The 46,565-nt window shown below is 63.0% G+C and carries 42 protein-coding genes; 23 read left to right on the top strand and 19 right to left on the bottom strand.

The window, feature by feature from the left end:
* Window positions 1-25 precede the first annotated feature (25 nt).
* Window positions 26-439 carry an Lrp/AsnC family transcriptional regulator gene (locus E3374_RS15905; RefSeq protein WP_136689938.1) on the bottom strand — a complete coding sequence of 138 codons (414 nt, stop codon included), beginning with the start codon at window positions 437-439 and terminating at the stop codon, window positions 26-28.
* A gap of 102 nt (window positions 440-541) precedes the next feature.
* Here E3374_RS15905 and carA point away from each other — a divergent pair, with 102 nt between their 5' ends.
* Window positions 542-1,588, top strand: a complete 1,047-nt coding sequence (gene carA / locus E3374_RS15900; RefSeq protein ID WP_136689937.1) for a glutamine-hydrolyzing carbamoyl-phosphate synthase small subunit — start codon at window positions 542-544, stop codon at window positions 1,586-1,588.
* A gap of 63 nt (window positions 1,589-1,651) precedes the next feature.
* Here the strand turns inward: carA and E3374_RS15895 are convergent, their stop codons facing one another.
* The 4 genes from E3374_RS15895 to E3374_RS15880 all read right to left on the bottom strand — a co-directional run bounded on the left by E3374_RS15895 (window position 1,652) and on the right by E3374_RS15880 (window position 4,234).
* A complete protein-coding gene (locus E3374_RS15895) occupies window positions 1,652-2,323 on the bottom strand; it encodes a hypothetical protein (protein ID WP_136689936.1) in 672 nt (223 codons plus the stop codon).
* Window positions 2,324-2,487: 164 nt separating this feature from the next.
* On the bottom strand, window positions 2,488-3,366 hold the full coding sequence (locus E3374_RS15890) for an isoaspartyl peptidase/L-asparaginase (RefSeq protein WP_136689935.1): 879 nt from the start codon (window positions 3,364-3,366) through the stop codon (window positions 2,488-2,490).
* Window positions 3,367-3,371: 5 nt separating this feature from the next.
* Window positions 3,372-3,821 carry a UPF0179 family protein gene (locus E3374_RS15885; protein WP_136689934.1) on the bottom strand — a complete coding sequence of 150 codons (450 nt, stop codon included), beginning with the start codon at window positions 3,819-3,821 and terminating at the stop codon, window positions 3,372-3,374.
* Between the two features lie 26 nt (window positions 3,822-3,847).
* Entirely contained in the window at window positions 3,848-4,234 is a 387-nt protein-coding gene (locus E3374_RS15880) for a DUF5820 family protein (RefSeq protein ID WP_136689933.1), read from the bottom strand.
* A 400-nt stretch (window positions 4,235-4,634) separates the two neighbouring features.
* Here E3374_RS15880 and E3374_RS15875 point away from each other — a divergent pair, with 400 nt between their 5' ends.
* From E3374_RS15875 to E3374_RS15835, 9 genes are all read left to right on the top strand, one after another.
* Window positions 4,635-6,707 carry a PrkA family serine protein kinase gene (locus tag E3374_RS15875; RefSeq protein WP_136689932.1) on the top strand — a complete coding sequence of 691 codons (2,073 nt, stop codon included), beginning with the start codon at window positions 4,635-4,637 and terminating at the stop codon, window positions 6,705-6,707.
* A complete protein-coding gene (locus E3374_RS15870) occupies window positions 6,704-9,028 on the top strand; it encodes a PrkA family serine protein kinase (protein WP_136689931.1) in 2,325 nt (774 codons plus the stop codon). Before E3374_RS15875 ends, E3374_RS15870 begins: the two co-directional genes overlap by 4 nt.
* On the top strand, window positions 9,019-10,329 hold the full coding sequence (locus E3374_RS15865; RefSeq protein ID WP_136689930.1) for a YeaH/YhbH family protein: 1,311 nt from the start codon (window positions 9,019-9,021) through the stop codon (window positions 10,327-10,329). Before E3374_RS15870 ends, E3374_RS15865 begins: the two co-directional genes overlap by 10 nt.
* The gene (locus tag E3374_RS15860; RefSeq protein WP_136689929.1) at window positions 10,326-12,347 is read left to right on the top strand and encodes a SpoVR family protein; all 2,022 of its coding nucleotides are present in this window, start codon (window positions 10,326-10,328) and stop codon (window positions 12,345-12,347) included. The genes E3374_RS15865 and E3374_RS15860 overlap by 4 nt, the downstream gene beginning before the upstream one ends.
* Window positions 12,348-12,672: 325 nt before the next feature.
* Window positions 12,673-13,305 (top strand): TasA family protein, encoded by a 633-nt coding sequence (locus E3374_RS15855; RefSeq protein WP_136689928.1) that lies wholly within the window; start codon window positions 12,673-12,675, stop codon window positions 13,303-13,305.
* 183 nt (window positions 13,306-13,488) lie between these two features.
* Complete coding sequence (locus tag E3374_RS15850; protein ID WP_136689927.1) at window positions 13,489-14,094, top strand: TasA family protein; 606 nt, start codon at window positions 13,489-13,491, stop codon at window positions 14,092-14,094.
* Between the two features lie 67 nt (window positions 14,095-14,161).
* On the top strand, window positions 14,162-14,707 hold the full coding sequence (locus E3374_RS15845; protein WP_136689926.1) for a hypothetical protein: 546 nt from the start codon (window positions 14,162-14,164) through the stop codon (window positions 14,705-14,707).
* A gap of 166 nt (window positions 14,708-14,873) precedes the next feature.
* Window positions 14,874-15,365 (top strand): signal peptidase I, encoded by a 492-nt coding sequence (locus E3374_RS15840; protein WP_248299510.1) that lies wholly within the window; start codon window positions 14,874-14,876, stop codon window positions 15,363-15,365.
* 170 nt (window positions 15,366-15,535) lie between these two features.
* A complete protein-coding gene (locus E3374_RS15835; protein WP_136689924.1) occupies window positions 15,536-15,901 on the top strand; it encodes a hypothetical protein in 366 nt (121 codons plus the stop codon).
* A 6-nt stretch (window positions 15,902-15,907) separates the two neighbouring features.
* Here the strand turns inward: E3374_RS15835 and E3374_RS15830 are convergent, their stop codons facing one another.
* Window positions 15,908-16,828 (bottom strand): hypothetical protein, encoded by a 921-nt coding sequence (locus tag E3374_RS15830; RefSeq protein ID WP_136689923.1) that lies wholly within the window; start codon window positions 16,826-16,828, stop codon window positions 15,908-15,910.
* A 441-nt stretch (window positions 16,829-17,269) separates the two neighbouring features.
* Between E3374_RS15830 and E3374_RS15825 the strand changes: the two genes are divergently transcribed.
* Window positions 17,270-17,905, top strand: coding sequence for a DUF420 domain-containing protein (locus E3374_RS15825; RefSeq protein ID WP_136689922.1), 636 nt, complete (start codon window positions 17,270-17,272; stop codon window positions 17,903-17,905).
* A 46-nt stretch (window positions 17,906-17,951) separates the two neighbouring features.
* Here the strand turns inward: E3374_RS15825 and E3374_RS15820 are convergent, their stop codons facing one another.
* From E3374_RS15820 to E3374_RS15805, 4 genes are read right to left on the bottom strand one after another with little or no spacing between them, the layout of a single operon-like run.
* On the bottom strand, window positions 17,952-18,764 hold the full coding sequence (locus E3374_RS15820) for an ABC transporter permease subunit (RefSeq protein ID WP_136689921.1): 813 nt from the start codon (window positions 18,762-18,764) through the stop codon (window positions 17,952-17,954).
* Window positions 18,761-19,513, bottom strand: coding sequence for an ABC transporter ATP-binding protein (locus E3374_RS15815; RefSeq protein ID WP_136689920.1), 753 nt, complete (start codon window positions 19,511-19,513; stop codon window positions 18,761-18,763). Before E3374_RS15815 ends, E3374_RS15820 begins: the two co-directional genes overlap by 4 nt.
* Window positions 19,510-21,408: a NosD domain-containing protein gene (locus E3374_RS15810; RefSeq protein WP_136689919.1), complete on the bottom strand. Its 1,899-nt coding sequence runs from the start codon at window positions 21,406-21,408 to the stop codon at window positions 19,510-19,512. The genes E3374_RS15815 and E3374_RS15810 overlap by 4 nt, the downstream gene beginning before the upstream one ends.
* Before the next feature lies 1 nt (window position 21,409).
* Entirely contained in the window at window positions 21,410-21,961 is a 552-nt protein-coding gene (locus E3374_RS15805) for a nitrous oxide reductase accessory protein NosL (protein ID WP_136689941.1), read from the bottom strand.
* Window positions 21,962-22,267: 306 nt separating this feature from the next.
* Between E3374_RS15805 and E3374_RS15800 the strand changes: the two genes are divergently transcribed.
* The 4 genes from E3374_RS15800 to E3374_RS15785 all read left to right on the top strand — a co-directional run bounded on the left by E3374_RS15800 (window position 22,268) and on the right by E3374_RS15785 (window position 25,358).
* On the top strand, window positions 22,268-22,927 hold the full coding sequence (locus E3374_RS15800) for an SCO family protein (RefSeq protein ID WP_136689918.1): 660 nt from the start codon (window positions 22,268-22,270) through the stop codon (window positions 22,925-22,927).
* 2 nt (window positions 22,928-22,929) lie between these two features.
* Window positions 22,930-23,448 carry a TlpA family protein disulfide reductase gene (locus E3374_RS15795; RefSeq protein ID WP_136689917.1) on the top strand — a complete coding sequence of 173 codons (519 nt, stop codon included), beginning with the start codon at window positions 22,930-22,932 and terminating at the stop codon, window positions 23,446-23,448.
* Window positions 23,445-24,116: a cytochrome c biogenesis CcdA family protein gene (locus tag E3374_RS15790; RefSeq protein ID WP_136689916.1), complete on the top strand. Its 672-nt coding sequence runs from the start codon at window positions 23,445-23,447 to the stop codon at window positions 24,114-24,116. The genes E3374_RS15795 and E3374_RS15790 overlap by 4 nt, the downstream gene beginning before the upstream one ends.
* Before the next feature lie 93 nt (window positions 24,117-24,209).
* Window positions 24,210-25,358: an ATPase domain-containing protein gene (locus tag E3374_RS15785; RefSeq protein ID WP_136689915.1), complete on the top strand. Its 1,149-nt coding sequence runs from the start codon at window positions 24,210-24,212 to the stop codon at window positions 25,356-25,358.
* A 49-nt stretch (window positions 25,359-25,407) separates the two neighbouring features.
* Here E3374_RS15785 and E3374_RS15780 read toward each other — a convergent pair whose 3' ends face one another.
* Window positions 25,408-26,685: a heptaprenylglyceryl phosphate synthase gene (locus E3374_RS15780; protein ID WP_136689914.1), complete on the bottom strand. Its 1,278-nt coding sequence runs from the start codon at window positions 26,683-26,685 to the stop codon at window positions 25,408-25,410.
* Between the two features lie 76 nt (window positions 26,686-26,761).
* Window positions 26,762-28,000, bottom strand: a complete 1,239-nt coding sequence (locus tag E3374_RS15775; protein WP_211194995.1) for a hypothetical protein — start codon at window positions 27,998-28,000, stop codon at window positions 26,762-26,764.
* Between the two features lie 151 nt (window positions 28,001-28,151).
* Here E3374_RS15775 and E3374_RS15770 point away from each other — a divergent pair, with 151 nt between their 5' ends.
* The 3 genes from E3374_RS15770 to E3374_RS15760 all read left to right on the top strand — a co-directional run bounded on the left by E3374_RS15770 (window position 28,152) and on the right by E3374_RS15760 (window position 31,447).
* Window positions 28,152-29,519: a geranylgeranyl reductase family protein gene (locus tag E3374_RS15770; RefSeq protein ID WP_136689913.1), complete on the top strand. Its 1,368-nt coding sequence runs from the start codon at window positions 28,152-28,154 to the stop codon at window positions 29,517-29,519.
* Between the two features lie 229 nt (window positions 29,520-29,748).
* Window positions 29,749-30,534: an aldo/keto reductase gene (locus E3374_RS15765; protein WP_136689939.1), complete on the top strand. Its 786-nt coding sequence runs from the start codon at window positions 29,749-29,751 to the stop codon at window positions 30,532-30,534.
* A gap of 166 nt (window positions 30,535-30,700) precedes the next feature.
* A complete protein-coding gene (locus E3374_RS15760) occupies window positions 30,701-31,447 on the top strand; it encodes a hypothetical protein (RefSeq protein ID WP_136689912.1) in 747 nt (248 codons plus the stop codon).
* Here the strand turns inward: E3374_RS15760 and E3374_RS15755 are convergent.
* Window positions 31,407-32,192 carry a hypothetical protein gene (locus E3374_RS15755; protein WP_136689911.1) on the bottom strand — a complete coding sequence of 262 codons (786 nt, stop codon included), beginning with the start codon at window positions 32,190-32,192 and terminating at the stop codon, window positions 31,407-31,409. The two genes, E3374_RS15760 and E3374_RS15755, sit on opposite strands and share 41 nt — an antisense overlap.
* A 196-nt stretch (window positions 32,193-32,388) precedes the next feature.
* Between E3374_RS15755 and E3374_RS15750 the strand changes: the two genes are divergently transcribed.
* Complete coding sequence (locus tag E3374_RS15750) at window positions 32,389-33,531, top strand: DUF63 family protein (RefSeq protein WP_136689910.1); 1,143 nt, start codon at window positions 32,389-32,391, stop codon at window positions 33,529-33,531.
* Window positions 33,532-33,571: 40 nt separating this feature from the next.
* Here E3374_RS15750 and E3374_RS15745 read toward each other — a convergent pair whose 3' ends face one another.
* Window positions 33,572-35,287 (bottom strand): YcaO-like family protein, encoded by a 1,716-nt coding sequence (locus E3374_RS15745; protein ID WP_136689909.1) that lies wholly within the window; start codon window positions 35,285-35,287, stop codon window positions 33,572-33,574.
* 100 nt (window positions 35,288-35,387) lie between these two features.
* Window positions 35,388-36,203, bottom strand: a complete 816-nt coding sequence (gene tbsP / locus E3374_RS15740; RefSeq protein WP_136689908.1) for a transcriptional regulator TbsP — start codon at window positions 36,201-36,203, stop codon at window positions 35,388-35,390.
* 192 nt (window positions 36,204-36,395) lie between these two features.
* Here tbsP and glyA point away from each other — a divergent pair, with 192 nt between their 5' ends.
* Window positions 36,396-37,643 (top strand): serine hydroxymethyltransferase, encoded by a 1,248-nt coding sequence (glyA, locus tag E3374_RS15735; RefSeq protein WP_136689907.1) that lies wholly within the window; start codon window positions 36,396-36,398, stop codon window positions 37,641-37,643.
* A gap of 219 nt (window positions 37,644-37,862) precedes the next feature.
* On the opposite strand, the gene E3374_RS15730 is transcribed toward glyA, so the two are convergent.
* The gene (locus tag E3374_RS15730; protein WP_136689906.1) at window positions 37,863-39,779 is read right to left on the bottom strand and encodes a PGF-CTERM sorting domain-containing protein; all 1,917 of its coding nucleotides are present in this window, start codon (window positions 39,777-39,779) and stop codon (window positions 37,863-37,865) included.
* A 134-nt stretch (window positions 39,780-39,913) separates the two neighbouring features.
* Between E3374_RS15730 and E3374_RS15725 the strand changes: the two genes are divergently transcribed.
* Window positions 39,914-41,167: a tRNA (N(6)-L-threonylcarbamoyladenosine(37)-C(2))-methylthiotransferase gene (locus E3374_RS15725; RefSeq protein WP_136689905.1), complete on the top strand. Its 1,254-nt coding sequence runs from the start codon at window positions 39,914-39,916 to the stop codon at window positions 41,165-41,167.
* A gap of 17 nt (window positions 41,168-41,184) precedes the next feature.
* On the opposite strand, the gene amrB is transcribed toward E3374_RS15725, so the two are convergent.
* Both amrB and pfkB read right to left on the bottom strand, forming a co-directional pair.
* Window positions 41,185-42,009, bottom strand: a complete 825-nt coding sequence (amrB, locus tag E3374_RS15720) for an AmmeMemoRadiSam system protein B (protein ID WP_136689904.1) — start codon at window positions 42,007-42,009, stop codon at window positions 41,185-41,187.
* A gap of 170 nt (window positions 42,010-42,179) precedes the next feature.
* Window positions 42,180-43,091 carry a 1-phosphofructokinase gene (gene pfkB / locus E3374_RS15715; RefSeq protein ID WP_136689903.1) on the bottom strand — a complete coding sequence of 304 codons (912 nt, stop codon included), beginning with the start codon at window positions 43,089-43,091 and terminating at the stop codon, window positions 42,180-42,182.
* A 1,606-nt stretch (window positions 43,092-44,697) separates the two neighbouring features.
* Between pfkB and E3374_RS15710 the strand changes: the two genes are divergently transcribed.
* A complete protein-coding gene (locus E3374_RS15710) occupies window positions 44,698-45,096 on the top strand; it encodes a DUF5805 domain-containing protein (protein WP_136689902.1) in 399 nt (132 codons plus the stop codon).
* Entirely contained in the window at window positions 45,093-46,145 is a 1,053-nt protein-coding gene (locus E3374_RS15705) for a tyrosine-type recombinase/integrase (RefSeq protein ID WP_136689901.1), read from the top strand. Before E3374_RS15710 ends, E3374_RS15705 begins: the two co-directional genes overlap by 4 nt.
* Before the next feature lie 95 nt (window positions 46,146-46,240).
* On the opposite strand, the gene E3374_RS15700 is transcribed toward E3374_RS15705, so the two are convergent.
* The coding region (locus E3374_RS15700; RefSeq protein ID WP_136689900.1) for a carbohydrate kinase family protein at window positions 46,241-46,565 on the bottom strand (325 nt) is incomplete at its 5' end.

The raw sequence follows: 46,565 nt of genomic DNA, 5'->3' as shown, positions 1-46,565 counted from the left end.
CCTCGATTCTGTCGACACCGCCTCATCACCCAACCCGCTCCTCGAGGATCAGCCTCGTCTTCGTTCCCATGACTTCATCGCGTTCGCGTGCTCGTGTGATCAGATCGTTGACCTCGCCGGTGTCGGCACAGTCGACGATCAACACGACATCCTCCTCGCCGCTGACCTCCCAGACGAAGTCGACCTCGGCCCACTCGACGAACGCGTCCGCGAGCGCGCTGTGGTCGACGTCCACGTCGACTTCAATCTCGATCATCGCCTTGACGTTTCCCGTCTGGGTCGCGATCGTGAACCGCTCGATGATTTCCTCCTCGGTGAGACGTTCGACGCGGTTCCGGACTGTCCCCTCCGAGGTACCGACCTCGTCGGCGATCTCCGTGTACGGCGTCCGGGCGTCACGTCGAAGGATGCTCAGAATTTCGCGGTCCAGATCGTCCATCGAGATTGAAGGGTACCGGGGGTCCACACTTGAGGATTACGAATTTCGTAACTATGCTTCGAAAGCAACGCTTATCTGCGGACCTTCCATACGGATCTCGTAATGACAGACGCCTACGTGGCCCTGGAGGGCGGGCGCGTCGTCGAGGCGCGCGCCCGCTCACCTGGAACGACCCGCGGCGAACTGGTATTCACGACCGCCTATACCGGTTACGAGGAGAGCCTGACAGATCCCTCCTACGAGGAACAGATCCTCACCTTCTCGTATCCGCTGATCGGCAACTACGGGGTCCGGGAGGAACGCTTCGAGTCCGATCGCGTCCACCCCCGCGGTGTCGTCGCCCGCGAGATGACCGACGATGTCGCCGAGTGGCTCGAAGAAGAGGGCCGGCCGGCCGTCGATCACATCGACACGCGCGAACTCGTTACCGAGATCCGCGACGAGGGGGCGATGAAGTGTGGGATCGCTGCCGGTGAGGACGTCACTGAGGAGGACGCGCTGGCCGAACTCCGCCAGTGCAAGCACATGAGCGACCACGAGAACATCGGCAAACAGGTCAGCGTGAGCGAACCCGTCGTGTACAACGAGGGCGGGGACGGGCCAGCTGTCGCGCTGATCGACTGCGGCGCGAAGGGTTCGATCCAAGAGTCGCTGGTCGAGCGCGGCGCAGTCGTCCACGCCCTCCCCTACGACACGACCCCCGCCGAGGTCGAGGAGCTTGATCCCGACCTCCTGTTTATCTCGAACGGGCCGGGCGATCCCGAGAACTTTGAGGCTGCAGCGGGATTGGTCGAGGAATACGCCGGCGATCTTCCCCTGGCGGGTATCTGCCTCGGCCAACAGGTCGTCGCCAACGCCCTGGGCGGATCGACCGAGAAGATGGAATTCGGCCACCGCGGCGTCAACCAGCCCGTCCGTGACCTTCGGACTGATCAGGTCGTGATGACGACCCAGAACCACGGTTACACGGTCGCCGAACCCGGCGAGGAACTGGAGGTCACACAGGTCAACGTCAACGACGACACCCCCGAAGGCCTGGAGAACGACGATCTGGGAATTATCACCCGCCAGTACCACCCCGAAGCGAATCCGGGACCGAACGACTCTCTCTCGTTCTTCGACGACATCCTCGAGCTCGTCGAGGGGTAGTCTTCGACGGATCGACTCCGCACGGACTCTCCCAACAGATCGACTGTTAGACCGTCCTGCCGATCAGGGGTCCTCGATTGGTTTCCCGCGGTACGTGATCGTGTGATCGCCATCAGACGTATCCGTCTCACCGTCCTCCGTCCTGGTGTCCTCCGTCTCACTGTCCCCCGACTGACGAGGCCCCGCGTCGAGATTTACCGGACGTCCCCGATACATGACGCGGCTGGCATCGTTGTCTTCGAGCGTCTCGGGGTCGTCGAGTTGGTGATCCCCGATGAACTCAGTCGTCGTTTCCAGGAGCGGTTCCCCGGTCTTTCGGTGGACCCAGAGGTGGTACTGCTGACGGGGTGTCCGCAGGGCGATCCGATGGCCGCGCAGTCCCGTGTTGTAGGCCGCCTTGGCGACGGCGTCGTGTGGCACCTCGATCACCTCGTCCTCGGATTCTCTGCCGACGAGACAGAGCGTCCGGCGGCCAGTGACGAGGACGACTGTCCGTCGCTCGCCGTCCGGCGAGACCGTGTTCCGTTTCGAACCGCGTCCGATCCCTCGCTTTGCGTTCGTCAGCACGTACGCCGGTGCCTCCGTGTCCTCGAGATAGGTTACCGGCGGTTTTGCCAGCGGCGTCGCCGTCGAGAATCGGCTTTCGCGACCCGAAAGTACTTCCGCAGTTACCGAGTCGTCGGGTGCCATCTCCGCGAGCGTCGCCGCCCTGTCGAGGATCCGCTGATCGATCACCCTACCACCCCGACGATCCGGCTGGGACCCGTCGGCCCTTGCATGGATGATCGAACTCCCTTCGCCGACATGAGCATTACGGACGTGTCGGTATTGGCCACTAAAGGCATCTATTGTGTCCGTTGTCGCGATGCTTCTAAACGATCGGCCAAAAAGAAGTCGACTTACTGATCAGTCCACTGGCGGGCTTCAGTGCTCGACGCCCGGGCAGTCTGCATTGCGGGACTGTTGAACGCCTCGCCCATGGTGCCCGCCTGATCCAGCACGATGACGCCGGCGGTACCCTCGACCCGGTCGCCGAAGGTCTCGATCGCTCCTTTGGCCGCACCGCGAGGTGACTGTCCGTCTTCGAGCAGTTCGACGGCACGTCTGGCGAGCGCTTCGCGGGCGATGTCCTCGCCGGCACCGGTCGCACTCGCCCCGCCCGCCTCACTGGCGTAAAACCCGGCACCGATCTGCGGGACGTCGCCCACCCGGCCGGCCAGCGCCGCCCAGCGACCGCCCGTCGAGGTACCGGCAACGAGCGTGTCGCCGTCAGTCGCCACCGCGCCCACGGTGTCGTGCCCGCCGAAGTGCTCGTCGAGCCAGGCGAGTTGCTCGGTCACTGTCGACCCCGGGGGATCCGTGTCCCGCCAGCGTTCCCGCGTCCGGTCGCTCCAGGGGTCGGCGTCGGTCTCGATCCCGTGGGCGGCGGCGAACTCCACGGCCGGTTCGCCAGCCAGCATGACGTGTGGCGTCTCCTCTAAGACGGCCCGGGCGGCGTCGATCGCGTGGACGACGCCGTCGAGCCCTGCGACGGCCCCACACTGTCGGTCGCCGGTCATCAACCCGGCGTCAGTCCGAATCCGACCGTCGCTCTGGACGTCACTCCCGACGCCCGCGTTGAACGCCGGGTCACTCTCGAGGGCGCGGATGGTCTCACAAACGGCCTTCATCGCTGTGTCGGTCCTGGCACCGATATCTGCGCCAGCCTGTAGCCGGCGCTGTCGCCAGCGAGGTTCCTCTGGCGGCGAACCCGCCCCGCCGTGGGCGATCACTCGCACAGGCGTCACTCCTCGGGCGGTGCGAGTTCGACTTGCGTGAGATCACGATCGAGCATACAGTAATCGTGTGGTGGCTCCCCGACGACACTGTCGATTCGATAGGTCGTCTCGAAGTCACCGCCGGCAGGCTCACAGAGTTCGTGGCTCGGGCACTCTTCGTGTGGGCACGGACCTTCGAGTTCGACCTTGCTTCCGGCATAGGCGCTCTGGGACGCGACGTTCGCCTGTATCGGCGCGGGTTCGACCTCGACGGCAGTGACACCTACGTCGTGGACGGCACAGTCGAGGGTGCTGGCACCCTCCCGGACCGCGGTGACGCGATAGCGTCGACCGACGTCGAGATTGAGACACTGCTCGCGATAGGGACATCCCTCGCAGGCCGCGGATTCCCCACCGTAAACGAATTCGGTACCGACGTCAGCGAGACGGGTTCCGAGAAGTGTGATCTGGGTCATTAGATCGAGATATGTCGGCCCGCCGATTAAGTCTCCCGACCGGTCAGCTCGTCGAGCCGATCGAGATACGCTTCCCGAGGGTGCTGGTAGAACGACCGATAATCGATCTCGCCGCTCGCGAACCTCTCTGCGAGTCTGGCGGCCCCGGTCTCGGCCGCCGTGCGATCGTCGAACTCCCGGGTCGGTCCGTCGATCTCCGGCTCCAGATACAACGTGACTATCCACGGGTCGTCGGGGTCCGGCTCAGATCGACCTGGCCGACGACTGCGACGCCCACGGGTCACATATAGCGTCGGGAGGCAAGGGGCCGGAAACGCGTCAGTGTCGAAGATGTCGGGTCGATAGACCAGGACCAGGTCTGTCGGTTCCTGATTCCAGACCACCCAACCGTCGGGGAGCGCGTCGAGGGTCACAGTCGTCAATCGTTGCGTTCCCCTATGAGTTCCGTGATCGCGGCGAGACGACAGTCCAGACGGCCGAAACTGGACGAACATGAGCTCTCACTTATAAATAGCGTTGTACTTCGTCTCTATGGACGCCGGAATTTCCTTCGAATGGCCGTTAGAATGCTTTTCCGTCCGTTTCTACATCTCAGGGTTCGAAATGAGCCAAATCCTTAAGTGATTGCAGTACTCAACAAATATTACTATCGGTGGTTTCCTTCCAGACTCTTCCCGCCGGCAGGTGTGCCCTGCTCCACAGAGAGTGGTATGGATTATCATACCATGAGAGCTGGTCGGGCCATCGATCGTCGGCCCCGAAGGAGGCCCCGACCGATCGCGGAGAGCGCTGTGGCAACCCCAGCGTGATAGCATGAATGGCACCAGAAACACCCTCGACGAACTGAACGAACACTACCGGGACTCGATCCCGGCCGACTTACGACAGCGCCGGACGTTCCAGTGGTACTTAGACGAACTACAGGAGTCACCGAAGATCGCCCGTAACGCCCACCAGCGCGTCGCGGACATGTTCGACCATTACGGGACGACCTACGACGAGGACGAGGGCGTCGTCGAGTACGACCTCGCCGCCACGGACCCCCTCGATGAAGGAGAGAATACCTTCTACGGGCGAGTGATTCACGAGGCGATCCACGAGTTCGTCAACAAGGTCAAGAGCGGTTCGCGGGGACTCGGCCCCGAGAGGCGGATCAAACTCCTGCTCGGGCCCGTCGGTTCCGGGAAGTCAGACTTCGACCGGCAGGTCCGTCGATACTTTGAGGATTACACCCGTCGGGACGCCGGCCGGATGTACACCTTTCGGTGGACGAATCTCCGGGACGTCATCCCCGATCAGGACCCCGACGACGATACCGTTCGTTCGCCCATGAACCAGGATCCACTGGTCCTGTTGCCCCAGGAGCAGCGCGACCGTGTCCTCGAAGACATGAACGACGCGCTGGAGGCACCGTATACGATCCGTAACGAGCAATCACTGGATCCCGCAAGCGAGTTCTACATGGATCGCCTGCTGGCCCACTACGACGACGACCTGCAGGAAGTCCTCGAAAACCACGTCGAGATCATCCGGCTGGTCGCCGACGAAAACATGCGCCAGGCGGTCGAGACCTTCGAGCCAAAAGACAAGAAAAACCAGGACGAGACGGAACTCACTGGCGACGTCAACTACAGCAAGATCGCCGTCTACGGCGAGAGCGATCCCCGCGCGTTCGACTACTCCGGGGCCTTTTGCAACGCCAATCGCGGTATCTTCTCCGGGGAGGAACTGCTGAAGCTGCAGCGGGAGTTCCTTTATGACTTCCTCCATGCGACCCAGGAGCAGACGATCAAACCACGGAATAATCCGCGAATCGACATCGACCAGGTGATCGTCGGTCGGACGAACATGCCCGAGTACCGCGAGAAGAAGGGCGACGAGAAGATGGAGGCCTTCAACGACCGGACCAAGCGCATCGACTTCCCGTACGTGCTGGCCTACGAGGACGAGGCGATGATCTACCGGAAGATGCTGGGCAACGCCGATCTACCGGACATCCACGTCGAACCCCACACCCTGGAGATGGCCGGCCTCTTCGGCGTGCTCACGCGCATCGAGGAACCCGACGACTCGGCAGTGACGATCCTCCAGAAGGCAAAGGCCTACAACGGCGAGAGCGAGGAGGCCGAAGACGTCGACGTCAAGAAACTCCGGGAGGAAGCCGAGGAGAGCGCCGACATCGGCGAGGGCATGGACGGCGTCTCCCCGCGGTTCATCGGCGACGAGATCGCCGAGGCGATCATGGACTCGATGCACCGCGACCGGGACTTTCTCTCGCCGCTGACGGCGTTCAACCACTTCGAGGCCAACCTCGAACATCACGGGTCGATCCCCGCCGAGCGCTTCGAGACCTACTACCGCTACCTCGAACTCACCCGCGAGGAGTACCGCGACCGGGCGATCGACGACGTGCGCCACGCCCTGGCCTACGACGTCGAGGAGATCCAGCGCCAGGGCGAGAAGTACATGGACCACGTCATGGCCTACATCGACGACGATACCGTCGAGGACGAACTCACCGGCCGGGAGGCCGAACCCGACGAGCAGTTCCTCCGCAGCGTCGAGGAACACTTAGACATTCCCGAGGATCGGAAGGACGACTTCCGCCAGGAAGTGTCAAACTGGGTCTCCCGTCGGGCGCGCGAGGGCGACACGTTCAGTCCGCAGGACAACGAGCGACTACGCCGCGCCCTGGAACGGAAACTCTGGGCCGATAAGAAACACAACATCAACTTCTCCGCGCTGGTCGCCAGTTCGGAGATGGACGACGACGACCGCAACGCCTGGATCGAGGCCCTGATCGAGCAGGGTTACTCCCGGGACGGCGCCGTCGAGGTTCTGGAGTTCGCGGGCGCGGAGGTCGCCAAGACCGAACTCGAAGAATGAGCTCTGAACGTAACGCTGAGGGCGGCTCCGGTCAGACGGGGACGGACGCCGACGATTACGTCACCGCCGCCGACCGCCAACTCGCCGAGACCTACGAGCCGCCGATGAGTCTGGAGGCCTACGTCGAGACTATCCTGGAGGAGCCCCAGCTGGCCGCGGGTGCGAGTACGTACCTTCTGGACGCGATCGAAGCCGCCGGGACCCGGACCGTCGTCGAGGAGGGTGAGGAACGCGAGCGCTACCGCTTCTTCGACGATCCGTACAATGACGGCGAGCACGCTATCCTCGGGAATACGGCTGTTCTCAACGGATTAGTCGAGGATCTCCGGACGATCGCTGCTCGTCGGGGGAAAGCCGAGAAGATCGTCTGGCTCGCGGGACCCACCGCGACCGGCAAGTCCGAACTCAAGCGGTGTCTGATCAACGGCCTGCGAGCATACTCTCGGACCGAGGAGGGCCGACGCTACACTGTCGAGTGGAACACGTCGGGTGCGGGCAGCGTCGGGAGTGGGCTCACCTACGGCGACGTGCCAGACAACGACGACGATGACTGGCTGGAGAGTCCCGTCCAGACCCATCCTCTCGCCGTGTTTCCGCAGGAGATCCGCACGGACATCGTGGCCGACCTCAACGACCGGATCGGCGATCACCCGGACGTGACCGTCGGGACTGATCTCGATCCGTTCTCGCGAGAGGCCTACGAGTACTTAGAGGAGCAGTACCGCCGTGACGGCGTCGACGGGCTGTTCTCGGCCGTGACTGCTCCTCACCACCTCCGGGTGAAGAACTACGTCGTCGATGTCGGCCAGGGGATCGGCGTGCTCCACGCCGAGGACGAGGGCACGCCAAAGGAGCGCCTGGTTGGCACCTGGATGGGCGGGATGCTCCGGGAGCTGAACTCCCGGGGGCGGAAGAACCCCCAGGCGTTCTCCTACGACGGCGTTCTCAGCCAGGGCAACGGCGTCCTGACGGTCGTCGAGGACGCCGCCCAGCACGCCGACCTCCTGCGAAAGCTGTTGAACGTCCCCGACGAGCGCTCGGTCAAACTCGATCGCGGCATCGAGATGGACGTCGACACCCAACTGTTGATCATCTCCAATCCCGATCTGGAGGCCCAACTCGACCAGCACGCCGAGCGCGGGGGCTCGGACCCGCTGAAGGCGCTCAAGCGCCGCCTGGACAAACACCGCTTCGCCTATCTGACGACCCTCTCGCTGGAGGCCGAACTCCTCCACCGGGAACTGACCGGCGAGACGACCGTCTGGCGGGCCGACTCCTACGCCGAACTCGCCGAGCACATCCGCGAGCCGGTGGCGATCGAGGTCCGGGAGGCTGAGGGGACGACAGAGGTCGAACTCGCACCCCACGCGATCGAGGCCGCGGCCCTGTACGACGTGGTTTCGCGGCTCTCGACGTCGGACCTGCCGGACGCGCTGAATCTGGTAGACAAGGCACTCCTCTTCGACCAGGGTTACCTAGAGGAGGGCGACGAACGGATCGAGGCCGAGGAGTTTGCCTTCGAGGAGGGAGCCGGGGACGGCGAGCGCGGCATTCCCGTCACGTACACGCGAGACGTGATCGCAGATGTGCTGTACGCCGACCGGGACCGTCACCACTCCGACCTCGACATCGGATCGGTGATCATGCCCCGGGACGTGCTCGGGGCGATGACCGAGGGGCTGTCGAGTGCGCCCGTCTTCGGCGAGAGCGAGGTCGAGACGTTCGAGGGGCGTGTGAATCAGGTCCGGACGCACGTTTCCACCCGCCAGGAGGAGGACGTCCTGGGAGCGATGCTCAAGGAGAAGCGCGTCGAACGCGAGACTGTCGCCGAGTACGTCGAGGCCGTCTACGCGTGGGCGACCGACGGTCGCGTCGAGAACGACCGCGGCGAGGAGGTACCTCCCGACCCGCTGACGATGCGTGTCTTCGAGGTCGAACACCTCGGTCGCTTCGACGAGAATCATTACGATGGCAACGATCCCGGAGAGGCGGTTCGAGCGTTCCGCAACGACAGGATCGTCACCGCGATCAACCGCCACGCCTGGGAGTCCCGCGACGAGGGCTTCGCCGTCGAGGAGTTCGATCCCGAGTCGATTCCGGTCATCGAGTCGATCCTCGGCAGTCACGACTGGGAGGCCGTCCGGCGCACCTTCGAGGACTTCGATCCCCACCAGTGGGCCGATCCGCCGGCCGGCACCGAAACCGAGCGCGTCAAGGAGCGGACGATCGACGTGATGGTCGACGATCAAGGCTACAGCCCCGCCTCGGCGGAGTTGACCAGCCGGTACGTCTTAGAGGAGGTCGCCCACCGATGGGACTGAGGGAAGATCTGGAGCGCTACCGCGAGGTGGGCGAACAGCGCCGTCAGGACCTCGCGGAGTTCATCCAGTACGGCGACCTCGGACAGAGCCGCGCCGACGAGGTGCGCATCCCGATCAAGATCGTCGATCTCCCGGAATTCGTCTACGACAGGCGTGATCGAGGAGGTGTCGGCCAGGGACAGGGTGAGCAACCCGACGTCGGTGATCCAGTCGGCCAGCCTGAACCCGGAGACGGTGACGAAAAGGGCGATCCCGGCGAGGAAGGCGGCGAACACGACTATTACGAGATGGATCCCGATGAGTTCGCCAGGGAACTCGACGAGGAACTCGGCCTCGACCTCGAACCGAAGGGCAAGACCGTCGTCGAGGAGATCGAAGGCGAGTTCACCGACGTCGCCCGGACCGGTCCCTCCAGTACACTGGACTTCGAGACGCTGTTCAAGCGGGGGATCACTCGCAAGTTGGCGATGGACTTCGACGAGGAGTACGTCCGTGCGGCACTGAAAGTCGAGGGGTGGGGCCCCGAGGAAGCCTTCGAGTGGGCCCGGGCTGACGGGATCCCTGTCTCGCTGGGCTGGATCCAGAGCGAATACGACGACCTGCCGCCGGGCGAACGCGGCGAGTGGGACTCGATCGACGCGATGGAGACGGCCGTCGAGCGCGAGCGGGCGGTCGATCGCATCCGCCGGGAAGGCATCGACGATGTGCCCTTCCGCCGGCAGGACGAGCGCTACCGCTATCCCGAGACGATCGAGCGTAAAGAGCGCAACGTCGTCGTGGTCAACATCCGCGACGTCTCGGGGAGCATGCGCGAGAAGAAGCGCGAACTCGTCGAGCGGACGTTCACGCCCCTCGATTGGTACCTCCAGGGCAAGTACGACACCGCCGAATTCGTCTACGTCGCCCACGACGCCGACGCCTGGGAAGTGGACCGCGAGGGGTTCTTCGGCATTCGATCCGGTGGCGGGACGCGCATCTCCAGTGCCTACGAGTTAACCCAGGAGATTTTCGAAGCTGAATACCCCTTCAGCGAGTGGAACCGCTACGTGCTGGCAGCCGGCGACAGCGAGAACTCCAGTGACGACACCGAACAACGGGTCATCCCGCTGATGGAAGAGATCGACGCCAACCTCCACGCCTACGTCGAGACGCAGCCGAGCGGGGAAGCGATCAACGCGACCCACGCAGAGGAAGTGAAGCGTCACTTCGGGGGGAGCGACGACGTGGCTGTGGCGTTCGTCAACGAACCCGGTGACGTGATCGACGCCATCGACGAGATACTCAGTACGGAGGACCAATGAGCACCATCGACAACCGTACGGACGCAAAGGAGACGGCACGTCGACTCCGGGAACCCGTCACGGAAGCGCGCACCCTGGCACGGAAACTGGGGCTGGATCCGTACCCGGTGAACTACTGGATCGTCGACCACGACGAGATGAACCAGTTGATCGCCTACGGGGGCTTCCAGAAACGCTACCCGCATTGGAGATGGGGGATGGCCTTCGACCGCCAGCGCAAGGAAGGACAGTTCCTCGGCGGGAAGGCCTTCGAGATCGTCAACAACGACAACCCCGCTCACGCGTTCCTCCAGGAATCCAACGCCCTCGCCGACCAGAAGGCCGTGATTACGCACGTCGAGGCCCACGCGGACTTCTTTGGGAACAACGAGTGGTTCGGGTTGTTCACCGACGGTCAGGACCAGACGCCTGCTGCCGATCGCCGCGGCCCCAACGCCACGGCGATGCTCGCCCGCCACGCCGACCGGATCCGGGGATTCATGGAGGATCCCGAGATCGACCGGGAGGCTGTCGAGCGCTGGATCGATCACGTCCTCTGTCTGGAAGACACCATCGACCACCACGCCGCCTACGCACCCGTCGAACCCGAACGACGGGACGCACAAGAGGCTGAGGACCGCGATCCCGAGGGGGCCATCGAGGAACTCGACCTCTCGGCGGAGGTCACCGGCCAGGTCTTCGACGAGACGTTCTTCGCGGACCACTCCGAGGAGGAGACCGGCTTCCCGCCCGAACCTGTCGAGGACCTTGTCGGCTTCCTCGCGGCCCACGGTAAACAGTACGACGACGCCGCCGACAGGGCCGTCGAGATGACCGACTGGCAGCGAGAGATCCTCGAAATACTGCGCCGGGAGGCCTACTACTTCGCGCCACAGAAGATGACGAAGGTGATGAACGAAGGGTGGGCGGCCTACTGGGAATCAATGATGATGGGCGAGGAAGCCTTCGCCGGCACTGACGAATTCCTGACGTACGCCGACCATCAGGCTCGCGTACTGGGGTCGGGCGGACTGAACCCATACAAACTCGGCAAGGAACTCTGGGAGTACGTCCAGAACCGGACCAACCGCCGGGAAGTCCTCGAACGGCTGCTCCGCGTCGAGGGGATCACCTGGCGGAATCTCGAAAACGAAGTGGACCTCACGGCCGTCCGCGAGCGACTCGCCCCGCCCGCCTGGCTAGAGAACGTCCCGGGCTGGCTCGAATCGATCGATCCCGACGATCCACGAGTCGACGCTGAGGCACTCTCCCGAGCCCGCGACGGCGAGGTCGACATCGATCGCTATCCCTGGAAGGTCCTGACCTACGAGGGGCTCGCCCAGCGACACTACTCACTGGTGAAGCCCCAGAACCGGAGCTTTCTTGAGCAGGCGAGCCGGTCAGAACTCGAATCGATCGCGCGGTACCTCTTCGACGACGCACGATACGATAGCGTCGGGGCAGCCCTAGAAGACGTCGAGTATACCCGTGGCTGGGATCGCATGCGGGAGATCAGGGAGAGCCACAACGACGTGACGTTCATCGACGCGTTTCTCACCGGGGAGTTCGTCGCGGCCAACGACTACTTCGCTTACGAACACAGCTACAAAACTGGCGACTTCCGGGTTTCCAGCACTGATCCAGAAGACGTCAAACGGAAGCTGATGCTCGAGTTCACCAACTTCGGGAAACCGATGATCGTGGTCGAAGACGGAAACTACGACAACAGTGGCGAACTCCTGGTCGCCCACCAGTACAACGGTGTCATGCTCGACGTCGACGAGGCCACGGATGTCCTGAAACGGGTCTTCGAACTCTGGGGACGACCGGTCAACCTGCTGACTATCGTCAAGGAGTTCGACGACCACGATGTCGAGGTCGCCCGCCGACGCGACGAGGAACCGGAGTCGGTCGAGGTGGGCAAACGCCTGCGCTACGACGGCGATCACGTCACGGTCACCGACGTCGAGTGGGAGACAGTTGAGCATCTCGCGGCCGAGGACGTCGACTACGACACGAAACCCGACGAGTGGCTGTGACGATTCTAAACTATCATGATTGATAACACACCACTGACCAGCTGATCTGGCATCGGAGAACTAGCGGAAGACTTCCACTCCGAACTCGACCGGAAAGCCATCGCCGACATCGAAATTCAACCCCAGAACCCACGAAATGTATCCGATCTTGGGGCAGATATGTAGACAGACGTTTCGATATATTCCAATTATCAAATTTTTAGTCGATTTATCCGAGTGCGAAAGTACATCTCCCTGTTTATATGCCTCCGAGGCGAGGGATATAACGAAACTAACGTGACCGATCCTGTCGTGATCGCGGAACTGAAATGAGGTTTTTCCAACTATGCCAGAGATAGAACTCACACGACGGCGTGTACTGGGCGGTTTGATCACTGTCGGTGCGGCGAGTGCGGCGGCCGGGGCCGGGACGTTCGCGCTGTTCAGCGACACGGAGACGAGCAGTGGGAACGAAGTGACTGCGGGGACGTTGGATCTGCAGATCGATCCCGATGATTCTGCCACCACATCTCTCTCAGTTGGGGATGTGAAGCCAACTGACGGTGGCGCTATCGTTTTAGAACTAACCAACGCAGGATCGATCGATGCGAATGTGGCAGGAGTCACTGTCGAGTCGATCACTGAATCCGACGGGACTGCAGACGAATTCACTGATACGGACACCAGCGGTGACCTGGCGGACAATCTGGAGATAGAAGCGTTTGTCCTGAACAGTGAGCCATCGGAAGGAGAAGGCATCAGCGATTCGGAGATCAATTCCGGGGGAACCACGGTGATCTCGGATGGGACAACCCTCAGCTCCGCCGGGGGGACGTCAAACTCACCTTCGTCTCCTGTTTCACTCAACCCGTCCGAGACGAAGTACCTAGTCGTCAACTATCACGTCCCGGACGTGGGCAACGTGATCCAGGGCGATACCGTAACATTCGACCTCACGGCTGAAATTGAACAGTCATAAGCGGAATATTCACCTCCGCGGGAGTACGGCATCCCGATGAAGAAGGGTGTCGGGCGTGCGTGATCAGGTTGTCGAGGAAATTCACCCCATGTGTTCCGATCTGTTCCCGACGGCAGGGACAAATGACGACCGCTGGTTGGTCCGTGAGCGGTGTTTCCATTTCTCTGAAGCGAGGGGCACGAAATGACGGACACAGAGATGGTGTCACGTCGACGCTTTCTGGGAAGTCTCGTCGTCGTAGGAGGTGCCAGTGCGGCCGGGGGCGCAGGGACGATGGCCTCCTTTTCCGACGCCGAATCCAGTAGCGAGAACACGGTTCAGGCGGGAACTCTCGACCTAGAGCTAAACGGAAACGACCAGACAGTCACGTTTCTCGACGTAAGTGGCGTGAAACCCGGAGATGACGGCTTCCAATCCATCCAACTGGGTAATACCGGTTCGATTACGGGTACAATCGAGATCATCGTCGAGGACGTTCGTGACTCCGAGAATGGGATCGTGAACAACGAGAACAGCGTTGACGACACCCCCAATCAAGGAGAACTCCAGAACTACGTCGAGGTACGGGCCGAGATCAACGGCACTGAGATCAGAGACTGGACCGGACTAGATCAGCTCCAGTCGACCCCGCTCCCGTATACGTATCCAACCGGAGAGACGATAGTCCCGGGATCGCAACGACAGTTCACCCTCGAATGGCGATTCAATGATCCCGGGGACAAAAGCGTGAACGAGGCTCAGAGCGATAGCGTCGAAATGGATCTCACCTTCCGGCTGGTACAGACCTGAGGTGATCGGATGGGAGTAAATCGAGACACGCCTTCGCTTGGCACGAGCGTATCTGGAGGGGATACTGATGGGTAACCAGAACGCCCTGCGAGCGGTTCTTCTTGCTGTGATTATGGTCGGCGGACTCAGCGGTCTCAGTACGCATCTGACGGCTGCGGAATTCAGCGACAGTCACGCCGCCAATAGCCAGATATCTGCGGCGTCGAATTTCAATAATGGAGGGACGGGACTGACTGCCGACGCGGGAGGACCGTATACCGTAACGGCTGGGTCTACGTTGATCCTGGAGGGATGGGAAAGTTCAGTCGACCGAGGAAACATCAGGACCTATTCATGGGAAGTGACGAGTGGGCCGGGCTGGGGTTGGAGGTATCCTTCCCTCCCTTGGGGAGTTTACCTCCCGCCAGACAATGTGAATGGGACGACACAAGCAGTGATTGAACTGACAGTGACAGACAACAAAGGGAATACAGATACAGATACAGCGACGATTTCCATCCAAGAAGCGAACACAGGATACGTGGTAAGAGCGAACAGTCGATCGGCTGAAATCCCCAAAGTTAATAAAAATAAAGAGGACCGAGTGTACTTCGGGAACTATACCGAACGATGACGCCCATCTAACAACCCTGAGTTGAAAGAAATAGCCCATCAGAACAAAGTGAACGCCTCTCGCCTGAACTAATCGATTGTCAATACATTCAATGGATCTACCGAACGTGTCGTCAGAATCACTCGATACTCGCCGACTAGGCCACATCATCGGATTCGTGTTATTGGTGGCCATCGTGGGAATCTTCCTTGCCATCGCCATCCCCGGTCTCGTAGGGGCTGACGAGAGTTTCGTCGTCCAGTCTTCGAGTATGTCACCCTCGATCGGTGCTGGGTCGGTCGTTTTCGTCAGCGACCAACCCGCGACAGACGTAACCGAGGGCGACGTGATTACCTTCGAAACGACTGGCGAGCAGTCCTCTCGACGGGTAACCCATCGTGTCGTCGATGTCGTCGAGCAGGACGGTGACAGAGCCTTTCGAACGAAAGGCGATGCCAACGAGGAACCCGACACTGAACTCGTCAGCCCTGATCAGATCCTCGGAATAGTCCAGTTTCATTTGCCCTTGATCGGATATGTTGTCGCCTTCGGGGGGAGTCAGTACGGAGTAATTGCGCTGATCGTTGTCCCGGCAATCCTACTGATCGTGACTGAACTGAGGGACCTGATTCGAACCAGTCGTACAGACGGGGGTGGGCGAGAGAACAAACCCGACTAGGTCGGATCAGACGAAAACGAGCGACGCCGACGGCAACGAGAAAGAGTCATTGACAAGCGTTCTCTACCAATACTACGGAATCACTCGCGTTTGGTTTGATTTACCTGGGATTATCGTCAGTGATAACCAGGGTAGTGAATTGAAATACGTCAGCCGATTACTTGTTGGCGATGGCAACTGCACAACCGGAGTGGCTCCACTTCGATGGCTCGCCCTTCGAGGAGGAGCGGTTCCGCAACGTGTGGTTGCTGGCGCTCGCAACCTACGGCGTCGGCGACATCGTGACGACGATCACGATCGCGTACTTCAGTCGGGTCCACGTCGAGGCCAATCCGGTCGTCAACCTCTCGATCGATCTCTTCGGCGGCGGCGGGTTCCTGGCGATGAAACTGCTCGTCCTCTATGCCTGTCTGGGGGTCAGCATCTGGGCCGGTCGACTCGAGGACGACCGACTGCTGTTTTACGGCCCGCCGATCTTCCTGGCGATCGTCGGGACGATCATCACCGGCGTCAATCTCGGCCTGCTCCTCTCGTGAGTCCGATTACGGTTCTGGCGCGCGCAACTGGAAGACTGCGTCGAAGACCGTGCCGTCGGACTGAATCTCGTTGCCGGTGTCCTCGTCGACTCGCCACTCGAGTTTGACCGTTACCTCGGCCCCCGGCTCGAGCACAGCCCCGGAGCTTGCAGAGTCGTTGAGATCCGCAAGCGTGACGGAGGAGGATTCCGATCCTACCACAGTCTCCTCCGTGCCGTCGGGGTATTCGAAGGTCATTCGGACCGCGATCGCCTTCGAGAGTTCGCCCTCGTCAGGTGAGTCATCGACTGGGGCTTCCGGTTCGACGATCCCGTTCTCGAGGTCGGTAATGTCGGTCCGAACCAGCCGGACCGTGCCGGACTGGTTCCCGCTGTTCGTCAACGTCATCCTCTCGGTACCGGCATCGCCCGGCACCACGCCGTTCGCTTCGAGCAGTATCCCTTCTCCCTCGGAATCCAGAGAGACCGTGACATCGTCGTCGGGTGAGTCCGCACCGCCGTCGTCCGCCTCGTCGCCTCCAGTCCCACCACCGCCTCCAGCGGTCTCCTCACCGTTGTCGGCTTCGTCTTCACTATTTCGAACGTTTTCGTCGCCCTCGTCCGTCGAATCGTCGTCATCGTCCCCTGACTGGTCGGTCCCGCTGTCCGGCGTCCCGTCGCCCGTACCCTCAGCCGCCGCTCCTGGAGCGTCGACTGACGTCCCATCGTTCTGGTCGTCAGGGCCGCCTACCGGCGAGGTGCCGGGATCGTCACCGGTATCTCCTCCATCGTCCGATTCACTTAGCTCTCCGAATGCCGTCCCCTCCGTATCCGGATCGCTGTCGGTTAGCGTGACCGTTCCGATCCCGGCCCCGAGGATCACGACGATCGCTACTAGCAACAGGAGGGCGAGTCGTCGTTTCGACCGAGGCTCTTCGTCGTTACTCATTGTGTCCCTCCGGACCCGGGTCGATCAACGGGTCGAAGACACTGATTTTCGGTTCTGACGCGGGGACAGCGGGGCCGATTCGACGCGGTTCACAAATCACATTCGATTTCCTCCTGACGGTCACGTTCGCTCATCACGCGCCCTAAGCGTGCCATCGTGTCTCGCTCCCATAAATCACTGTGACGAACGTCACATTAAGTAATCACCCGTTTCAGTCGGAAACTGAACTGAAATGGACTATTTTTACATAAACCAGGGATCGAACGTCGTCGGTACTGCGAGCGGATCCGCCACAACGACCGACTGACGGGAACTGACACCCGCCCACGATCGCGGCGTCGAAACGGTGAACCGCCTCGGCCTGTTCGGCCTGTAGATCAGCCACGACGATCGACTGCCGGGAGGGGAACGCAAAAGCCCGAGGCGCCCACAACTGTAGACATGAATCTGCTTTCGCGTCTCCGCGAGTTCGGTCGCGCCCGACCGATCGTCCTGACTGTGGTGCTCTCGGCGATCGGATACACCCTCGTCGCGGGCGCTTTCGCCGGGGCGATCCCGCTGTTCCCACCCCTTTCGGACGCCACCGTGAACCTGTTCGGTCACCTGATCGCGCTGGTCAACACGGCCGCCCTGATCGCCATCCTGGTCGGCGTCCGGTTCATCAAGCGCGACGCGGTCGCGAAACACCGCGGGGCTATGCTGACCGCGTTCGGGTTAATTCTGGTTTTTCTCGTCCTCTACCTCTGGAAGGTCGGCGGCGGCTTCGAGAAGTCGATTACGGCGACCGGCATCCCGGAAATCGCATATCTCCTCATGCTCGCCGTCCACATCGTCCTCTCGATCGTCGCTGTGCCCGTCGTCCTCTACGCCGTGATCCTCGGGCTGACTCACAGTCCCGCCGAGTTGCGGGAGACCCACCACGCCCGCGTGGGGCGGATCGCCGTCGCAGCCTGGGGGATCAGTCTCTTCCTCGGGATCGTTACCTACATCCTGCTCAATCACGTCTACGGCTGGGAGCCACGCCACGCGATCCTATTAGTGGTGGCCGGATCCCGTCCGTTATGGAAACTGTACTAAGAGTGCGTCAGACCACCGAACGGTAACGAGCAGATACCGACAACGATCATCGGAACACGGTGTCGGCTGCGATCGATAACGATCCGACAGCCCAGAGCGTCAGGCTTCCGCATGCCGCGACCGGATCGATGCCACCGGAAACGGCCCGTGGGGCGACCGAACCGACTGCGAGTTCGAATACCAGCCCACGGTACGCCGAAAGTGGACTTGCGGCCAGCAACACATCCAGAACGTCGGCAGGGACGACGTCAGCTGCGAGACCGGCGACGACGCCGAGATCGAGGCCGATTACCAGCGCGAGGGCGGTCACGACGGCCACTGCGAGCCCGCCGCGACTGCTCGCCGAGAGCGCCGATATCCCGATCGCGATAGCGAGGGCGACCAGTGCGAACGCAGCGGTAAGCACGACCATACGAAGATAGACGATCGGCGAATCCGCGGTGGCGTGAGTCGCAAGCACAGATATCCGCTCGATGCGGAACAGCAGGACGGTCCCCATCGCGATCACCAGGGGTACTACGACGACAACCAGCAGGGCCGCCGCACGGCCGAGGAACGTTCCAAGAACGTACGTTCGACCGGCGAGCGGATAGCTCCCCAACACGTCGAGTTCGCCCCGCAGACGATCATCCAGAATCGAACGATAGCCTACTGCGACGGCGACCAGCGGAACGAGCACTTCCAGTGGGGTGAGCAGATTCATCGACAGAGCCAGATACCCGCCGCCGCGACTCGCCCAAGCGAACCCCAGGATCGCGAACGTGTAGCCCGTGGCGAGGGCCAGCAGCGCCCGGCTGCGAGTGACCGAATCGAACGCGCGTTGGGCGATGATCAGTGCAATCCGGGCACCTCGTCTCATCCGTCCCCACCCCCGATCCCACTTCGGACGCCGATCGTCTCGTCGCGTTCGATCACCGTATCGAGGACGTCGTCCAGCGAGTCTGTGCCGGTCTCGGCCCGCAATGCGTCGGGGCTCCCGCTCGCGACGAACGATCCCGAATCGAGAATCCGAACCTCGTCAGCGATGCGATCGGTCGCGACGAGGTCGTGGGTTGCTACGATGACGGCCGTCCCGTCGGTCGCGAGATCGGCGATCACCGACGCGATGTGCCGGCGCAACTGTGGATCGAGTCCGCTGGCCGGTTCGTCGAGGACGAGCAGCGACGGGGACCCGACCGTCGCTTGCGCGAGACCGAGCAGGCGCGTCATCCCACCGGAGAGATGCTCGACTCGGCGGTCTGCGACGCCGTCTAAGCCGACGCGTGCGAGGATCCCATCGACGTCGACCTCCGCAGGGACCAGGCGGCCGTAGAATTCGATCGTCTCTTGGACCGTGAATCGGGACCGGAACGCGGGTCGCTGTGGTAGATAGCCGACGACGCGGCCGGTGTCGTCCCGGCGCTCGACACTTCCGCCGTCCGCGTCGAGTAGCCCGGCCACGATCGAGAGCAATGTCGTCTTGCCCGACCCGTTCGGTCCCAGGAGACATGTCACCGAGTCGGCGGCCGCCCGTAGCGTCACGCCGTCGAGGACAGTGACGTCTCCGAAGGATTTGCGCACGTCCCGTAGTTCGAGGACAGACGTGTCGTCGGTTCCGTCGGAATTCACGGAGAAACACCTCCGTCGCCAACCGTCGCGTTCGAGGGGGACAAGCCCGACTGTGCCGATTCCGCTCGCGGCCGGTCGTCGATCACGTCCGCGGCACGCAATCCCGGGACCGCCGTCTCGAACTGCCGCAACATCACGACGGCGGGGGATCGTGCGAGCGTCGCTGCGCCGGCCGAACGCGAGACAGCGCTGTCGACGATCCCGGTCGGCCGGAAGGAGCGCTCTATCGTGCCGTCGCCGTCGCGGTCGCGTCCGGGGATCGCTCCCCAGTAATTGCCGGACCAGACACGAACCGGGCCGCGTCCCGTGGTGACGTACCGGTCGTTTTCGATGATGTCGTTGTCGGTGACCTCGTTCGTCGGCACGATTGTCCCGGTCCGGAGACCAACGTCGTTCCCGTAGACGAGGTTGTGCTCGTACGTCGATCGCTGGGAGCCCAGATCCATGCCGTAGCGGTTCCCGGTCACGACGTTCCCTAGCACGGCGGAGGAACTCCCGGACATCGAGATTCCGACGCCGCTGTCGCTGACCCGATTGCCGACGACCGCGTTCGACTTCGGGCGAGTCATGACGACGATACCGATGTTCGTTCCCGCGACCGTGTTGTTCGCTACCACCGTCCTGGAAGTGAACATCTCGTGGACGCCAAAGCGCATCCCCCTCATTCGGTTGTTCCGGACGACGAGGCCGTCGGCATCGTGGGTGTAGACGGCATCTCGACCGCCGGTGAACGTACTGTTCTGGATGACGATCCGGGAATTCATCGCCAGCACGCCCATGAACCCGTCCTGCCAGGTGTCGGTCCCGTCGACCTCGGCGTCACGGATGACTGTCCCGTCGCTTTCCCGGACGATCGCACCGCTTGCTGGCGTCTCGATCGTGACGTCGGAGAGTAACGAGCGCTTCGCCCCGTCGAGGACCACCGCCGCGTCGCCGTATCCGTAGACGGTGCGGACCGTCTCGTCCCAGCTACCGTTCGCGACCGATGCGTTCGACGGTTCGCCGGTGTTGTTCGTGCCGACACCCGCGATCGACAGGTTCGAAAGTGCCGTCCGTTCGCCGCGCAACGTCAGAACAGTGCCGGTACCGTCGCCGACGAGTCGCGTCCGGTCGCCGGCGCCACGGATCGTGACCGATTTCTCGCTCGTAAGGTTCGCGTGATATGTTCCCGGGGGGAGCCTGATCGTCGAGTTCTCCTCGGCCGTCCGGACGGCAGCCGCGAGCGTCGAGACGTTCTCGCCGACAGTCGCGGAGACGGGGCGGTCGAGTAGGTCTTCCCGCTTCTTGACTGCCCGATCCGCCCACGCCCCGCGCTGCTCGACCTGCGTCCGGACGCGCTCGCCTGTCGAACCTGTCTCGCGTGCGTCCAGTTCGTCCCAGCGTCGGACCGTTCCGCCGTATCGATCCGCGAATCTCGCGGCGGACGCCCGATCGTCGAAGGGGACGATCGCTGGCCCACCCGGCGTTCGCGCGGCACTGTCGACCACGAAGAAGGCCTCGCCGGCTTCGACCCAGTCGACCTCCGGATCCGAAGTGACGGTGAGAAGCCCGTCGTCGGTCAGATCGACGCCCGCGTCGGCGAAGTCCGTGACGTAGATCGCGAGCGGGTGCCCGAACTGTTGGGTCGTCGCGTCGCGGTCGAGCGCCCCCAGCGCCGCCTCGATCCCGTAGTAACCGACGATGTACTGGTACTGCGAGTAGAACACCTCTGCGCGCGGGATCTCGTATCCGCCAACGTCGGCCTGCCGGATGTCGACGCCAGTCATCCCCGTCGTCAGCGTATCTGAAAAGGCGACCGGCTGTGCCGTGGCGGTGTCTGCGGGCGAGACGGCGAACGCCAGCGAGGCGCTCGCAAGCACCACCGCCAGACCGGCGAGGACGACGTTTACGCGCATATCAGGTCCCGCTCAACTCGCCGATCATCGATCGCGTCACTTCGCCGAAGGCGGCGAGTCCACCCCCGTACTCCCCCTGGAACGAACGCGCGTCGTCTCCGTTGCCGAACGCGATCAGGTCCTGTCCCATCGCGCCCTCGACCGACGACGCGACGACGAAGGTCACGTCCGAAGCGTCGACGAACGCAGACGCCTCGGGGTGCGTCGAGATGAGTGTTCGGCCGCCGTCGGTGAACACCTCGTAGTCGACGGCCGAGTAATCGGTCACGTAAAAGGCCGATCGGGTCCAGCCACGATCGCGCCGCTCGAAGTCGTACTCGAATGCTTCCCACGTGCTGTCGAACCGTGCCGGGTTCTCGTGGCCTGAGGGGTCTTTGTTCCGGTAGAAGACCTCCGCGCTCGGCCCAGGATGGTGAGGAATGATCATCCCACAGACGTCGCAGGCGTCGTTATCTGTCAGCGTCACGGGATCCGGCGTTTCCGCACCGAGACAACCGCCGAGTCCGAGGATCGCTCCCGTTCCGACGGCGCCGAGCAACTGCCGTCGTGTCATCGACGACTCCCGTCCCGGGCGGAGGTGGATGTGCTGATCGGCGTCGACTCCCTCGTGACTCCGCCGACATCCGCCAGTCCGGATCCAGTCGCCGTTCATTGACGGGGGATTTCACGTCCACCGTCAAAGAGGCAGTGATTTCCTTCTCGACGGACGACCAGTAATCCATAATTCGAACAAGACTGAACACGTAGGGTGGCCATATACCGGATAATACGGCCACATTTCCGCGTCGTTCCCGAAAGTAACATGCAAAACGTTCGCAATAGCGAACCGTTTAGTGCGCTCGAAACGGAGAGAGAAACCGTGCATAGACGCGAGTATCTGGGGGCGCTCGGGACCGGCGTGATCAGCGCCACCGCGGGATGTGTCGGCGGGAATTCGGACACCTACCTCTCGGAACCCGATACCGGCTACGAACCCGCCGACGTCCGGTTCCCCGGCTATGGGCAGCGACTCCCCGACATGACGATCACAGATCCGCTCGCCGAGGAGGCGGTCGAGACGACCGGTCGAAAAGGCGATACGTTGATGACGTTCTTCTATTCACACTGCCAGACCGTCTGTCCGCGACTGATTTCGGCACTCCGTAACGTCCAGATGCGGGCTATCGACGAAGGACACGCCGACACGACCCGATTTCTGGCGGTCACGTTCGATCCCGAACGCGACGACGCCGAGCGGCTTGAGGGCTACGCGGACCGGATGGATGTCTCCCTCGCCGATGGGTGGCGGTTCCTCCGCCCTGAGTCACCCGAAGCCGCCGAGAGTGTCGTCCAGGGAGAGTTCGGTGTAAACTTCGAGCGGACTCGTCCCGAGGACATGGACATGTACATGTTCAATCACTTCGCGCTCATCCTGCTGGTCAACGCGGACGATTACGTCGAGCGGGCCTACACGGGATCGACGCCGCGGTGGCAGGACATCTATGACGACTTCGAGACGCTCCGCGAACGGGAGGGATGAGGATGCGACGGCGTGAACTCCTGGCCGGACTCGGCGGGGCGGCGGTCGTCGGCGCAGGCGGGTACATTGCGCTGTCGTCCGCCGGTGGCGACGTCACCCCCGTCGAAGTCGATCTGTTCGACACACCCGGAAGTCCGGGTGGCGAGATGACAGTCCCCGTCCCCGGACAGACGACTGTCGTCGATCTGTTCGCGACGACCTGCCCGCCCTGCAAACCGGCGCTCGATTCCCTGTCTTCGGTCGAGTCCGACGCCAGAGATGTCCAGTTCGTCTCCGTCACGGGGGAGTACCTCGGTGATGCGTCCGATCGGACGCGGAGCGACGTGATCGAGTGGTGGCGAACCCACGGCGGTCGCTGGCCGGTCGGCCACGACGCCCAGAACGCGCTGTCGAGTCGCTTCGACGCCACTGGACTCCCGTTTACGGCCGTCGTCGACGCCACGGGTTCGATCGTCTGGTCGCATACGGGCGTCCCGGACGCCGACCGCGTGGATCAGGCCATCGACGAAGCGAACGCATGACTGACGTCGGACTGGCGGCGGCAGTCTCCTTCGCGTTCGCCACCGGCGTCGCGACCTTCTTCGCACCCTGTGCGTACCCTCTCTTGCCCGGCTACGTCGGCTATTACATGCGGACAAGCGGGGCGACAGATACCCCGCGCGTTTCGGGCGCACTCGTCCGTGGCGTCGCCGCCAGCGTCGGCATCCTGGTGGCGTTCGTCGTCCTGGCGGCGCTGACTGTGACCGCCGGTCGAGCACTGACCGAGTGGCTGCCCTCCCTGGAGGTGGTCGTGGGCGCGGTGCTCGTCGGTCTGGGACTGCTCACTCTGTCCGATCGATCGATCGGATGGCACGCCCGCCTGCCGGAACGCCGGACCTCGATCCCGGGATTCGTGGCGTTCGGGGCACTGTACGCCGTGGCGGCGACCGGCTGTCTCGCGCCGGTGTTCCTCGGGATCGTCTCCCAGTCGCTCACCTTCCCGCTGTACGGAACCCTCGCCGTCCTCGGCGGATACGCCGCCGGCATGGTGGTACTCATGATCGGGGCGACCGTCGCCATCGCCGTCGGCGTCGACGTCGGTCGGCAGCGACTGCCTGCGCTGTCCGGACGGATCACACAGGTTGCCGGGATCGCTTTGCTCCTGGCCGGCCTCGCCCAAATCTGGCTGGCGCTGTTCGTCTACGCCTGAATGGATCGACCGAACATCAGATTTTTGATGAATTGCTGTCGAGTCTGTGAGGAAACCCTGACGGTTTTATCGTTGTGACGAATATGTGAACGCATGACAGATCCGGTCGACGAAGAAGCCGACACCGACGGCGCCGGATCGCCGGACGGCACGGCGGAGGCGGCCGGCATCCAGCGGTGTGATTACTGTCGGTTGCCGATCCCCCACGAGCCGACGGTCCTGAACCGTGACGAGGAAACCTACCGGTTCTGTTCGCGGGCGTGTCGCAGGGCCGTCGAGAACAGCGACCGCGTCTTTACGCAGTTCCAGGAGGCGCGGCGGTTCGACCCCGGCGTGGAGGCACTCCAGACCGCCCTGCCCGAGGGGATGCCGCGGAACTCCTTCGTCATGTTGGGCGACCTGGCGGGGACCCGAACCGAGTCCGTCCAGGCGGAACTCGTCTGGCGGACGCTCCAGCGCGGGGAACCCGCCGTCGTCGTCGCCTTCCTCGAACCACCAGTGTCGATCATCCAGTCGTTTATCTCCCTGGAGTGGAACGTCCTGCCGTATCTCGAACGCGATCAGTTGCACGTCGTCGACGGATTCACCTACCGGGTCGACGACCCCGAGCGGATGCACGACCGCATGAGTGAGTGGAACCGTCACCTCCGATCGGTCGCGAACGACGCGACGACAACGGTCCGGGACGCGACCGAGATCCACGAACTGGAGAACCGACTGGACAACGCTCTCGAACGACTCGAGATGGACGAGCGGGGAATTGTCGTCATCGACTCGCTGACGGAACTGGGTTCGATCGTCCAGCCGATTCGGGCGTACAACTTCGTCAAAGACGTCCGCGCGGATGTCTGCAAAGGCCGGTTCGTCCCCGTCTTCGCCGGCGCTACCATGGCCGGCGACGGCGGCGGGTTCCCTCACGACCTGGGGTACATGGCGGACGGAATCGTCGAGATGCGACTCAACGAGGAGATCGTCGAGGACGCACTCATCAAGCAGATCCGCGTCCGGAAGATGTCCGGCGTCCTCACGTACCCCGAGTGGAGCGCCTACGAGTACACCAGTGGGACGGGGATCGTCCTGTTTGATCCCAAAGAGGAAATGGCCGACAGTCGTCAGGAGAACCTCGACGCCTTCGAGATCGAGGACAGTCCCGCAGACGATGAGGTCCTGGCCGAAGAGATGGATCGCCTCGAAGAAGCGGGAGCGAGCGAGATGACGGACGGGGAAGACGGCGAGGGTTGAGTCACCGTGGATCACGCCCGTCGGGGCGTGCTCCCGGTTCGATGGCGTATCAGAGGTCGATGCTAACGTGACCAACCGGGGGGACCTCTGCCTCGACGTTGAATCGCTCGGCGAGCAGACCAGCGACGAGGTCCCGCGGGAAAGACCTCTCGTCGTCCGGGAGAACCTTCGAGAGTTCCACCTCACCGGGAAGCTCCTCGCGGTCGTCGAGTGCCGCTGACAGCGAGGTCTCGTCGTTCACCTCGCCTTCGAGGTCCTCAGCGAGGGCGCTCAGTCCGAGATAGGCCTCTATCGTCGCGATAAGGTATTCCCTGGCGCGGGACGTGGGATTGGACAGCGACGTGATCGTCGAGAGGTACCGCGTCGCGTTGGTTCCCTCGACGTCGACGTTCTCCTCGACCCAGGATTCGACCGCCGCCCGGTCAGCGTCCGGGCCGAGCGCCTCGGCGGCGTCCGCACAGATCCCGGTCTCCTCCGCGGCGATCTCGTGGAAGACGTTGCCCACCACGACCGCGTCCGCGCCCGCGTCGACGACCGCCTTGGCGTTCTCACGGTCGTCGAGACCGCCGCCGTACCAGATCCGCGACCAGGAGACGCCCTCGTCGATCGCCGCGAGGATGTCCTGGGCCTCCTCGCCGCCGAACGTGCCTGAGTACTCCAGATAGATGATCTCTGCCTCGTGATAGCGTTCAGCGGCCATCGCACGCTGTTTGGCTGCCTCGGGACCGAGCAGGTCGTTCTCCTCGACGTTGGCCTCCCGAGCCGCCGCGCTGTCGGGGTTTTGGATGATGTACGCTTCGAAAATCGCCTCTTCGATCATCCAGGAGGTGGCTGCACTGGCAATTCGTCCTTCGAGTCCCTCACCCAGCGGGATCGGCAGTTTCTCCGCGAGCATCGCCGGCACGAGTTCCTCCTCGATGTGTTCGATCCCCCGACCGAGCGCGCCGACCAGCGACTCGGCGTCGCCGTTAAGCACCTCCGGGATCGCCAGGAACTCGGCCTGCTCGCGCGTCGCGTTGGTTACCTGGGCCGGACCCGACGGTTCCTGGAAGGCTGGCGCGGGACGATCAGCTACCAACTCGAGCGTCTGCCTGGTGTTCTCCCCGGTCACGTCTTTCGATCCTCCGACCTCGAGGACACTGGTATGCTGGAGATAGAGCGGAAACAGCAAGGGAAGCTGTTTCTCCTCTTCCGGGTCGATCTTCGTGACATGTGTCCACTCGCCCGGCACGGGATTGGTATCGAGCGACAGCAGATTTCGGCTCGCGATCGTCGCCGCACTCGCGGCCGATTCGAGTCGCTTCGCGATGTCGACGAACGTCGTCATTGTTCCAACTGTGGCTGCCACCGGTATAAAAACGTGTCACACCCGAAGCGTCGCCGGTCGTCAATCCGACTGGCGATCACGTGGGCCCGTGACCGGGGAGAACGCTCGGATCACCCGAGCGGCGGATGTACTCGGCGGCGATCCCCGAGAGCGGCGAATCCGTCTCGGCGGCGAACTCGGTCGCGAGATCGAGATAGCGTTCGCTGACGGCGACGATCCGCTCGTAGGCCTCGTCTTCGTCGCTCGCAAGGACGTACTCGGCGGTGACTGGCGTCAGTTGCCCCTCTGCACGGTCAGCCTCGAAGTCGTCGACATCGTCGAGCCAGAGCTGCGCGCCGATGATCGCCAGGACGATCGATCGCTTGAACGCCTCGTCGACAGGCAGGCCAGCACGTCGGTACATCTCGATCATCCCGTCGTAGATGACACCGACGCGGGCGTACTGGGTTTTGAGGTACGGCAGTTCCTCGAACCCTGCAAAGAGGTCGACCTCGGCATCCAGGTCGTCGATGGGTGCGTCACGGTACTCCTCGCGGATCCGCTCGCGTGCGTCCTGATCGCCCGCCTGTGCGTCCGCGAGCAGTTCCCGGAAGTGAGGGTCGCGATCCTGGTGGCGCTCTGAGAGTTCGACCGCCCAGTCGTAAATCTCGCGGATCTCCCCGGGGAGTCGGTCGAAGGAAGCCTCGAGTTCGGATTGTAGCGTCTCCTGGGCGATCTCTGCCACTCGCTTTCGGTCGCCCGGTTCGAGGTCGACCGATACCTCGAAATCCTCGTACTCCGCGTCGTTGATCGCGTCGCGCATATCGCCGTCGACGAGCGCGGCGACGACCAACCGGGTGAGGTACTCGCCCCGATCGACGAGGTCCTGTGGCGTCTCCGGTCCAGTCTCCCATTCCTCGGTCGTGATCGACTCCCGAAAGCGGATCGGCCCGACGGCGTCGGCATCGTCGACATCCCCGTCCAGGGTCCCGTCCGCCCAGACGCTCAGAGCGACCGGATCGTTCCCGTCGACTGCGCGCTCGCGTGCGGTCCGATAGATCTGTCCCAGCGTCAACTCCGCCGGCAGGGTCAGTTTCGTGTCGTAGGAGAACTCGATCGATTGCACGTCGAAGGCCTCGGCCAGCGCGTCCTCGACGGGGTCGAACGCGTCCGCGATCATCGCGTCCATGCGACGATCGACAATCCGTCTCAGTTGGAGTGACGCGCGGTCGAACACGCCGGTCTCGGCGTAGTAGCCGAGCGCGGCCTGTCCGGCGGTCGGAAGCGCTTCGCGGTCGGCCAGCCAGCCGGCGAGTCGTCTGGGGATAGCCGTCATCTGTGTCACCGTCGCCGGACGAGGTGCCGGCGCATTGTCGGAGGTGTGTCCGGCCTGATAATGACCCTTTCGTCACGTGGACGGTCAGCCGTGCCGGCGACGTATTCGACACACGGCACCTTTTTGTGACCTGCCAGGGAACCCACGTGCAATGTCGAGCGAGGCCTACGACATCGTGGTCGTCGGCGGGGGGACAGCCGGATCGTTTGCCGCCGCGACCGCCGCCCAGCGGGGGTTGGACGTCGTCCTGCTTGAGCGCAAGAGCGAGCAAGCGGCCGGTCACATCGCCTGTGGAGACGCGATCAAGGGCAAGAGTACGTTCCCGGACGTGATCGACCTCGACTACCTCCGCGAAGAATCGTTCACCAACGAGAACATCGAGCACGCCCTCTTCGAGGTTCCCGACGGCGACACCATCGATTACCCGTTCGAAACCGGGTCGGGTGCGATCGTCGACCGAAAACGCTACGGCGAGGTGTTACTCGAGGAAGCCGAACGCGTCGGCGCGGAGATACACTACGACACTGTCGTGCGGGACGTCCGCCAGAACGGCACGGTCGAGGGCGTCGAGGCCGTCCGGAACGGCGAGGCCCGCCGGTACGATGCGGAGGTCGTCGTCGATGCCGCCGGCGCACTCTCGATCCTCCAGGACCGGGCCGATCTGGCCGACGCCACCTTCGATACGAACGTCACCTACCAGCAGTGTTGTTCGGCCTACCGGGAGATCATCGAGGTCGAGGAGCCAGTCGAGTGGGACGACGCGATCGTCTTCAAGCCGACCGAGGAACTCGGGTACCTGTGGTACTTTCCGCGGACAGCCACCGAGATCAACGTCGGACTCGGCTTCCAGATGGATCGTGAACCCATGGAACTGGTCGACGTGCTCCGGGCGGACATCCGGGACCGCCCCGAGTTCGAGAACGCCACCGTGAAAGACAAACTCGGCGCCGCACTGCCGACGCGACGACCCTACGACTCGGCGACAGCACCCGGATACGTTGCCGTCGGCGACGCGGCAGGACACGTCAATCCGACCACAGGCGGCGGGATCCCCGGTGCCGCCAAAGCCGGCCACTGGGCGGCCGACGTCGCCGCCGACGCGATCGCCGATGGCGACACGGACGAATCCGCACTGTGGGAGTACAATCGCCGCGTCCTGACGGACTTCGGAAAGCGGTTCGCGGCGATGGACCTGTACAACATCTTCGGCGGGACTCACTCGGTCGAGGATCTCACGGACGTGCTCTCGGCACTGCCCGCCCAGCAACTCATCGACATCCTCGGTCGAACGGGGACCGCCTCGATGGGGCTGGGACTGAAGCTCAAGACGCTGAAGGACACGTTCGGCCACTGGGGAACGCTCTATGACGCCTACAAGGTGAACAAGCGGGCGACCGAACTCAAGGAGATCTACGACGGCTATCCCGAGACGCCGGCCGGGTTTGCCGACTGGCGCGAGAAGCGCGACGCGTTCATGACGGATTTCTACGACGAGTTCGGGGCCGAGCCGAAATACTGACCCTGCCGTCGGACTCAGGAGACTCCAGCGGCCGGATCGTCGGACTTACAAGCGTCTCGATGAGTTCAGCCGTCGCCATTTCCAGAGTACCAGTGACCCTCCCAAGCGGCAGGGTTTGCGTTGAGTCCCCTACCGCTGACTTTCCAAACACCTTACTCGCTGTGAGGCGTCCATCGACGCGATGGAAACGACACCGATCGATCCCGAAGACGTCCCGTCGATCGACGGGATGCCGGTACTCGGACTCGGGACCTGGCAGAACGACGATCCCGAACAGTGTGCCGAGAGCGTCCGAACGGCCCTGCAAGCGGGCTATCGACACGTCGACACGGCACAGGGCTATAACAACGAGGCGGCTGTCGGCGACGGGATCGCCGCGGCCGACGTCCCACGGGAGGAGATTTTCCTTGCAACGAAGGTGCGGGCGAGCAACCTCTCGTATGCGGACGTCATCGAGACGACGGAGCGCAGCCTTGAGGATCTGGGCGTGGACTCGCTGGACCTCCTGTACGTCCACTGGCCGAGTCGCGCCTACGATCCGGAAGAGACGCTCCCGGCGTTCGACGAGCTCCGTGATCGCGAGCTGATCGAGCACGTCGGCGTGAGTAACTTCACGCCCGAGCATGTCGATCGTGCCCGGGAGGTGCTGGACGCACCGATCTTCGCCAACCAGGTGGAGATGCATCCACTTCTCCCCCAGACGGAACTGCTGGCCCACGCCGAGGAAACGGGCTACAACCTCGTCGCGTACTCGCCGCTGGCTCGCGGCACCATCCTGGAGGACCCCACGATCCGTGACATCGCCGATAAACACGACGTCAGCCCGGCAGCAGTCAGCCTGGCGTGGCTCCGGGAACACGACGTGGCAGCGATCCCGAAAGCGACGAGCGAGACGCACATCCGGGAAAATCTCGGGAGCGTGCGGCTGAATCTATCGGCCGAGGATATCGCCGCTATCGACGCCATCGATCGAAGGGATCGGCGGATCGATCCGGATTTCGCTCCCGACTGGTAATCGACCCCGTCGGACGATCGAGAAAAGATGGCATCGAAGGGATCCAACGGCGTGCCGGACGACCTCTCGACGAATCGGACGCTGAACTGGGCTGTGGCCCCCTCCGGAACAGACCGACGACCTGTCCTCGTAGCAGTTATACCCTGGCCCGTTCAATCGTCGGGATATGTCGGCCGGGAACGCGTCGGGTATCGTCGAGGGGGTCCGGATAGATCTCAAGCGACTCCACGAAAGCTGGATGGAGATCGTCTATCCGCGGCAGGTCGACGCCGACCAGACGGTGTTGGGCAAGTGGACGCCAGACAGCCAGCGCGGGTGGATCACTTACCGTGCCTGGGGCGTCCTGGGCTGGCTGCTCCTCGCCATCGTGTATCCGATGGTCCTGTTTGGCTACGTCATGCGCGCCCAAACCAGCCGGCTCGACTGGGTTGCGGCCTACATTGGCGCGATCGGAACGTTTCTCGTCCTGACGATCATGTGGGGCTCACTCACGGTGGTCGCCCACCTCGAACTCACCAATCAGGACGAGGTCTTCGCCGTCCTGGTGGCGAGCGTCGTCGCGGTGATCGCCGGTATGCTCGCCTACCTGTTCAGAACCGTCGGCGGTCGGGTGACGACGGTCCTGTTCGCCTATCCGTTCGCTATGACCGCGCTGTTCCTGCCGCCGATCGTGGCGGCATTTTACAATCCCACGATACAGGACGCCATCTTCGCCCAGAGTACGGACGTGGCCCACTGGATCAACGACACTGTCCTGAGCTACGGCGGCATCGCCGAGACGTTGCGTGCACGCTTCGACCTCGAAGGGATCGCCCACGCGATCATGTGGTTCGGGATCTCCTTCCCCGTCGGCTGGCTGATCGGCGTCGTCGTCACGCTTGCGAATTATGTCCGCCCATCGGACGAGGAGTGACCGCCGCGGGATCGATCCCATCGCCGCCGACCCGTGAGGCCACGTCCCCGCCGCCGACCTGGATCGACCCGCCCACGAGTAGCGGGGCGATCACGCTGGCGACGACGGTCCCCGGTTGGGCGAGGGACGCTCCGATCGCGACAGTGTCTCCCTCGACGAACCCGTATTCCTCGACGACATCGGCGGCGGTCGAGAGGAGCGACGCGTGATCGAACGTCCGGTGGTCCGCCGCGAGTGCGGGTGCCGACGGCGACACCGATTCGGGGGGTTCGATGGGTGTCTCGCTCCAGACCTCGCTCTCGAGATGGACGACTGACGGGTCGCTTGGCGGGCCGCCGTACGCAAGAACCGTACAGCCAGATCCCACGTCGTAGGACTCGGTCCAGGCAGCGGGACAGAGCAGGGCCGATCCGTCGAAGGATCGGTCGGGATCGAACCGGACGACGGCGCCGAGCAGCGAAGCCCCGAGAAACGTCGTTATCACCTCCGGGATCGGCGTCCCAGGGACTCGCTCCCCCACGTCACCTGTCGACGGGCCGTCGTCGGGGTGTTTCGGTGCGTCGACGATCCCCACGGTCGCGCCAGCGTGCACCCCATAGAGCCGCAGGAGGTTCGCCGTCTGCCAGGCGGTCGTACAGAGACTGTCGTAACTCTGTGAGCGGGCGGGCTCTTCGCCGTGACGGTAGGCGACGGCGTCGGTCCGCCTGGACGGCGCCACGAGATCACCCAGCACCTCCGGATCCATACCGGGACGATCGACGGCGATCGGCAAAAGCGTCCGGATCGGTCGACAATGACTGCGATCAGATAGATGGCAATATCGGGATCGGTCGGCTCGATAGCGGCCAAGGGCGCCAAGGCGGGGATCGGATCGATCGCGGATCCCTAACGGAACATACGGGACCGGAACGCTCAACTCCCCGGCTCCCGGCAACTCGGGCATGGACTCTCGGGCAGTCACCGACAACCCGGAACGGGCCTGGCTGGCGACGTTTGCCGCTGGTATCGTAGCCGTCGTCGGGGGCTCGATCGCCTTCACGCGGACCGTCTGGGACGGATTTATCTGGCAGTACTTCTGGGGGCCGGTGTACGCCGACGCCCACAAGGCTGCCTGTGCGATCAAGGACGGCGGGCTCTCTCTCGAGAACAGTCAGACGGCCTGTGTTGCCGCGGAACGAGGTGGGGCGATCGTCGCCGAGCCGGGCTATACGATCGTCTCCGAGGTCGGCTACATGGTCGTTGGACTGTTCTTCGTGATCGGGGTCTATCTCCTCCTGCGTCGGCTCGATATCGGCCTGGACCGATCGATGTTTTTCGCCCTGGTGCCGTTCATGCTGTTCGGCGGCGCGCTTCGGGTCGTTGAGGACGCCACCGACGCGGCGGCCAGTGTCGGCGTCGAACCGGCGATCGACTATCCGTTGAACACGCTGTTCATCAGTCCGGTCATCTACTTCACCGTCTTCGGCGTCGCGCTGGCTTCGCTACTCGCAAGCGTCGAACTCGCCAACCGGGGCGTGGTCGTGTCGGCCGAACGGACGCTTGGATACGTCGGCGTCACTGTACTCTCGATCACGATCGGCTATCTCGGATTCCTTGGATTCACCGTCGAATACGTCGGGTTCTACCCGCAAGTCGTGATCCTCACGCTCGGACTGGCGACGCTGTTCGCCTACGGTGTCTACGCTGCCGCCGATCGTGTCGCGCCGTCGATCAACAACGGGACCGGTGCGGTCGGTCTGGTCGTACTCTGGGGCCAGGCCGTCGACGGCGTGGCGAACGTCCTTATCTCCGACTGGGCCGGCGCGATCGGCCTCCCCATCTCCTACTCGCCGAAACACCCCGCAAACGCCTTCATCATCGACGTGACCCAAACGATCTTGCCCGCCGGCATCCTCGAAGCGACCGGCGCGTCGTGGCCGTTCTTGCTCGTGAAACTCGCCTTCCCACTCGCGATCGTCTGGCTGTTCTCCGAGGAGTTCATCGAGGAACAACCGGGATACAGCTACCTACTGCTCGTCGCCGTTGTCGCGGTAGGTCTCGGTCCCGGCTCCAGGGATATGCTGCGTGCCGCACTGGGGATCTGATCGTCCCGCAGCGTGGCTCGCTCGGGACTACCCTCCTCGTTCAAGGGAACGGATGGAATGCCCGGTCGGGTCGCGATTCGAACCCGAGTTCGTCCGGGACAGTATCGAGTCGATCACCGAAATAGGGCTCGCCCAGAAACAGCGGCTGGGCCTCGGGGACGAGCACGCGCACCGCCTCGAAGCCGAGCATAGCGAGGTCTCTGGTAGTCAGTCTCGCCCCGTACGGGGTCATGTCGGCGTCGATCACCCGCTCGATCAATGTTGTCAGTTCCGCCTCACCCGTTGGCACGGGATCAGCCCCCACGTCCCCGGCGGGGACGACGCTTCCCGGATCGACGAACGACCTGACTTCGTCGGGGAAGTCGGCGTACTCGCCGATCGCGCCGCCGGCCTCGTTCGCCCGATCGGGCCCCATCCGACCGAGTTCGAGCCAGTTCTGGGTCGCCTCGGTCAGCGCCGACCTGGCGGCCGCGGCGGGGTCGAGATCGGCGCTGGACCCGATCGCGAACCGGGGCCACTCACCGTCGTCCCGGTGGACGGCACAGGCCACGACCGGCACATCGACGTCCTGGGTGAGCAACAGTGTCGAGACGGACAGTCCTTCCGCCTCGAGCCGGGAGACCAAGGTTTCGAAGCGTTCGTCCTCGACCGCGAGGCCAAGCGGCTCGAACGTCGAGTACCAGGCGAGCATCGCGGCATCCCGTTCGAGAACCTCGTAGAGACCCGATAACAGCGCCTCGACATTCGCGTTGCCGAACCCCAGTCCGGTTGTCGTCGCCGGTCTGACGTCCTCGCCAGGCGGCGGATACAGCACCAGCGATGCCGGAAGTTGGACGGACTGGCCTGTCGTGAGGTTCTCACCGTCGATCCACAGCCGGGTCCTGTCCCGGTCCGGCGGTGACGGCGTTACGAACGAAGCCGGCGGAACGGCGGTGTCGAAACGCTCGTAGGACGCCTTTCGGAACGTCTCCGTGCGGTAGACGCCCGCAGCATAGCGCTCGTAGGCTTCTCCCAGTGCCCGCATGAACGCCTCGTCCCAGTCGAGGGCAACACCGGCGGCCTGGGAGGGTGCGGTAGCGTCGCTGAAATCTCCGGTGTCGGCGCTCCGCGCCAGGTAGTACGGCAGGGGGTAGGAGTGGATCTCGCCTACCTCCCTGACGATACCGACCCGATCGTCGATCCCCCGTTCGGCCAGCGCGAGCGATTCTTCGACGCCCCGCGAAGCCGTCGTCCGCTCGACCTTCCGAGTGGGTTCGGTTCCACACCCACAGTGGGGAACCGCCAGGAGCCGTCGGCGTTCGTGAGGGATTTCGATCACGTGCCCGAACACGTCCGGGCCGTCGGTTCCATCGTCGAGGAAGCCGGCCGCGGCACGGCCGGCGATCGCCCCGGCGTAGCGGGCGGTCGTGGGCCGTGGTGCCTCGGTCGGCTGTTCGGTCGGATCCACGTTCGACCTGACGCGCGTCTCCAGACAGGCGTAACAGCCGCCCGTCCCGTCGAATCCGGTGATCGCCGCGTCGACAACCGGCACGCCGCCGACGCCGCCGAGTTCGACCGCGATCCACGGCGCGTTCGTCTCGCGGGCCACGTCGTTGACCCGCTCGAAAGCCGTCGATCCGGCCACGTCGACGACGATCCCCAGTTCGAACGCGCCGACGTCCAGTGCCTCACGTCGTTCCGCCCGGACGTCCACGTCCGAAAGCGCGGCCTCGATCGCCTCGACGGCCGGTCCCGACCCGGCGATGCCGACAGTCATGGCTCCCCGTGGCGGCCCGAACGGCAAAAAGGTCGCGTTCCGAACGGCAGTCGACCACGGCATCCGCTACGAACCCGGAGAAGTGGCCCCGATAGGCTCCCTAGGGCTGCAGATTCATCGCGACGTCGGCCAGTTCGCCCGCGTCAGCCGAGTGCAACCGCTCGTCGCCCAGAACTAATCGCAGTCGCGGTCGGCCGACGTCGATCGGCACCTTCTCGGTGTCGAGGAGTCCACGATCCTCGAGCTGGGTCTTCGACCGGGAGAACGTCGCCTTGCTCGCCAGCCCGACGTCCTCGCCCCACTTGCTGATGTCATAGAGCAACTGCTCGTTGCGGGCGGCCACCAGCAGACTGATCGTCACCTCGTCGAGACCGTCCCCGTCGCCGCGGGCGACCGACAGCGAGTCCAGTACCGCGTCGAAATCCGCCCGCGTCTCGGGGCCGAGTTCCGACTCCAACGTCGACCGAACCCGGGACAGCGGCGGCGTCCGAAGGGAATGCTCCCCAGCGGACTCCCAGACGTCGGCGAAGTGTGTCCGCGTCTCCTCGACGAACTCCCCGTTGTCGCTCCGGAGCCCCGCGGGTGTTCCCGCCGAAGTCACGAGCGACACGACGGCGTCGTCGGTCACGAGGAGGGAGTTGACCGGGGCCTCCGAGAGGAGGTGGATCGAGAGAACCCCCGCATCGATCAGATCGGCCGCGACGCTGGCGATCAAGAAGTCGTCCATGACACTTTTGAGAGGGGTTTCGGGGACGAGCACCCGGACCGTCGGCGCGTCCTCGAACCCGTCGAGCACATCGACCAGTTCCGTGATCGTCTCGGCGGCCGGGTTCACGACGTAGGCCTCCGACGCCGACTCCAGGGCCTTCTCGATGATCGCCCGGAGCGAACCGTTTATCGTATTTTGACTGGACATTTGTGTTTTGTATATAACCAAAGGAGGTGTTTAATCTTATTGTCTCGGCAAATCTGATTTCGCGTCTCCGACGGTCTTGCCCGACGTTCCGGACCAATCCTCGATTCTTTACCGAGACAGTCGGGGGTCGAAGCGACTCGCCCTCGAGTGCGGAAAGATAGATTATTCAAGAGGGGCCGACGAGGGAGACATATGACTCACGAGACTGTCCGTGAGGTCGATCCGGCCGTCGCCGACGCCCTCGTCGGCGAGCGCGATCGGCAGGAGGACACCCTGGCGATGATCGCCAGCGAGAACCACGTCAGCGAGGCCGTCCTCGAGGCCCAGGGGTCGACGCTGACGAACATCTACGCCGAGGGTTACCCCGGCAAGCGCTACTATGCCGGCTGTGAGTACGCCGACGAGGTCGAGCAACTCGCGATCGAGCGTGCCAAGGAGTTGTGGGGGGCCGAGCACGTCAACGTCCAGCCACACTCGGGCAGTCAGGCCAACATGGGCGTCTACCTGGCCGTGCTCGAACCCGGTGAGAAGATCCTCTCGCTGGACCTGACCCACGGCGGGCACCTCAGCCACGGCCACCCGGCGAACTTCGCCGGCCAGGTCTACGACGTCGAACAGTACGAGGTCGACGAGGAGACGGGCTATATCGACTACGAGGGGCTGGCCGAGACAGCCGAGGAATTCGATCCCGATATCGTCGTCTCGGGCTACTCGGCGTATCCCCGCGAGGTCGAGTGGGAAGAAATTCAGGCAGTCGCCGAGAGCGTCGACGCCTACCATCTCGCTGATATCGCCCACATCACGGGACTGGTCGCGGCGGGCGTCCACTCCTCGCCGGTCGGCGTGGCGGATTTCGTGACGGGATCGACCCACAAGACGATTCGGGCCGGCCGCGGTGGCATCATCATGTGCGACGAGGAATACGCCGACGACGTCGACTCCGCGGTCTTTCCCGGGATGCAGGGCGGACCGCTGATGCACAACATCGCCGGCAAGGCCGTCGGTTTCGGCGAGGCCCTAGAGCCCGAGTTCGAGGAGTACGCCGAACAGACGGTCGCCAATGCGACGGCCCTCGCCGATCGCCTCCAGGAGCACGGCCTCGAACTCGTCTCCGGCGGCACGGATAACCACCTCGTGTTGATCGATCTCCGGCCCTCGCACCCGGACACGCCGGGCAAGGATGTCGAGGAAGCGCTCGAAGACGCTGGGATCGTCCTCAACGCAAACACGGTCCCCGGCGAGACGCGCTCGTCGTTCAACCCATCCGGTATCCGAGCGGGCACGCCGGGCCTGACGACTCGCGGGTTCGACGAGGACACCACTCGCGAGGTCGCCGATTTGATCTACGAGGTCGTCGACGCGCCCGAGGACGAGAGCGTCATCGGGGCAGTGAGTGAGCGCGTCGACGAACTGACCGACGAATATCCGCTGTACGACTGACCGCGCTCATACGGGAAATTCCGGCAGTTGATCCCGTCAACCCATTTTCCGTCATCTCTGTTTTGCCGACGTTGACGGGACACGGAGTGTTTCGTTCGCACACCGGAAATCTTTGATCTCTGGGTATGGAGTTGTCGGCGTCGTGGCTCTGATACCCACAGTCCTGATACTCGAAATCTTCACTGTGGCGGTTGTCGTCGAGGGTGAACCGCCGATCGGTCACGTGCGACGGCGCAGAACGACTCCGCCGAGGGCTCCTACCACTGCGAGGGCGCCAACGCCGCCGACCAGCAGTTCCGTCGACATCCCATCGTCGTTCGCCGATCCGTCGTTCGCGGCGTTCGGGATGTACGAGCGAACTTTCTGGGTGTTTAGCGACTCGAACGACCTGGAGTCGGCGTCCCAGTCGCCCGGCATGTGGAGAGTCGTTCCCTCGGAAACGAACTCCAGTTGCCGGACGGTCGACTCGTCGACGGCGTCGACGGCATCGTTCATCCGGACGTGTCCCTGTGAGCCGTCGGCGTCCTGGGACATGTACGCTCGTTCGACCGAGGCGTTCCCGGGGATGTCGAAGTACTCGACAGCGGCCGAAAGGTTGTCGAACGCCGCGCCGCCCTCGATGGTGGCGGTCGACTCGTTGACAGAGGCGTCGAGTCGGGCACCGCGGAAGCCGAGTTGCTTGATCGTTGCGATAGCCTGCTCGGCCGAGGGCGTGGCGATCCCACCCGCCTGCAGGCTCTGTTCGTAGTTCTCGATGGTCCTGTTGTAGAGGTCTTCCTGCTGGATGAGGAACGACCCGTCAGCGCGGACTCGGTCTCCCTCAGACAGAACGTTCATCGTGAATTCCTGAGTTCCGACCGGTGGCAACCCTCGCTCGTCCCGCTCGGAGACGTACGCTTCCCAGTTCTCGGATCGCTGCTGAAGCGAGACGTTCGCGACGATTGCGCCGTCAGACGTCGTCTCCACCATGGCGTCCCAGGAGAACGTCCCGGTGTAGTCTGCAGCGTTCATGGCTGCGAGTTGCTCCTCGTAGCGTTCGGACTGGTTGGCGACGAACCCGCTCTCGTCGACAGTCTCCATCGCCGCGAAGTAACCTTTCATCAGCCCGCCGTAATTCTCGACGCTGATGTTCCAGTCGGCCGAGCCACCGTCGGATCCCGTCTCGAAAGATATCGACGCGCGTTCGATCGAGAGGTTCGAGAGGTCCTCGCTGATCTCGTCCTGATTCGGGCCGAACGACGACGCCGCGCCGGTCCCCATCGGTCCCGACATGCCCGTGGCGATCGATTGCCTGAGCAGTTCGTTCAGCCCCTCGATCTCGACCGTGTAGGCGAGAGTGAGCTGTCCACCCGTGTCAGTCTCCTCGAAGCTGTAGGACTCGATCGTGACCTCGCTCGAACCACCGACCGAGGACGTCATCCCCTCGAACTGACGGCGGATCCGTTCGCTCGCCTTCTCACGCGTGTCCCACATACTGGCCTCCCGTTCGGAGACCTGTCCCTCGCGCTGGACCTCGAGGACGTGCCCGCCGTCACTCGCACGCAGGTCGTAATCGTAACTCTGTGCGGACGTCCCCGGAAGCGTCATCGTCCACTCCGCGTTCCCGCTGGTCGACAGGGTCGTCCCGGTCGTTGTGATCTCGCCGTTCGTCTGTGCGTTACTGAACACCGCGGCGATCATCGCGCTGTCCTCCGGGAGGGCAATCGACGTGTCGAGAGTGACGTCACTGCGCGCCTCGCTTGGCGAGGTCACGCTGTCGATCTCGAAGTCGAGGGATTCGAGCTCGTCGGGTCGAGGAGCCGAAAGACTGCCGGAACCGTTCACTTTCGACCGGTCCGCAGCCATCGAGAACGACCCGGTCACGTTCGAGTCCAGGTCAGGCATCTCATAGAGGCCATAGACCAGTCCTTCCGTGACGTTGAGACCGAAATGTCCGCTCCCCTCGCTCGTTTCGTTATCCTCGTAGACGAGGATCACGTCACCATCCTCGGTGACGTAGGCTTCCTGGGCCGTGTCAGTGTTGTTCATCGCCGGTTCGTCCAGCTGTTGGGTACCCGTCTCGGCCGCGACCACCGTCCCACCAACCACCAGGAGGGCCACGACCGCGATCAGGGCGGCAAACGTTCGACGTGCCATAGCGCAATCAAATTCAATGAATAGCCAGATAATGGTTTCGACGTGTTCCGGCAGAACTGAACGGTTTCGACAGCCGACACCCGTTCTCGATGCGTCGTGTTTTTGGTCGTCCACCCGTAGAATGGAGTACTACGATGGCCCGCTATCACATCGAGACCTACGGCTGTACGTCCAACCGGGGCGAGAGCCAGGCGATCGAGCGGGCCCTCCGCGACGGCGGTCACTACCCTGTGCCGGACCCCGCCAGGGCCGACGTTGCGATCCTCAACACCTGTACTGTCGTCGAGAAGACCGAGCGCAACATGCTCCGGCGGGCCGAAGAACTCGACGACCAGACGCCGGCAGACCTCGTGATAACCGGTTGCATGGCCCTCGCTCAGGGAGAGGCCTTTCGGGAGGCCGGCATCGACGCCGAGATCCTCCACTGGGACGACGTCCCGGAATACGTTCGCAACGGCGAGTGTCCGACCACGACTCCCGATACTGACGTGCTCATGGATGCCGTGACGGGCATTTTGCCGATCGCGCGCGGCTGTCTCTCGGACTGTTCGTATTGTATCACCAAGCAGGCCACGGGAACGATCGATTCCCCTTCCATCGCGGAAAACGTCGAAAAGGCCCGCCGGTTGCTCGAAGCCGGCGCACGCGAGATCCGGATCACGGGCCAGGACACCGGCGTCTACGGACTCGACGACGGCGACCACAAGCTTCCGAAACTCCTCCGGCGAGTGTGTGAACTTCCCGGAGAGTTCCGCGTCCGGGTCGGGATGGCAAACCCGAAGGGCGTCCACGGCATGCGCGAGGAACTCGCCGCCGTCTTCGCCGAGCACGACGAACTCTATAATTTTCTCCACGCGCCCGTACAATCCGGAAGTGACGACGTCCTCGACGACATGCGTCGTCGCCACCGCACGCCGCAGTTCGTCGAGATCGTCGACGCGTTCGAGGACCGACTCGACTACTGGACGCTCGCGACGGACTTCATCGTCGGTTTCCCCACCGAATCCGATGCCGACTTTCGGGCGAGCATGGACCTCCTAGAGCGGGTCGAACCGGAGAAGCTCAACGTTACCCGTTTCTCGAAGCGGCCCGGGACCGACGCCGCCGAGATGGATGGGCTGGGCGGCACGGAAAAAAAGGAGCGTTCGAAGGCAATGACCGATCTGAAGATGGACGTGGTCGGTACAGCCCACGAGGCGATGGTGGGCGAGCGACGCTGCTTGCTGCTCGTTGAGGACGGAACCGAGGACTCGCTTGTCGGCTACGACGAAGCCCACCGACAGGTCGCCGTTCCCGGGGCCGAGTCGATGGGACTCGCACTCGGCGAGTTCGTCGACGTAGAAATCACCGGTCACAACACCGTCTACGCCCTGGGCGAACCAGTCTGACGTTTAGACGGTGACGATCACTCGACCGCCACCGCGGCGTACCCGACCACTTCGTCCTTCGAACCGGCAGTGTCCCCGCTCGTGGCATGGGCAAGTACGTCCACGTCCCCCTCGACTGCGCGTAGCATCGTCGCGATCGCGCCGTAGCCACAGACCGACAATCCCTCGCGTTCGACCGTTTCGACGAGTCCGTCCGGGTCGCTCGCGCGGATCCGATCGAGGGCGAGTTCGTCTCGCTGGAGAGCGATGTCGTGGGGTTCGTAGTGAGTAAAGTCGCTGGAGGCGACGACGACCGTCGCGTCGTCACCAGCGTCGTCGATCGCCGCTCCGAGTCGGCGAGCCTTCTCGGCGTCCTGTCGCCGAAGACTGATCGGCAGGATCGAGGCGCCGTCGTACAGATCCTGGAGGAACGGCAATTGTACCTCGGCGGCGTGTTCCCGTGTGTGGGCGCGGTCGTCGACCGTTGCGTCGGTCTCCGTTGCGATTTCGTCCCGTAACTCCGTCGCGACAGGCACGTCACCCAGCGGCGTCAGCCAGCGATCGTTGCCGGGGAGTGCCATCGGCGAGCCAACCCCGGTATGGTTCGGGCCGACGACGACGACCGTCTTCGGACGACCGGACGCGGCCAGCGCGGCGTAGGCGTGTGCCGCGACAGGGCCCGAGAACGGCATTCCTGCGTGTGGAACGACCAGCCCAGCGACCGACGGCTCCCCAGTCCGGACTTCCGGACGAGATCCCGGACCGATTCCGTGCGCGTAGACCGAGTCGATCTGTTCGCGTAACGCCCGTTCGGTGCCGGCGTAGAATCGCCCGGCGACGGCTGGATCTCGGACATCCGTCATTGTATTTCACCCCCGTAGTACCCGGCTGCGTTTATCACAATCCGATCCATACGAACAGGTTCGAGTTCCAGACGTTCAACGTTTCTGGCGCGTTCGCATGGACCATCCGAGGAGTATCGGCAGGAGTGTCATGGTGACGTCGGCCCGTCCGGCAGCGACGGCGCCGTTTCTCACCTGTCCAGCGACCAGACGGTAACCTGATCCATCGTCGTTTCCGGGTCGAGTTCGTGGACGCTGGGCCCCATCACGCTGACGAGGTGAGCGGACGCGGCCACACCCGCGCGGAGTGCCCGTTCGTCGTTCCAGCCCTGTTCGTATGCCCACAGGATCGCAGCCAACATGGAATCGCCCGCGCCGATTGTATCGACCACGTCGACCTCCAGTGCCGGTGCGTACAGGGCCTCCCCGGGCGTTACCATCACTGCCCCGTCGCTCCCCATCGAAGCGATCACGCGTTCGTACCCCTTCTCTTGGAGTGCCGTCGCCGCTTCGGCACAGTCGTCGACTGAGTCGATCTCCACCCCGGTCGCGGCCATCAACTCCTCCCGGTTGGGTTTGCAGTACTCGTACTCCCGATCGAGGGCGGCCAGTGCCTCGCCGTGAATCTCGACGGCTGTGTCCCAGTCACCGGCCGCTGCGATCCGATCGACATCCGCTGGGTCCATCCCCGGCGGCAGGCTACCTCCGATGTTGATCGTTGCTGGATCGTACTCCTGGACGGTCTCGATCAGTTCATCGATGGCGTCACGGTCGGCTTGTGGCCCTTTCTGGTTTACGTGATACTCGCTCGTGGGTGTGAGTATCGTCGTATTGATGCGGGTTTCCCCGTCGACCGAAACGAAGTCCGTGGGAACGTTGTACCCTTTGAGGTCCTCCTCGATGAAATAGCCCGTGAATCCGCCGAGGATCCCCGTCGCGACTGTGTCGCTGCCGAGCGCTCGGAGGAACTGCGAGACGTTGATGCCGTTACCCCCCGAATTGAACTGTGCCTCGGCACTTCGCTGGACTGCGTTCGATTCGAGTCCGTCGTTCATCTTGATAGTTTGGTCGACTGCCGGATTCGGTGTGACCGTCAGTATCATCTCTGCGCCTCCACGGTGATTGCTCGCTTCTTCATATCGATTTGGCATATAGTCACACACAGACTTAACGATTCAGGTCTGGAGACGATGCTATCACCGCTGGGGGTTCGACGCAACGTTGCGGTAACCCTTCCAGTTCGGTTCGCGATCGCAATCAGCAATGGAACTCATCGCCCGATCAATCCTATATTGAATATATCGGTATATAATTTATCAGTACTGTCTCCGACAGTGTCTCACGCGGGCGTAATATATTGGAAATCCGATTATACACCTCTGACAGTGCAATCGCCAAGTAGTCGGGAAGCGTGAACCACCGACCGATTCGAGTCCCTTGACTTTGCCACCCGGGCGCGGCGTCCTGGATTAATTCATCGGTGGACCCGAAGGCTCCGCGACCGTTTCGCTTTGCTCTCGGGGAAATGGATCTGGCTGGTCCGTCGATGGGTCGACAGTGAGAACAACCTGAAAACGATGGGAGGATTACGTTCATCGTCTTTCTCGGCCCGTCTTTCTTCCATTGCCAGTCGTAGCGGAACGCCGGGAGGGGCCACCGAGGGCTACTGTGTGTATCCCCCATTCACAGTCCACTTTTTCGCCGCCCGAGTGCGTTCAGATCTCGAGTCCGCACTCACTACCGTATGTAGGGACCATTCACAGTGGGGTCTCCCCGATCGAAGTACGCTAGCGTCCCTCTCTCTGTAGCGATCAGACGGGTCCATTCGGGAGACGGACAAGCAGCTCGTTCGGACCTGACATTTGTCGTCTTCCGGCCGATCTAGAATGGTCCGAGCACGTGACTGGCAGCCGTGTTTCGAGGCATTTCCTTCACGTTTGCATTTATCGATTTGTGAGACGACAAACTCTATCGCTTTTGACGTGATAAACGAAAGGGGCCCGACGAGCAGTGATCCGCATTCCCATTCAAAACTTCCAGAAAACGAGTCGTGTCTTGGCTAGTCATACGTTTTCGTTCGATCAACTGTCTGTGGTCTCGATCGACCTGGGGGCTGGACCGCCGCAGTCCAGTGTCGTCTTCCGCGTCGCCGGCCGACCGAAACGACGGAGTTCCCCCGAAACGTTGGTTACGTCAACCATCAATAGAAAGAAGACTCTCCGTCCGGCAGAAGCTAAACAGCTGCGTACCGACCAGTTCAAACCGGCCGTACCTGCCATTCGAGTCTATGTGTGACCGGGCTGTAGTCACGGAAAGTACCCCATACGCTCTCCTCTGGCAGAGAGTCGTCAAAAGTGACATCTGACGTCTGCGATTGTTGTGAACTTTGCCGTCGAGACGGGTTGAGTCTGACAGTGAACTGGGACGCCCGTTTTCCCTCTTTCCCCTCCGTATTCCCCGGGGTTCGACCGCTGAAGACCACCATTCTCTGCGATCTCTTTCGTAGCATGGATTGATCACTGCGAGATTGATGGTCGATGTTCCGGAATCTATATATCTCGATGTGAAGACCACATCAGGATTTGTATCCCTATATTTCAAGATAATCTGATCTGGACTGCCGGTTCCAAGGGCCTATTCACGCACATAAGGGGAGTTATGTGCGTACGTAGGGATAGATTGAAGGATCGGCGGGGAGAACCGCCGCCAATGCCGGCCGAAGAGTCGACGTCCAGAACTGCTGTCAAGACGTACGTTCCGGCTTATCAAAAAGATGCCTGGCGCGAACACGCCGATGAACTCGACATGAGTCAAAGCGAGTTCGTCAGGACGATGGTTCAGGCCGGTCGCAGACACTTTTCGCCAGACGCGGACCCCTCCCCCGAGGAAAGTGGGCCGAGCGAAGACGCGACAGCCGATGCCGGGGACCTCACGGCTCGGATCGAGTCGTTACTTGACAGTCAGGGGCCGCTGTCCTGGGACGAACTACTCGCGTCACTGACCGACGATGTCGAGGCGCGCCTCGACGAGAGCCTCGACGAACTCCAGGCGTCGAACACGATCAAGTATAGCGGTCGTGACGGCGGATACACGCTCACAGACACATGAGTACGGACAGAGCGGCCCCAGATACCGTCGAGGATCCGATCGAGTACTTCCTGACGGACATCTCTTTCCAGGGAAAGAGCGAGCGGACGCAGGAGGCTTACGAGCGCGTGTTGCGTGATTTCGAGTCCTCGATCGGGACTGACACCCTCGCAACTGCAACCCATCGGGATTGTATGGCCTGGATTCACGATCAGCGGGACGGCCGTTCGGAGAGCACGATCGCGACGTACGCGTCTTACCTCCATCGGTTTTACTCCTACATGACCCAGATCGGTACTTTCGAGTCAAATCCGATGGCGATCGTCGTCGAGGAGCTCGACGAGAGTATCGATTCGGATCCTGCTCGACGCGACGTCTCGATCGATGCGATGAAGCGGTTCGTCGACGACGTTACTCATCCTCTGAAACGGGCACTGATCGTGACGCTCTTGAAAACCGGGATGCGCGTCGGGGAACTGTGTAACCTCGATCAGCGGGACCTGCACCTCGCCGATGATCCGCGGAACGACGTCACGATCCGCCCGAGTCTGGACGGCCGGGAGAACACGCTGTACGTCTCTAGCGATCCCGCACGTGGAGAGAACGTCAACGGCGAGGTGCGCTCGGCTTCGAACAAGCGCCGCCGAGACACAGTGATACCCGTCGACGACGATTTGGTGACGACGCTCCGTGCATGGCTCGACGTCCGTCCGGACCCCGTCTCCCGGGCCGACCCGCTGTTCGTCAGTACCGGCGACAACTGGGGTCGGCGGGTGACGACCGACGCCGTCCATCACATCGTCACTACCCACGCCCGTGAATGGGGCTGGTACGCCGACGGCGGCGGCGTCGAAGAGAACGTCACGCCCCACTACTTCCGGCACTTCTTCACGACACACCTGCGCGATCGGACTGGTGACCGCGGTATCGTCAAGTACCTCCGCGGCGATGTCGCTCAGGACGTTATCGATACCTACACCCACGACTGGGGTGACCGGGTTCGTGACGTCTACGAGCGGAACGTCTATGCACTCCCGGTCCCGGAATACCGTTCGACCTCGCACCGATAAACTATATTATGCTATATCTAATGTGGGGTGGTCGATTGCTTATCGGGCCAACGCACGAACCGGGCACAGCCAGGGAGTCGATGAGAACCCGCCCGTTAAGTCGATTTCAGCAACTCTTCGACGGCTTCGCGCGTCGGCAGAGGGTCCATCGCACCGGTGTCCGTCGTCGCGAGCGCACCGACAGCGTTGCCGAATCGGACGGCATCGGTGAGTGAGTGCCCCTCGAGGAGTCCGGTGATCGCGCCGGCAGTGAACGCGTCACCGGCACCCGTGGTTTCGACGACATCGACGTCGAAGACGGATCGATCAGCCTCCGCGGGTCCCCACGGTGCGTCGTCGGTCGCCAACGCGTAAGTGCCGTCGCCGCCCTGCGTGAGAAATACCGTGTGTGGGCCGTACGCCGTCAACTCCTCGGCGACG

This window comes from Halorhabdus amylolytica, from assembly GCF_004944975.1.
Classification (GTDB): Archaea; Halobacteriota; Halobacteria; order Halobacteriales; family Haloarculaceae; genus Halorhabdus; species Halorhabdus amylolytica.
The sequence above is the reverse complement of the archived record's forward strand: the minus strand, read 5'-3'. Positions and strand labels throughout refer to the sequence as shown.

Bases quoted from the DNA above. Each gene is read 5' to 3' on its own strand.
- E3374_RS15905 (WP_136689938.1), bottom strand. From the start codon at position 439: ATGGACGATCTGGACCGCGAAATTCTGAGCATCCTTCGACGTGACGCC.
- carA (WP_136689937.1), top strand. From the start codon at position 542: ATGACAGACGCCTACGTGGCCCTGGAGGGCGGGCGCGTCGTCGAGGCG.
- E3374_RS15885 (WP_136689934.1), bottom strand. From the start codon at position 3,821: ATGACCCAGATCACACTTCTCGGAACCCGTCTCGCTGACGTCGGTACC.
- E3374_RS15875 (WP_136689932.1), top strand. From the start codon at position 4,635: ATGAATGGCACCAGAAACACCCTCGACGAACTGAACGAACACTACCGG.
- E3374_RS15870 (WP_136689931.1), top strand. From the start codon at position 6,704: ATGAGCTCTGAACGTAACGCTGAGGGCGGCTCCGGTCAGACGGGGACG.
- E3374_RS15865 (WP_136689930.1), top strand. From the start codon at position 9,019: ATGGGACTGAGGGAAGATCTGGAGCGCTACCGCGAGGTGGGCGAACAG.
- E3374_RS15860 (WP_136689929.1), top strand. From the start codon at position 10,326: ATGAGCACCATCGACAACCGTACGGACGCAAAGGAGACGGCACGTCGA.
- E3374_RS15855 (WP_136689928.1), top strand. From the start codon at position 12,673: ATGCCAGAGATAGAACTCACACGACGGCGTGTACTGGGCGGTTTGATC.
- E3374_RS15850 (WP_136689927.1), top strand. From the start codon at position 13,489: ATGACGGACACAGAGATGGTGTCACGTCGACGCTTTCTGGGAAGTCTC.
- E3374_RS15845 (WP_136689926.1), top strand. From the start codon at position 14,162: ATGGGTAACCAGAACGCCCTGCGAGCGGTTCTTCTTGCTGTGATTATG.
- E3374_RS15835 (WP_136689924.1), top strand. From the start codon at position 15,536: ATGGCAACTGCACAACCGGAGTGGCTCCACTTCGATGGCTCGCCCTTC.
- E3374_RS15830 (WP_136689923.1), bottom strand. From the start codon at position 16,828: ATGAGTAACGACGAAGAGCCTCGGTCGAAACGACGACTCGCCCTCCTG.
- E3374_RS15825 (WP_136689922.1), top strand. From the start codon at position 17,270: ATGAATCTGCTTTCGCGTCTCCGCGAGTTCGGTCGCGCCCGACCGATC.
- E3374_RS15820 (WP_136689921.1), bottom strand. From the start codon at position 18,764: ATGAGACGAGGTGCCCGGATTGCACTGATCATCGCCCAACGCGCGTTC.
- E3374_RS15810 (WP_136689919.1), bottom strand. From the start codon at position 21,408: ATGCGCGTAAACGTCGTCCTCGCCGGTCTGGCGGTGGTGCTTGCGAGC.
- E3374_RS15805 (WP_136689941.1), bottom strand. From the start codon at position 21,961: ATGACACGACGGCAGTTGCTCGGCGCCGTCGGAACGGGAGCGATCCTC.
- E3374_RS15795 (WP_136689917.1), top strand. From the start codon at position 22,930: ATGCGACGGCGTGAACTCCTGGCCGGACTCGGCGGGGCGGCGGTCGTC.
- E3374_RS15790 (WP_136689916.1), top strand. From the start codon at position 23,445: ATGACTGACGTCGGACTGGCGGCGGCAGTCTCCTTCGCGTTCGCCACC.
- E3374_RS15785 (WP_136689915.1), top strand. From the start codon at position 24,210: ATGACAGATCCGGTCGACGAAGAAGCCGACACCGACGGCGCCGGATCG.
- E3374_RS15780 (WP_136689914.1), bottom strand. From the start codon at position 26,685: ATGACGACGTTCGTCGACATCGCGAAGCGACTCGAATCGGCCGCGAGT.
- E3374_RS15775 (WP_211194995.1), bottom strand. From the start codon at position 28,000: ATGACGGCTATCCCCAGACGACTCGCCGGCTGGCTGGCCGACCGCGAA.
- E3374_RS15770 (WP_136689913.1), top strand. From the start codon at position 28,152: ATGTCGAGCGAGGCCTACGACATCGTGGTCGTCGGCGGGGGGACAGCC.
- E3374_RS15765 (WP_136689939.1), top strand. From the start codon at position 29,749: ATGCCGGTACTCGGACTCGGGACCTGGCAGAACGACGATCCCGAACAG.
- E3374_RS15760 (WP_136689912.1), top strand. From the start codon at position 30,701: ATGTCGGCCGGGAACGCGTCGGGTATCGTCGAGGGGGTCCGGATAGAT.
- E3374_RS15755 (WP_136689911.1), bottom strand. From the start codon at position 32,192: ATGGATCCGGAGGTGCTGGGTGATCTCGTGGCGCCGTCCAGGCGGACC.
- E3374_RS15750 (WP_136689910.1), top strand. From the start codon at position 32,389: ATGGACTCTCGGGCAGTCACCGACAACCCGGAACGGGCCTGGCTGGCG.
- E3374_RS15745 (WP_136689909.1), bottom strand. From the start codon at position 35,287: ATGACTGTCGGCATCGCCGGGTCGGGACCGGCCGTCGAGGCGATCGAG.
- tbsP (WP_136689908.1), bottom strand. From the start codon at position 36,203: ATGTCCAGTCAAAATACGATAAACGGTTCGCTCCGGGCGATCATCGAG.
- glyA (WP_136689907.1), top strand. From the start codon at position 36,396: ATGACTCACGAGACTGTCCGTGAGGTCGATCCGGCCGTCGCCGACGCC.
- E3374_RS15730 (WP_136689906.1), bottom strand. From the start codon at position 39,779: ATGGCACGTCGAACGTTTGCCGCCCTGATCGCGGTCGTGGCCCTCCTG.
- E3374_RS15725 (WP_136689905.1), top strand. From the start codon at position 39,914: ATGGCCCGCTATCACATCGAGACCTACGGCTGTACGTCCAACCGGGGC.
- amrB (WP_136689904.1), bottom strand. From the start codon at position 42,009: ATGACGGATGTCCGAGATCCAGCCGTCGCCGGGCGATTCTACGCCGGC.
- pfkB (WP_136689903.1), bottom strand. From the start codon at position 43,091: ATGATACTGACGGTCACACCGAATCCGGCAGTCGACCAAACTATCAAG.
- E3374_RS15710 (WP_136689902.1), top strand. From the start codon at position 44,698: ATGCCGGCCGAAGAGTCGACGTCCAGAACTGCTGTCAAGACGTACGTT.
- E3374_RS15705 (WP_136689901.1), top strand. From the start codon at position 45,093: ATGAGTACGGACAGAGCGGCCCCAGATACCGTCGAGGATCCGATCGAG.